Annotated in this window: 48 protein-coding genes and 2 tRNA genes; 27 read left to right on the top strand and 23 right to left on the bottom strand. The window is 44.3% G+C overall.

Translation table 11 applies throughout. The annotated features are described in order from the left end of the window. Positions 1 to 1,964 (top strand): EAL domain-containing protein (locus ACX5KA_RS16475; RefSeq protein WP_458731684.1); only part of this gene is annotated, 1,964 nt, incomplete at its 5' end. A 100-nt stretch (positions 1,965 to 2,064) separates the two neighbouring features. On the opposite strand, the gene ACX5KA_RS16470 is transcribed toward ACX5KA_RS16475, so the two are convergent. The 4 genes from ACX5KA_RS16470 to ACX5KA_RS16455 form a co-directional block, all read right to left on the bottom strand. Beyond that, positions 2,065 to 3,792: a sensor domain-containing protein gene (locus ACX5KA_RS16470; RefSeq protein WP_458731683.1), complete on the bottom strand. Its 1,728-nt coding sequence runs from the start codon at positions 3,790 to 3,792 to the stop codon at positions 2,065 to 2,067. 207 nt (positions 3,793 to 3,999) lie between these two features. Next, positions 4,000 to 4,076 (bottom strand) — tRNA-Val (locus ACX5KA_RS16465). Between the two features lie 158 nt (positions 4,077 to 4,234). Beyond that, on the bottom strand, positions 4,235 to 5,311 hold the full coding sequence (locus tag ACX5KA_RS16460) for a patatin-like phospholipase family protein (protein WP_039216206.1): 1,077 nt from the start codon (positions 5,309 to 5,311) through the stop codon (positions 4,235 to 4,237). Positions 5,312 to 5,516: 205 nt separating this feature from the next. Next, complete coding sequence (locus ACX5KA_RS16455; RefSeq protein ID WP_039216207.1) at positions 5,517 to 5,945, bottom strand: MarR family winged helix-turn-helix transcriptional regulator; 429 nt, start codon at positions 5,943 to 5,945, stop codon at positions 5,517 to 5,519. Between the two features lie 397 nt (positions 5,946 to 6,342). On the opposite strand from ACX5KA_RS16455, the gene hmgA reads away from it, so the two are divergent. Together hmgA and hppD are read left to right on the top strand one after the other, a co-directional pair. Further along, the gene (gene hmgA, locus ACX5KA_RS16450) at positions 6,343 to 7,638 is read left to right on the top strand and encodes a homogentisate 1,2-dioxygenase (protein ID WP_039216208.1); all 1,296 of its coding nucleotides are present in this window, start codon (positions 6,343 to 6,345) and stop codon (positions 7,636 to 7,638) included. Positions 7,639 to 7,930: 292 nt separating this feature from the next. Continuing rightward, entirely contained in the window at positions 7,931 to 9,004 is a 1,074-nt protein-coding gene (hppD, locus tag ACX5KA_RS16445; RefSeq protein WP_014978916.1) for a 4-hydroxyphenylpyruvate dioxygenase, read from the top strand. A 71-nt stretch (positions 9,005 to 9,075) separates the two neighbouring features. On the opposite strand, the gene ACX5KA_RS16440 is transcribed toward hppD, so the two are convergent. Then, on the bottom strand, positions 9,076 to 9,441 hold the full coding sequence (locus tag ACX5KA_RS16440) for a VOC family protein (protein ID WP_458731682.1): 366 nt from the start codon (positions 9,439 to 9,441) through the stop codon (positions 9,076 to 9,078). A 632-nt stretch (positions 9,442 to 10,073) separates the two neighbouring features. On the opposite strand from ACX5KA_RS16440, the gene ACX5KA_RS16435 reads away from it, so the two are divergent. The 7 genes from ACX5KA_RS16435 to ACX5KA_RS16405 all read left to right on the top strand — a co-directional run bounded on the left by ACX5KA_RS16435 (position 10,074) and on the right by ACX5KA_RS16405 (position 15,074). Further along, the gene (locus tag ACX5KA_RS16435; RefSeq protein ID WP_458731681.1) at positions 10,074 to 10,463 is read left to right on the top strand and encodes an ACT domain-containing protein; all 390 of its coding nucleotides are present in this window, start codon (positions 10,074 to 10,076) and stop codon (positions 10,461 to 10,463) included. A gap of 4 nt (positions 10,464 to 10,467) precedes the next feature. After that, a complete protein-coding gene (locus ACX5KA_RS16430) occupies positions 10,468 to 10,968 on the top strand; it encodes a PTS sugar transporter subunit IIA (protein WP_458731680.1) in 501 nt (166 codons plus the stop codon). Between the two features lie 257 nt (positions 10,969 to 11,225). Then, positions 11,226 to 11,573: an ArsC family reductase gene (locus tag ACX5KA_RS16425; RefSeq protein WP_039216211.1), complete on the top strand. Its 348-nt coding sequence runs from the start codon at positions 11,226 to 11,228 to the stop codon at positions 11,571 to 11,573. After that, positions 11,567 to 12,703: a succinyl-diaminopimelate desuccinylase gene (dapE, locus tag ACX5KA_RS16420; RefSeq protein ID WP_014976172.1), complete on the top strand. Its 1,137-nt coding sequence runs from the start codon at positions 11,567 to 11,569 to the stop codon at positions 12,701 to 12,703. Before ACX5KA_RS16425 ends, dapE begins: the two co-directional genes overlap by 7 nt. A gap of 9 nt (positions 12,704 to 12,712) precedes the next feature. Continuing rightward, entirely contained in the window at positions 12,713 to 13,399 is a 687-nt protein-coding gene (locus ACX5KA_RS16415; RefSeq protein ID WP_039216213.1) for a M15 family metallopeptidase, read from the top strand. 14 nt (positions 13,400 to 13,413) lie between these two features. Beyond that, a complete protein-coding gene (locus ACX5KA_RS16410; RefSeq protein WP_039216214.1) occupies positions 13,414 to 13,623 on the top strand; it encodes a DUF2897 family protein in 210 nt (69 codons plus the stop codon). Between the two features lie 191 nt (positions 13,624 to 13,814). Further along, positions 13,815 to 15,074, top strand: a complete 1,260-nt coding sequence (locus tag ACX5KA_RS16405; protein WP_458731679.1) for a dicarboxylate/amino acid:cation symporter — start codon at positions 13,815 to 13,817, stop codon at positions 15,072 to 15,074. A gap of 155 nt (positions 15,075 to 15,229) precedes the next feature. On the opposite strand, the gene ACX5KA_RS16400 is transcribed toward ACX5KA_RS16405, so the two are convergent. The 7 genes from ACX5KA_RS16400 to seqA all read right to left on the bottom strand — a co-directional run bounded on the left by ACX5KA_RS16400 (position 15,230) and on the right by seqA (position 24,114). After that, positions 15,230 to 15,556, bottom strand: a complete 327-nt coding sequence (locus ACX5KA_RS16400) for a heavy metal-binding domain-containing protein (protein WP_014949040.1) — start codon at positions 15,554 to 15,556, stop codon at positions 15,230 to 15,232. A 56-nt stretch (positions 15,557 to 15,612) separates the two neighbouring features. Continuing rightward, entirely contained in the window at positions 15,613 to 16,023 is a 411-nt protein-coding gene (locus ACX5KA_RS16395) for an HIT domain-containing protein (protein ID WP_458731678.1), read from the bottom strand. Then, positions 16,016 to 17,047: a succinylglutamate desuccinylase gene (gene astE, locus ACX5KA_RS16390; RefSeq protein WP_458731677.1), complete on the bottom strand. Its 1,032-nt coding sequence runs from the start codon at positions 17,045 to 17,047 to the stop codon at positions 16,016 to 16,018. Before astE ends, ACX5KA_RS16395 begins: the two co-directional genes overlap by 8 nt. 270 nt (positions 17,048 to 17,317) lie before the next feature. Beyond that, complete coding sequence (locus ACX5KA_RS16385; protein ID WP_039216218.1) at positions 17,318 to 18,622, bottom strand: putative bifunctional diguanylate cyclase/phosphodiesterase; 1,305 nt, start codon at positions 18,620 to 18,622, stop codon at positions 17,318 to 17,320. Positions 18,623 to 18,932: 310 nt separating this feature from the next. Next, positions 18,933 to 21,410 (bottom strand): glycogen/starch/alpha-glucan phosphorylase, encoded by a 2,478-nt coding sequence (locus tag ACX5KA_RS16380; protein WP_458731676.1) that lies wholly within the window; start codon positions 21,408 to 21,410, stop codon positions 18,933 to 18,935. 218 nt (positions 21,411 to 21,628) lie between these two features. Then, on the bottom strand, positions 21,629 to 23,281 hold the full coding sequence (gene pgm, locus ACX5KA_RS16375; RefSeq protein WP_458731675.1) for a phosphoglucomutase (alpha-D-glucose-1,6-bisphosphate-dependent): 1,653 nt from the start codon (positions 23,279 to 23,281) through the stop codon (positions 21,629 to 21,631). A 47-nt stretch (positions 23,282 to 23,328) separates the two neighbouring features. Then, the gene (seqA, locus tag ACX5KA_RS16370) at positions 23,329 to 24,114 is read right to left on the bottom strand and encodes a replication initiation negative regulator SeqA (protein ID WP_039216221.1); all 786 of its coding nucleotides are present in this window, start codon (positions 24,112 to 24,114) and stop codon (positions 23,329 to 23,331) included. Positions 24,115 to 24,359: 245 nt separating this feature from the next. On the opposite strand from seqA, the gene ACX5KA_RS16365 reads away from it, so the two are divergent. From ACX5KA_RS16365 to cynS, 6 genes are all read left to right on the top strand, one after another. Beyond that, positions 24,360 to 25,307, top strand: coding sequence for an AAA family ATPase (locus tag ACX5KA_RS16365; RefSeq protein ID WP_039216222.1), 948 nt, complete (start codon positions 24,360 to 24,362; stop codon positions 25,305 to 25,307). 27 nt (positions 25,308 to 25,334) lie between these two features. Then, on the top strand, positions 25,335 to 26,471 hold the full coding sequence (locus ACX5KA_RS16360) for a DUF58 domain-containing protein (RefSeq protein WP_458731674.1): 1,137 nt from the start codon (positions 25,335 to 25,337) through the stop codon (positions 26,469 to 26,471). A 1-nt stretch (position 26,472) separates the two neighbouring features. Then, complete coding sequence (locus tag ACX5KA_RS16355; RefSeq protein WP_458731673.1) at positions 26,473 to 28,536, top strand: transglutaminase family protein; 2,064 nt, start codon at positions 26,473 to 26,475, stop codon at positions 28,534 to 28,536. A gap of 467 nt (positions 28,537 to 29,003) precedes the next feature. Next, complete coding sequence (locus tag ACX5KA_RS16350; RefSeq protein ID WP_039216224.1) at positions 29,004 to 29,852, top strand: formate/nitrite transporter family protein; 849 nt, start codon at positions 29,004 to 29,006, stop codon at positions 29,850 to 29,852. A 127-nt stretch (positions 29,853 to 29,979) separates the two neighbouring features. Next, positions 29,980 to 31,767: a protein kinase domain-containing protein gene (locus tag ACX5KA_RS16345; RefSeq protein ID WP_458731672.1), complete on the top strand. Its 1,788-nt coding sequence runs from the start codon at positions 29,980 to 29,982 to the stop codon at positions 31,765 to 31,767. 18 nt (positions 31,768 to 31,785) lie between these two features. Further along, positions 31,786 to 32,235, top strand: coding sequence for a cyanase (cynS, locus tag ACX5KA_RS16340; protein WP_039216226.1), 450 nt, complete (start codon positions 31,786 to 31,788; stop codon positions 32,233 to 32,235). A 113-nt stretch (positions 32,236 to 32,348) separates the two neighbouring features. Here the strand turns inward: cynS and fusA are convergent, their stop codons facing one another. The 5 genes from fusA to ACX5KA_RS16315 form a co-directional block, all read right to left on the bottom strand. Continuing rightward, the gene (gene fusA / locus ACX5KA_RS16335; protein ID WP_136781127.1) at positions 32,349 to 34,436 is read right to left on the bottom strand and encodes an elongation factor G; all 2,088 of its coding nucleotides are present in this window, start codon (positions 34,434 to 34,436) and stop codon (positions 32,349 to 32,351) included. 183 nt (positions 34,437 to 34,619) lie between these two features. Continuing rightward, positions 34,620 to 35,717, bottom strand: a complete 1,098-nt coding sequence (gene rlmM / locus ACX5KA_RS16330) for a 23S rRNA (cytidine(2498)-2'-O)-methyltransferase RlmM (protein WP_458731671.1) — start codon at positions 35,715 to 35,717, stop codon at positions 34,620 to 34,622. Then, the gene (locus ACX5KA_RS16325) at positions 35,710 to 36,174 is read right to left on the bottom strand and encodes a DUF423 domain-containing protein (protein WP_458731670.1); all 465 of its coding nucleotides are present in this window, start codon (positions 36,172 to 36,174) and stop codon (positions 35,710 to 35,712) included. The genes rlmM and ACX5KA_RS16325 overlap by 8 nt, the downstream gene beginning before the upstream one ends. A 35-nt stretch (positions 36,175 to 36,209) precedes the next feature. Continuing rightward, the gene (locus ACX5KA_RS16320; protein ID WP_458731669.1) at positions 36,210 to 36,902 is read right to left on the bottom strand and encodes an alpha/beta family hydrolase; all 693 of its coding nucleotides are present in this window, start codon (positions 36,900 to 36,902) and stop codon (positions 36,210 to 36,212) included. A 1-nt stretch (position 36,903) separates the two neighbouring features. Continuing rightward, a complete protein-coding gene (locus tag ACX5KA_RS16315; RefSeq protein ID WP_039216230.1) occupies positions 36,904 to 37,806 on the bottom strand; it encodes a transcriptional regulator GcvA in 903 nt (300 codons plus the stop codon). A 216-nt stretch (positions 37,807 to 38,022) separates the two neighbouring features. Here ACX5KA_RS16315 and ACX5KA_RS16310 point away from each other — a divergent pair, with 216 nt between their 5' ends. Beyond that, positions 38,023 to 38,301 (top strand): hypothetical protein, encoded by a 279-nt coding sequence (locus ACX5KA_RS16310; protein WP_014949023.1) that lies wholly within the window; start codon positions 38,023 to 38,025, stop codon positions 38,299 to 38,301. Positions 38,302 to 38,363: 62 nt separating this feature from the next. Here ACX5KA_RS16310 and kdsA read toward each other — a convergent pair whose 3' ends face one another. The 6 genes from kdsA to hemA all read right to left on the bottom strand — a co-directional run bounded on the left by kdsA (position 38,364) and on the right by hemA (position 44,810). Next, positions 38,364 to 39,218, bottom strand: a complete 855-nt coding sequence (gene kdsA, locus ACX5KA_RS16305; protein WP_014949022.1) for a 3-deoxy-8-phosphooctulonate synthase — start codon at positions 39,216 to 39,218, stop codon at positions 38,364 to 38,366. A 20-nt stretch (positions 39,219 to 39,238) separates the two neighbouring features. Continuing rightward, positions 39,239 to 39,610 carry a SirB2 family protein gene (locus tag ACX5KA_RS16300; protein ID WP_014949021.1) on the bottom strand — a complete coding sequence of 124 codons (372 nt, stop codon included), beginning with the start codon at positions 39,608 to 39,610 and terminating at the stop codon, positions 39,239 to 39,241. A gap of 232 nt (positions 39,611 to 39,842) precedes the next feature. Beyond that, a complete protein-coding gene (locus ACX5KA_RS16295; protein ID WP_014949020.1) occupies positions 39,843 to 41,405 on the bottom strand; it encodes a response regulator in 1,563 nt (520 codons plus the stop codon). A gap of 153 nt (positions 41,406 to 41,558) precedes the next feature. Next, positions 41,559 to 42,398 carry a peptide chain release factor N(5)-glutamine methyltransferase gene (gene prmC / locus ACX5KA_RS16290; protein WP_458731668.1) on the bottom strand — a complete coding sequence of 280 codons (840 nt, stop codon included), beginning with the start codon at positions 42,396 to 42,398 and terminating at the stop codon, positions 41,559 to 41,561. A 36-nt stretch (positions 42,399 to 42,434) separates the two neighbouring features. Then, on the bottom strand, positions 42,435 to 43,520 hold the full coding sequence (gene prfA / locus ACX5KA_RS16285; RefSeq protein ID WP_014997976.1) for a peptide chain release factor 1: 1,086 nt from the start codon (positions 43,518 to 43,520) through the stop codon (positions 42,435 to 42,437). Between the two features lie 15 nt (positions 43,521 to 43,535). Next, complete coding sequence (hemA, locus tag ACX5KA_RS16280; protein WP_014949017.1) at positions 43,536 to 44,810, bottom strand: glutamyl-tRNA reductase; 1,275 nt, start codon at positions 44,808 to 44,810, stop codon at positions 43,536 to 43,538. A 131-nt stretch (positions 44,811 to 44,941) separates the two neighbouring features. On the opposite strand from hemA, the gene lolB reads away from it, so the two are divergent. The 10 genes from lolB (at position 44,942) to ACX5KA_RS16230 (ending at position 53,223) form a co-directional block, all read left to right on the top strand. Further along, the gene (gene lolB / locus ACX5KA_RS16275; RefSeq protein ID WP_039216233.1) at positions 44,942 to 45,568 is read left to right on the top strand and encodes a lipoprotein insertase outer membrane protein LolB; all 627 of its coding nucleotides are present in this window, start codon (positions 44,942 to 44,944) and stop codon (positions 45,566 to 45,568) included. After that, positions 45,568 to 46,434 (top strand): 4-(cytidine 5'-diphospho)-2-C-methyl-D-erythritol kinase, encoded by an 867-nt coding sequence (ispE, locus tag ACX5KA_RS16270; protein ID WP_458731667.1) that lies wholly within the window; start codon positions 45,568 to 45,570, stop codon positions 46,432 to 46,434. Before lolB ends, ispE begins: the two co-directional genes overlap by 1 nt. Positions 46,435 to 46,466: 32 nt before the next feature. Continuing rightward, positions 46,467 to 46,542 (top strand) — tRNA-Gln (locus ACX5KA_RS16265). A 33-nt stretch (positions 46,543 to 46,575) separates the two neighbouring features. Next, on the top strand, positions 46,576 to 47,523 hold the full coding sequence (locus ACX5KA_RS16260; RefSeq protein WP_014949014.1) for a ribose-phosphate pyrophosphokinase: 948 nt from the start codon (positions 46,576 to 46,578) through the stop codon (positions 47,521 to 47,523). 248 nt (positions 47,524 to 47,771) lie between these two features. Continuing rightward, entirely contained in the window at positions 47,772 to 48,254 is a 483-nt protein-coding gene (locus ACX5KA_RS16255; protein WP_039216235.1) for a hypothetical protein, read from the top strand. Positions 48,255 to 48,378: 124 nt separating this feature from the next. Then, positions 48,379 to 49,380, top strand: coding sequence for an NADPH-dependent aldehyde reductase Ahr (gene ahr / locus ACX5KA_RS16250; RefSeq protein WP_458731666.1), 1,002 nt, complete (start codon positions 48,379 to 48,381; stop codon positions 49,378 to 49,380). 364 nt (positions 49,381 to 49,744) lie between these two features. Further along, a complete protein-coding gene (locus ACX5KA_RS16245) occupies positions 49,745 to 50,377 on the top strand; it encodes a 50S ribosomal protein L25/general stress protein Ctc (protein WP_334047807.1) in 633 nt (210 codons plus the stop codon). Between the two features lie 5 nt (positions 50,378 to 50,382). Next, on the top strand, positions 50,383 to 50,964 hold the full coding sequence (pth, locus tag ACX5KA_RS16240; RefSeq protein WP_014976149.1) for an aminoacyl-tRNA hydrolase: 582 nt from the start codon (positions 50,383 to 50,385) through the stop codon (positions 50,962 to 50,964). Positions 50,965 to 51,005: 41 nt separating this feature from the next. Beyond that, entirely contained in the window at positions 51,006 to 52,097 is a 1,092-nt protein-coding gene (gene ychF, locus ACX5KA_RS16235; RefSeq protein WP_458731665.1) for a redox-regulated ATPase YchF, read from the top strand. Between the two features lie 124 nt (positions 52,098 to 52,221). Next, positions 52,222 to 53,223, top strand: coding sequence for a peptidylprolyl isomerase (locus ACX5KA_RS16230; protein ID WP_458731664.1), 1,002 nt, complete (start codon positions 52,222 to 52,224; stop codon positions 53,221 to 53,223). Positions 53,224 to 53,414: the final 191 nt, after the last annotated feature.

The following is a 53,414-nucleotide window of genomic DNA, read 5'->3' as shown; positions in this document are numbered from 1 at the left end:
TAATCACGAAAGATCAACACGCCTTAGTAATGAAGCTATCGAGTCGAACGAATCTGGGCCTTGTCACCCTATTGTTTTTAGCATTTACTGCATTATCTGTCGCCGAATTACGTGAACTACAAGCGCATACCTCTAGGGCGGTAACGTTACAGGCAGAAAAGAGCGCTGAAATTCTTAACGACAGTTTTAATCAGGTAAGTTCCCCTCCCCTACAAACAGAGCAATTAATACTTAATGCATTGCTAGAAAGTGCCGTTGCACAGCCTTACATATCAGCCGCTGCTTTAATCGACGCAGATGGCAACGAAATAGCACAACAGGAAAGGCCCTTTAAGAGTACCGTACCTTCATGGTTTTCTCTTATTGACCCGAGTGCTAACTATAGCAGGCGTGTGTCTTTAGGCCCTAGCGGAAGCAACCTTGTTTTAACGTCGAGTAAGCAAGAAACCGCCGCTAGATTTGCGTCTGCGCTAGTTAAAAATATCGCTGCTTTTGTCGTGCTAGCAGTACTTCTTTCTTTTTTCGTGACGATAATGAATCGAAAGGCTAAACGACCTATTTACGATACGGTAAAGAAACTCAATGAAATTGGTAGCCATAATTTCACGTCTCCTGAGATAACTGTATCCAGTAACGACTTTAGGCCGCTAACCGAAGCCGCTAACTCCCTAGCGAGCACGCTTTCGTCTAAATTTGATGAGCTTAAGCGACAGTCAGAACTCTTTAAAAAAGAAGCCAGTAAAGATCCTCTCACAACGCTGGCGAATAGAGGCGCTTTCGAGCGCCACATGCGTGCTTTACTAAATGAAAACGCGCCTTCCCAAGAAAAAGAACTCATTATTGTGCGGCTGGCCCAATTAGGCAGTATCAACACAAAATTAGGTATGGTGCCTGGTGATAATTACATAAAAGCGGTAGCAAACGTGCTGCTTGAGGAAGCCAAAAATAACAACAACATTCGTTTTGTGTTTCGATTATCGGGTGGAGATTTTGCGCTAATTTGCGAAGCCATGGAGCACGCTACCAGAGAAATGATGCTCGGTAACATTACTCAGCAGTGTGCGACTGTTTCGCCATTGCGAGATGGTACAAGAGCTATTTTTATAGGTATTACGCGGTTTGTTGGAACGATGTCCATGCAGCAAATTATGGAAAGTGTGGATAGCGCTCTCATCGCGGCAATGAAAACCCAGAACGGCTGGCAGTTGGCGTCTGACATATCAAAAGTGCACAGCAATTCTCAATGGCGTGAACGACTGAACTATATTGTCTCTCAGCAGTACGCTGACATTATGATTCAGCCCGTGATGGACACAGAACAAAACGTTCCCGCTTATTACGAAACATCAGGTCGATTTAAAGACAAAGACACGAATGATGTTATTCCAATGGCACAACTTATCCCGGCTTCTGAACGGCTTGACCTCATCCCGCAAGTAGACAAGTTGGTTACTCACATCGTTCTAAAGAAGCTAGAAGTTACCTCACAACAAGTTGCGGTCAACCTTAGCATAGCGTCAATTGCCAATGCCGAATTTAGAGACTGGTTAGTTAAAGAAATCGCGAAACGTAGACAGTTAAGTAACAGACTACTTTTTGAGATAGAAGACGCAGCATTAATTCAACATAGAGAGGCAGCCGAATCGCTTTGTCGTCAATTAATTCACCTTGGTAGTCGCGTTACCATTGAACGTTTTGGTGATAATTTCGCGTCACTTTCCGGCCTTCGCGCAATACAACCACAGTTTGTAAAACTTTCTGGCCGGTTGACTCAGGGCATTCACACGAATGAAGACAACAAGCTGTTTGTTTCGAGCCTTGTCAGTATAGCGAAAGGTTTGAACATAAAAGTCATTGCGGAAATGGTAGAAAATGAAGCGGAATCTGTAGCGTTAATCAAGTTAGGTGTCGCTCATCAGCAAGGCTATTATTTCGCAAAGCCTGCGTTGTGGAACGTTTATTAATAGGTCATGTGTTGGGTAATTGGCAAACGTTTATCACGCATTAATATTGTCAACCTAAGCTAAATGTCAGAGTACATAGTAAGTGACGTGACTTTCATACTTATTTGCTTTGTTCTACGTACAGGGTCTCTATAGCGTCTGCGCTTATTGGCCGCGAGAATAGATAGCCCTGTACAAACTCTACGTTTAGTGATTTGCAATAGTCAGACTGACTCTCGGTTTCCACCCCTTCCACAACAATCTTCAAATTTAATTTATGGCCTACGTTAACAATGGCCTCCATTAATGCACTATCAAAATCATTTTCTGGTGCGCCATCAAGAAAAGAACGGTCAATTTTTAAATGCGTAACCGGAAAATGTTTTAAATAGCTAAGCGAAGAGTAGCCTGTACCGAAATCGTCAATGGAGATTTCTACTCCGAGATCTCGTTGTGCCTTCAGGCCGTCTAGAATAGTGCTGTCTGATTTAATGAGCACGTTTTCGGTAAGCTCTAATCCTATATCTTCCGGTGACAAGGCATATTCCGCTCGATACGCAGTCAGACTATCAAAATATGAGCTTTTCTCTAATTCTTTACCCGACACATTTATATCGATTCGAATTGCAATACCCTTTTCCTTCCATGCCTGCGCCTGCTGACATGCTTTTTTTAATACCCAATTTCCTAAATCGCCAATAAGCTCACCGCGTTCAGCGATAGGTATAAAAACATCGGGCGTCACTGCTTTTGTCTTATCTTCAGGGCACCATCTTAGCAAAGCTTCACAGGAAGCAAATTTGCCAGTTTTTACATCGATCTGGGGTTGGAATAAAAGCTCGAATTCATCATTTCTCAGCGATTCACGCAAATTAGCTGCAATACGTCTTTGTTCGCGAAGTCTATGACTTAACGTATTAGTGAAAAAGTGGTATCTATTGCGGCCTTCGGCTTTCGCCTGGTACATTGCAGCGTCAGCATGCTTTAAAAGGTCGTCAATAACATCACCGTCACGAGGATACAGACTAATGCCAATGCTAGAGGTAATATGGACATTCTCAGTGCTAAGCGCGAAGCTCTCTTTAAAACAATTGGACAGGGTTTTCGCGATTTCCTCACACTTAATTTCGCAGGTTACATCGTTAGCCAAGTAAGCAAACTCATCGCCGCCAAATCGCGCAAGTACTCCGTTAATGTTATCAATGCAGCCTGACAAGCGCTTAGCAACCGATTTAAGTAGCTCATCTCCCCAAGTATGCCCCAAGGTATCATTAACCTCTTTAAACATGTCTAGGTCAATGAAGAACAGCCCAAAACCACTGTTAGATGACCTTGCGTCCTCAATAACAGAGGTTAAACACTGTTCTAACGCGCGTCTATTGGGTAAATTGGTAAGTAAATCAGTACTCGCCATTCGCTCCAGTTCTTGGCGTATCTCGTGCTGTTCAGTTAAGTCAATATCAACACAATACATCTCTGGCGAATTAGTACCTTGCTTTAACATGACGTGAGAAGAAAAAACGTGAATGGGCTGACCACCCTTCTTCTTTAACACCAATTCATCTGAAGGGATAGGCTCGCCAAACTCAACCCAGCGCGTGTGAAGCATGATAACCTCATCTCGCATGTAGTTTGGAATGATCAAGTCTTCAAGCTTTCGCCCCATTGCTTCAGATTCACTATAACCATAAATACTTTCGCTTGATTTATTCCAGTAAATGACATTTCTGTGCTTGTCGTACCCTTGCACAGATACTTTTGGTAAGGCACTAATAAGCGCTAGGAACCGCCTTTCGGCAGCACCATGTTGTGCAAACAACAGGGGCTCTTGATGTCTCTGTAGGCTCATGGTACTCCCGCAAATGCTGTTTTATTGACTAGCTATATTTAAAAACCACTAAGCACTTTTTTCAGTTTAGTTCAAAACTAGTAATTTGATGGTCTTATGAGACTTAATACTCGGTGCTGGTAGAAGATTTAGACAGACTACGCTCACCATACCGCGTAAATAACGAAAATAGGATTCTACAAAAGGTGAAATTTGAATGAGTATAGATGGTGCGTCTACCCTGATTCGAACAGGGGACCTCTACCATGTCAAGGTAGCGCTCTAACCAACTGAGCTATAGACGCATATAGAATCTTGTTGCACCTGATAGGTGGGCGAATGCCAAGCAACGGCGCGTATAATACTTAGCACAGGCACTAGCTGCAAGTAAAACTTATCAAATGATGATTCAAGTGACTAATTTGACAGCAATTAGCCACTTTCTTCAACAATCTCGGTAAGCTTAAATCATTTTAAATGGAAGCGGCTTGATAGCGTCGACTAAAGATCCGTCGTTAACAGCACGCATAAAATACTCCCCCAACCTGTCGGTTTCTTTTAAAACCGTTTGCCAATATTTGATGCGTGTATCTGCATCGAGCACCTCGAAGTCTTTTCTGTCGGGGATTTTGCTATAAGGCAAGTTCGCCACAAACGATGCGGAAGGCACTAGCATTACAACGTTATCGTAGCTTGACCGATGAGGCACCCTGCCCTTCAAGCCCTTATCGAACCAGCCTGGAATGGGCTTGTCGTAAAAATGCGGATATAACACTAAGCCATCGTCTGGCCCAAAAGACAAATCGAAGTGGTAGTCAATAATGCCGCCATCTCGATACATTCCGGCTGGCGCGCCTTCAATTTGCTGTACGCCCTCAATAACCACAGGAATAGAACCCGACGCTAGCAGCGCGCTATGAATATTTCCGTGGGTTAACGTGTGGTACTGAGTAGGCAGTTGATACGGGTCTTTTATCTCAAATTCAGTATTCGGGGTAGAGAACACATAGCGTGTATATAAACGTGAAAGGTGTCGTCGGTTCACTGTATTAGCCGCTGCACTCATCGCCAAGCCCGAAAGTTGCCTAAACTTACTTTCAAAACGAGTAGCACCTAAACATTTAGCAACGATAAGGTGCGCTTTAAAGCGTGAATTAGATAGCACTTCTTGTTTACCTGCTTCATTCACCATTTCTTTGAGCAAGTCTTCGGCTTTGGCCGTAATTTCTCTAGGCGTAGGCTTATCACTGCTATAGGTTGTTGTTGAATAAGAAGCGGCCAAACGATTTATGGCAGCTAGGGGATCGTTTTGTACAGCGCAAATGGTACGAAATGCACCTGCTGAAGAGCCAATCACGTGAATTTGATGCTTAACATCGGCAAACCATTCGGGAAACAGTACGCGGTCTAGGCCAGCTAAAGAAAACCATTTCGGGCCGCCAGATGCCCCCAGAAAATAGCTAAATAACTCAGGCGTAAACCCGTTTTTCATTATGGATTCACGTGCTTTTTTACCTGCGTATATTTCTAAGGGTGCCACTCAATGTCCTCGCTGTGCGCCAAATAGAAGCGCTGTATAAAGCGCTTGATAAATATTTAAAGGGAAGCAACATGACTAATAAATCCAATAACTTCCCCATTTGATTAGTTCGAGGGAATTTAACAGTTAACCGCGCGAAAGTAACCTTTATGGCAATGCCCTTACATCTGCTCAGACCAGACTTTTCAACGACTTCACCCGATTTTTAAGGCCTAAGTGCATCTATCACTTTTAAAAATATTCGATACTCATCTTCAGTGATATTTTTCAAACGCTTATTTTGCCAAGCCACAATTTTTGGCAACAGAGCCCGATAGATTCGTTCTCCTTCCACTGACAATGAAATTAATGTGGCCCGTTTATCTCGCTTGCTCACACGCTTAACGACAGCATCTCGCTTAACCAATCGCTCCAGCGCTCGCGAAACCTGCACTTTATCTAGTCGTGTTGCAATAGCAATTTCTTTTGCCGTTAGCAGTGATTTTGGCGTGCTTTCATTTCGGCCGCCTAATGTGGCTAAAATTCGCCACTCTGGTTTAGTAAGTTTATATTCTGCATATTCTTTTGAGAGCGATTCACTTAAATCGCTCGCAAGCATGGCTACCTTGTAAGCAAGCATATCTTCTAACTGCATGTTTTAAGCCCTTATCACCGTATTACTCTTGCTATTTTTAATTCTGTGACCGCCCTAAAAGCAATTGTTGTTTTTTATTTATCTTAGGCGTTACTTATACCCACAGTGTCGCTACCATCGGTCGAGCGTTCAGACGCATTCAACATTAACCCACGTAACTTTCACAGCTAATATCGTGCATTAAAAACACGCAATACGTGTAACCTTGTAATGGCCCTCACATAAAAAGTGTAAAGCTAGCGTACCAAATGAGTTTGAATTCGCTTATCCCTAACCCACGCCTGTGATTGATTTACATTTCATTTACCTCTAGCCTAATCCACATAGTTTCATTTGTAACTACTTTATTTAGCATTCATCTGTACAGCCACATCGATGGCCGCCTTTGGGAGGGTTTATGGATAATTTGTCGTATTTAACGGGTTTTAATAACGAGCACGAGACAGAGGCGTTGCCTGGTGCCCTTCCTAAAGGCCAGTTCAGCCCACAAAAAGTGAATTATAAGCTTTACGCTGAACAGTTTAGCAGTACCGCATTTACTGCCCCACGAGCAGAAAACCGCCGCAGCTGGACCTATCGTTTACGTCCTTCTATTGCTATGGGCGACTTCGAAAAAATTGATAATGGCCTGGTAAGAACAGCACCTGAGTCTGATGTCCATTGCCCCCCGAATGTACTTAGGTGGGATCCTGTACCCTTACCAGAAAAAGACGTTGATTTTGTAGACTCGCTTGTAACCATTGCCACTAATGGTGACGCTAAAGCCCAAGTAGGTATGGGCATTCACTGCTACAGTGCCAGTGCTAATATGCAAAATCGTGTTTTCTATTCATCAGACGGAGAAATGCTTATTGTCCCCCAGCTAGGCGACATGCTGATCACCACCGAGTTTGGTAGGCTCAACCTGTCTGTAGGTGAAATAGCCGTTATCCCTCGTGGCGTTCGTTTTGCTGTTAACCCTATTAATGGGCCAATTCGCGGATATATATGCGAAAACTACGGTCATCCTTTTGTGCTGCCAGAGCGCGGCCCGGTCGGCGCGAATGGCTATGCGAACCAGCGTGATTTTTGCTATCCCACAGCCTGGTTTGAAGATGATGAGACGCCTCACACTTTGGTAAACAAGTTCTGTGGAAATTTGTTCGAAGCAAAACTCGCTCACTCTCCGTTTGATGTGGTGGCTTGGGTAGGTAACTCTGCCCCTTATAAATATGATTTGTCCCGTTTCAACGTTATGAACACCGTAAGTTTTGACCACCCGGATCCGTCGATATTTACCGTGCTTACCTCACCATCTGAGCTGGAAGGAACGGCGAACGTTGACTTCGTTATTTTTCCTCCAAGGTGGATGGTTGCTGAAAATACTTTTCGCCCGCCGTATTACCACAGAAATATTATGAGCGAGTTTATGGGGCTAATTGAGGGGATGTACGACGCCAAAGAACACGGTTTTGTGCCCGGCGGCATGAGCCTTCACAATTGTATGACTCCCCATGGCCCAGAAGCTGAAGTATTTGAAAAAGCCTCGAACGCCGAGCTTTCACCGCAGCGTTATGAAAACACGCTGGCGTTTATGTTTGAATCTCGCTATGCCATTGCGCCAACAGAGTTCGCTTTAAACAGTAATATTCGTCAACGAGATTATTTGGCGTGCTGGAAAGGCCTTAAAAAGTACTACGATGGTGAAAAATAAGCGCCCTTGGATTAGTAACGTTACACGTACTGATACCTAAACGAGCAATTGTACTGATTTTTGAACACTACCGACAAGCATCACCTTTGCTTAATAGCATTTATTTTCAAACAGTTAGGGAAAGTTAGCTTTCCCTAACACAGCATCTCATTCACTGGTGAAAACAAAACGTTACAGCTTTGCTTTCCATGCCCAAAATCCTTGAACTCGACACCTATTGCTTGCTTTTTCACTGCGCCCTTACAATCAAGTAACAATTATAAAATGTGATTTACGTTGAGGATGTATCCCTATGGCTGATTTGTTTGAAAACCCTATTGGTTTAGACGGGTTTGAATTTTTAGAGTTCACTGCGCCGAAAAAGGGCATGTTGGAACCCATTTTTGAAGCTATGGGCTTTACCCTTGTTGCTCGTCACAAATCAAAAGACGTGGAATTATGGCGTCAAGGCGACATCAATTTATTAAGTAACTACGAAAAGAAATGCCACGCAGCCTATTATGCCGAAGAACACGGTCCATCAGCGTGCGGGATGGCATTCCGCGTTAAAGATTCACAGCATGCCTATAAAGAAGTGCTTGCCCGCGGTGCTCAGCCTATGGATACCCATACCGGACCAATGGAACTGAAACTTCCTGCCATTAAAGGTATTGGCGGCGCGATGCTTTATCTTATAGACCGTTATGAAGGCGAAAATACCATTTACGACATCGACTTCAATTGGATTGAAGGCGTTGATCGCCATCCTGAAGGCTGTGGTTTCCATACCCTCGATCACCTTACCCATAACGTGTACCGCGGCCGCATGAATTTCTGGGCAGGATTCTACGAAAAGCTATTCAACTTCAGAGAAATCCGCTACTTCGATATTAAAGGCGAATACACGGGTCTATTATCGAAAGCCATGACTGCACCAGACGGTAAAATTCGCATACCGCTAAATGAAGAGGCGGTTGGCGGTGGTGGCCAAATTGAAGAGTTCTTAATGAAGTACAATGGTGAAGGTATTCAGCATATCGCTTTCGCTTGTGACGACCTAGTGGCGTGTTTAGATAAGCTTAAAGCGAAAGGCATGAAGTTTATGACACCTCCACCAAACACCTACTACGACATGCTTGAAGAACGTCTTCCTGGGCACGGCGAAAACGTGGATGAGCTACAAAAGCGCGGTATTCTATTGGACGGCACAACGGAAAATGGTGAGCCTCGCCTATTGCTTCAAATTTTCTCTGAAACCGTATTCGGTCCGGTGTTCTTTGAATTTATTCAACGCAAACAAGACGAAGGTTTTGGCGAGGGTAACTTCAAGGCACTGTTTGAGTCGATTGAACGCGATCAAGTGAATCGCGGCGTGCTAAACAAGTAGTTAGATAACTAATAAATACGAAGGCAGCAAGTATCATCACTTGCTGCCTTTTTGTGACTAATAGATTTCGCTTAACTCTGGCCTTTTTCGTAGAGCGCGCACGCAGCGCCGCTTGGGTCAATAATGACACAAAAGCTGTCTTTGCCGTGATGACGTATATCACCCGCCTGTTTTCCACCTTTGGAAGTAACTTCTTTCAACGCGGCATCTAGATTTTCTACGGTAAAGTAATTAATCCACCCGCTTGGGTACTGCGCGTTTACACCCTGCTTATGACAAATGCCGCCTACAGGCGTGCCGTCGGCCTTCATCATGACATAATCATTGTAGCCACCCATATCTATGGGTTCTTTCTTCCACCCCATCACCGCTTCATAAAAGCTGACAAGTTCGTCTGCGTTTTCTACCGTAATATCGCACCATGAAGAATCTGACATTGTCTCTCCCTCTGTTTTTTGTTTAGGGCTGTTGTTTTGTTAGGGCTCTATTTATGGTTGAGGCATTTTTCTAGTCAGCGCTCTTGTTCTGGTTAGAGATCAAATACCCAGTAAGCTACATAACTGATAAGCGCAATGCCCCATTGCTTCAATAAGCAAAACCCAAGACTAAATTAACTACTAACAGTAGTCCCTTACTGAATATTTGTTAACTAATAGATCATTTTAATGTACCGATGTTTTAAAGGTAAAAAGGCTAGAGTCTATTGACCTTTGCTGTACATCAAAGATCAACATGGCAAAAAGAGCTCGATCATTTGAATCGAGCGTTTTAGTAGTGCGCAAATTTCTGAAAAAAGCTAAGGTTGTCAAGCTAAGAAATTGCAAAATAACTAAACATTTTTTATTTTAGTTGTAGACATGGCCTGTGGAAAATGCTTGTGAAATTGAGAATGTTATCCACTGAACATTGTTTGTACAGTTTATTTATTCCTTTAAATACATGCACTTACAACAAAGCCCCAAACTACTCAACAAACTTATCCACAGATTAAGTGGATAACACGTAGCACTTAATCACAGTTAGTGGTTTAATGTGAATATCTTCGAAGTTATCTTTTTTTCGGTTTCTCATGCCCAAACAAACACTTTTAGTCAGAGAATCTTTATTTACAATTCACAGCTTGGATCCTGATAGCAGTATCCCTGCATCTGTACTTACTAGCCCTCTTTTTTTCTTAGGTAAAACAGAAGATGAACTATCTATTGTTGTGCCTTGCTCGGTAGACGTACCGTCACTGGATAGTGATGAAGGTTGGCGTGCACTTGAACTGTTAGGGCCTTTGCACTTGTCTATGGTAGGGATCATGGCCCAAATTGGCCAAGTGTTAGCATCAGCAAAAGTGGCTATATTTGTGGTATCAACCTTCGACACTGACTTCTTTTTAGTAAAAGACAATAAACTAAAAGATGCCATTAGTGCGCTTAAGAAAGCTGGCTATTCGGTAAGTGAGGACGTTTAATACTGTGAATGCTAAGCAACTACAATATGCACCAGACAGTTTTACCAAGCAGTTTGTAACTTTAAGCCCATTTTCAGGACAAGTGGTTTCACTCTCAAACATTGACGATCCCTATTATAAAAGTGGCCTTATGGGGCCTGGTGCAGCAATAAGCTCAACGTCAAATACTGTCGTATCGCCTTTCGCTGGTAAAGTATTGAGCGTTTCCCCGCTAGATTACGCTATCGACATACAGTCAAGCGCGGGCCTTAAATCCAAGATTAAATATGGTGGCGATACTAGTCATTTGCATGGCGCACAATTCGCATGTTCTTTGAAGCGGGGCGATGAAATAAGACTTAAACAAGTACTTTTTACCGTGAATGCTGCATGGCTAAAGCAGCGCGGTGTTAGCAATACCTGTTCAATGACGTTGCTTAATGCAAATGCGCTTATCGGCGTGCTGCCTACGCATCAAAAGTTTGTCGAAGCGGGCGAAGATACGTTGTTGACACTTTACCTCTAAGGCCTGTTGACCTAATTGTAAAACAGGCTTTCAGCCCTGAATGATTTACTATTAAAAATCATCGCAAGTGAGTTTATCAACGTATCAACAGCTTGTATGATGGAGCACATTGAAAAACAAAAATGTACAGGCGCACTGTTTTCGGGCTATTGCGGTTTTCTATTTTCTCTAGCTCTTCGAAACTGCGCCACATAATGGCACTGTTCTAACCAGCGTCTTTCATTTACAAACAACAAAGTAGTACGGAATAAATCACCATGAGCACAATCCTTTATGGGATCCCAAACTGTGACACCATTAAAAAAGCGAAAAAATGGTTAGCAGACAACAATATCGCTTTCACATTTCACGATTACCGCAAGGACGGGATAGATAACGACTTTCTTGTACAAGCCGAGTCTGAGCTTGGCTGGGAAGCAATGCTCAACAAACGCGGCACGACCTTTCGCCAGCTAGAAGAGCAAGAGAAAGCAAATCTAGATAAAGACAAAGCCCTTGCCTTACTTGAGCTTCACCCTGCCATGGTTAAACGCCCTATCCTTCTTCACAACGACGCGTTTTATATTGGCTTCAAACCCGCGCAGTATGAGGAAATATTTTGTTAAACGACTCTGTTATTGAAATTGCTAAACAATTAATAAACCGCCGTTCTGTAACGCCAGAAGACGCAGGTTGCCAAGAAGCCATGGGCGAGTTTTTAGGTGCTTTAGGGTTTAATAATGAAACCATGGTATTTGAAGACACGACGAACCTTTGGTCTCGCAGAGGTAAAGAAGGCCCGGTATTTTGTTTCGCAGGCCACACTGATGTAGTGCCTAGTGGCCCTGAGTCAGCATGGAAAACACCGCCATTTACCGCGACAGAAGTTGACGGCTATCTGCATGGGCGCGGCGCAGCTGACATGAAAGGCAGTCTTGCCGCTATGCTAGTAGCCACCCGCGAGTTTGTGAACAAATACCCTGATCACAAGGGAAGTATTGCGTACCTTATTACTAGCGACGAAGAAGGCCCTTTTATAAACGGTACCACCCGCGTTATTGATACCCTTGAAGCCCGCAACGAAAAAATTGATTGGTGTATTGTTGGCGAACCCTCTTCAACCGACGAAGTAGGCGATATTGTTAAGAATGGCCGTAGAGGTTCATTAACGGGTGATTTAGTAGTAAAAGGTATCCAAGGCCATGTCGCCTACCCTCATTTAGCTAAAAACCCTGTTCACAGTGCAATGGCCGCCCTTGACGAACTAGCTAAATCTCATTGGGATAACGGCAACGACTTTTTCCCTCCCACCAGCTTCCAGATATCAAACATTCACGCGGGTACGGGGGCGGGCAATGTGATCCCGGGCGAGATGCACGTTTGCTTCAACTTCCGTTTTTCAACGGAAGTAACCGACCAAGTTCTCATTGAGAGAGTCACGGCAATTTTGGAAGCCCACGAACTGGAGTACGAGATTAAATGGACGTTTAACGGTCAACCCTTTTTGACCGATACGGGTGCCCTGTTAGAAGCCACTCAAGGTGCAATAGCGGCGGTTAAAGGAACACCTACCGTGCTGTCTACTGCTGGCGGTACATCTGATGGTCGCTTTATCGCGCCAACAGGTGCACAAGTGATAGAGCTAGGCCCGGTTAACGCCACTATTCACAAAATTGACGAGTGCGTGAAAATGTCTGACCTTGAACAGCTTGCAGATATGTACTTCGGTATTTTAGAACGCTTGCTGGCTAAGTAGCCGCTATTAATGGTTATGGATCAAGTGCCAGAAAAAGCGTGGTTAGGCCAGCACAACGACTATATCGTTGATGCTGGCAACGGCCATAGACTGCATCGCGACGTGATATCGCCGTTTCTTGCCATGCAAGATGCTGCGCAAAAAGACGGTATAGACTTACAGTTGGTCAGTAGCTTTCGTGATTTCGACAGACAAACTGCTATTTTTAACCGCAAATGGGCAGGTCAAGCACAGCTTCTTGATACCAACGGCGTTGAACTGCCTTTCAAGACACTAAGCGATAATGAAAAGCTTCATGCTATTTTGACATGGTCAGCACTTCCCGGCGGCAGTCGCCACCATTGGGGCACTGACATCGACGTGTACGACAGAGCTGCCTTGCATAACTGGGGGGGCAAGTTCAATCTTGTCGAAAGCGAATATCTTTCTGGCGGACCGTGCCATGCCCTTTCATGTTGGCTAGCTGACAATATGGAACAGTTTGGCTTTTATCGTCCCTTTTCGGTTAATACGGGTGGCGTCGCAGTAGAGCCATGGCATTTAAGCTTTCAAAACACAGCGTGTGCTTTCGAAAATGCCAGGCACTTAGATGGCTTTACGAAAGCCATCGAACAAAGCGATATAGAAGGTAAAACATGTATTTTGCCACAGCTACCTAGCTTGTATAATCGCTACGTATTGAACAAAGGGCTGTAGCCTACGGAATTTTTATGAGTACTACCTGGGTCATCATCATTATTGTTTTAGTATTGGGCGTTGTGATTGGGAATATCACGCTGCTTAAATACAGTGCTAGATTTAAATTTCCGACACCTTCTAAACCTTATGATGATAGTGACGACGATGCAAACAAGGACAGTGAAAGCGCGAATACATCCGTTAAAGACCAAGATAAAGACAGCAACACCCCTATGAAATAACCCTATCCTGATAGCGTCAATCGCGGCATTTTAATCGAAGCCCTGAGTAGAGCTTTTATAATTAGAGGCTTTTATAATCAAAAGCTTTTACCCATTGTTTATGCCGACGCGGGCACTTCAGTATTAGGGCTCTCAATTATTCATTCACAAATCACTTCTCACATTTAAACGCACTCTAAGAGGTTCTAGACGTGTCTAAAAAACAATCCTTACTGGGCAATATCGGCGTACAAGTTGTCATTGCCATGATTATGGGCACCGCGGTTGGCGCCTTTATGGGTGAAAGCGCTGAAATGTTCGCACCACTGGGTGCCATTTTTATCAATTTAATTAAAATGCTGGTCATTCCACTGGTGGCAGTGGCCCTTATCTCTGGCGCTGCGGGGCTTGGCAACAGCACCAATGCAGGAAAAGTAGGGCTATCTACCCTTGCTTATTTTGCGTTAACGTCGGCACTTGCCGTAACACTGGCCCTCATTATGGGTGAAGTGTTTAAGCCAGGACTGGGTATCGACGTTTCAGCAGTAGAAGGTATGTTCTCTGGTGAATACGCCTCTCAAGGTGAGCTACCTTCATTTTGGGCTACCGTTACGGGTATGATCCCCACAAACGTATTTGCGTCGTTAACCAACGCGAACATTCTTCAAATTCTGGTGTTTTGCTTGTTCTTCGGCCTAGCCCTTTCCAAACAACCTAAAAAGAACCGCGAGCCTATTTTAAATAGCGTAAACACTATCGTTGATGCCATGGTGTGGATGATCAACTGTGTGATGAAAATCGCGCCTATCGGCGTATTTGGTTTAATGGCAGAGGCAGTAGGAACATTTGGTTTTGCCGCGCTCATGGTGGTATTCAAACTCTTCTTGGTGTTTACTGCGGCAATTTTAGTATTTGGTTTTGTGGTTTACCCGCTTTTGGTACAACTATTTACAAAAACGTCGGCTAAATCATTTCTCGCCGCTATGAAAAAGCCTCAGGCGGTAGCCCTCTCGACCGCATCATCCATGGCTACACTGCCGGTTACTATGAATACAGTAGAGAATGAACTAGGTGTAAGAAACGCAACGGCATCTTTTGTACTGCCGTTGGGCGCTACCATCAACATGAGCGGAAATGCCATTTATTATGGCTTGGTAGCGGTGTTTTTTGCCCAGCTTTTCAATATAGATTTATCGATGGGTGCATATGTTGCCATCATCCTAACCTCTACCCTTGGCGCCGTAGGCCAAGCAGGCGTTCCTGGGCCATCATTCTTGGTCGTTGCGGTGTTGCTTGCTGCCGGTATTCCCATTGAAGGTTTACCCCTGCTATTTGCCTTGGACAGAATTTTCGACATGATCCGCACTGCGCTAAATATTACGGGTGATGCAGCATGCGCAGTGATCGTAGATACGATTGCCATTGATGCTGATGCTGTTAAAGAGCAAGCAATAGAAAATACGGCCAAATAAAGCCTAGTCTTACAGATAGAAAAGGGCAGCAAAGCTTTTTGAAACGCTTAGGCTGCCCTTTTTTGATTGGATTGTGTCGCTTTTTGCTTATCGCTATTTTAATCGGCACTTAATTGATAAACGTTAATTCACCAAAGCATACGCCCTTCATAATCTTATAAAGGGGTTGTTTTCACCGCGGTACCGCTAATGCTCACCATAAGCATACTGCCTTTATCGCCAATCACTTGATAGTCTAAGTCGATGCCAACCACAGCATTTGCGCCCATGCTTCTGGCTTCATGCTCAAGCTCAGTAAACGCTAACTTACGTGCGGTGGTTAACTCTTCTTCATACGACCCAGAACGACCACCCACGATGTCGCGAATAGAGGCGAAAAGATCTTTGAATACGTTTGCGCCCATCACGGCCTCGCCCACAACAATACCGTAATAAGCTTCAATTTTATGCCCTTCAAGCGTTGGGGTAGTTGAAACAATCATACGTAACTCCTTTTAATGTGAATTGTTTATTTATTGCTATTAAGGGCCTGCGCCCTCTAGCTGTTGTCTTCAAACCACTGCTTAACGGACTTAACAAGCGCCTTTGCATCGTTAGTGTTATATGCCACTGTTGGCTGGTTGCCCCACACAGGTTTTGGCCATGCACAATCGTTTTCAAAACGCGCAACGTGATGAACGTGAAGCTGTCTTACCACATTGCCTAATGCTGCCACGTTAAGTTTAAGCGGTGAAAACAAGGCCTGCATGGCTTTTGATGCCAATGCAGACTCTTTAAGTAAAGTAATCTGCTCTTCTTCTGACAAGTCGATAATTTCCGCTATATCATTTTTCATTGGCACTAAAATAAGCCACGGAAACTGACTATCGTTCATTAACAGTACACGACACAGCGAAAGATCACAGACAAAAAATGTATCATTGTGTAAACGGCTATCAAGTTTAAACATCTAGCTTTTCCAACGTAGTAGGCACAACGGTTAACAAGGCGCGTTGTCCAATGGCCACTTTTGCATTCGGGAAAACAATGGCTTCGCCGTCCTGCTCTGCTATGTACTCTTTACCAGGTTCAGAAGCCAATACCGTGCCTTTAGGATAATCAGTGAAGTTTGGCGTATCGTCATCGAAATGAAGCGTAAACTGTTCTTCGTTTCGGTTTATAACTTGGTTCACGCGATAAATATCAAGATCATCCATATCAACCGTAGGCGCGTACTCGGTTTGAGTAATTAGCTGCGTTATCGCTTGTTTGGCATCTTCAAAGCGTCGCATATCGTTTTGCCCAAATGGACGCACCTTGCCAAGTTCCACCGTAAACGCGTGGGCGTTGTATTGATATGAAGAGAAATAGCTAAAGGTGGTTGTAGAGCTTTCCGACAGCAGAATGGTTTTCACGCCACAAGCCGCGAGAAATGCCAGTTGCCCTTTGCTGTGTATTCTGTCATGAAGATAAGGATATACCGCAAACTTTTCATTTTTAGAGGCGCGAATTGCTGTGTGTAAATCGTAGTGATATCGGGTGCCCTCACCCGCTTCGAAGAACGAGGCCACAGCATCTTCTAGCTGTTTAGCTCGGACGCGCTCTGCGTTCACTAAACCTTCGCCCTTCGAGTGTGCACCGCTAAACAAGCGGTTCATGTTCTCTTCAACGAAACGCTCTGCAATATCCATCGCGGGCAGGTTGCCAAATAAGAACAAAACATCATGTGCCAGTGTTGTGTTCCCTGTAAGGATCCCCTTAACCAAATCATCACAGATTTCGATAGGTGCGGTTTCATTACCGTGCACACCACACGATAAAACAATGCGTTTATTAGGCTTAGAGGTTGGCTGTACTGAAAAATTGATAATGCCAGGTGCGGTAATATCGACGAGCGTACCATTAGCTAATTTAAATTGATGAGAGCGTTCAAATAATGCGGGGTTACGGCGAGAAAGTGTTAAAAATTGGCCGTTTTCGATAAGTTCTTGCATAAGTGTGAGCTTTATTGACTTTATCTAATCTCGAATACTTCAAGTGTACCGACAGAGGCGGTCAAAATCACGTAATCTGCGTGTTTAATTATGCTCACCTGTAAGTAATAAATAACGCAACGTGTTAAAAATTAATACAGCATCTATGGTTATTAGAGATTGAAGACAAAGAAATTTTTGAGGTTAACAGGCTATCAGATAGCTTAAAAAACTCACTAGCACAAACACGAACTAGATTTATCTAACAGCGCTAGCGTGGATTTGAAGCTCCTATGCTAAAGAGCGCCTTGGCGAATTACCAACAATAATTTCTTGCTGAGTTAACTCAACAAATTCAGTAAAAGGAATTGCGCGAGAAAACAGATAGCCCTGCCCTTGAGTAACCCCTACCTCTCGCAATATATGAAGCTGTTCAACGGTTTCAATACCTTCTGCAACCACACAACAGCCTTTTGCATGCCCTATCACTTTAGCCGCTTCGATAATAGCCCTGTTAACCGGATGCGCCTCTAGTTCCATCACAAACGATTTGTCTATTTTAAGCGCGTCAAGGTCTAGGTCGCGAATATAGGCAAGGTTTGAATACCCCTTACCGAAGTCGTCAACAGATATTGAAACGCCTAAACTACGTAGCTCATCTAGCTGCTTTTTCACCATCAATGAATTGGACAGCGCAACATCTTCAGTGAGCTCAAGCTCAATAAGCGAAAGCGGTAGTGCATAGGTGTTGCTCAACATAGTAAGCGTAGGGATTAGCTGATTATCATATAACTGAGTAGGAGAAATGTTTACCGACAATAGAATGGACATTCTTAGCCCATCGAGTTCAGCGAGCGCTCTAAACGCTTGTTCCAACGTCCAGTAGCCTAGTTCATTCATCATGTTATAGGATTCTGCGGCCTCAATAAGAGGGCCTGGAAACAGAACACCATCAAGAGGATGGTTCCAGCGTAGCAAACACTCAGCACCTACAATTTCAAGCGTGTTAAGGTCCACCTTCGGCTGGTAATACAGTTCAAGTTCGTTGTGGGCCAATGCACGCTTTAAGTCAGCTTTTAAAGCTAGGCTTCGGCCTGTATCCGCTTTATCTGACTTAGTTAGTGCAAAGTAGTTTTCATACTTGTTTTCTTTCGCCTGTTTCAACGCTGATTCTGCACGAGACACAAAATCAGTGATATCAAACCCACCTTTTCCGCTACATACCACGCCCACATTAAAGTCGGCTATGAAGGCCGTACCATCATAATGCATAGGTGTTTTGAAATGCTCGACCAAGCGTTCGAACATTTGTCGCATAACGGCTTCATTACTTTCATCGGGGAATACGATACCGAAGACATCACCGCTAATCCGGCCAATTAGTACATAATGACCAAAAAGACGTTGAATTCGGTTAGCAATTTCTAGTAGAAATCGGTCGCCAACGTGAATGCCTAGGCTGGTTGTTACATCAGAAAAACGCACCACATCAACCAACATCAAGGAAATAGACGTGGTTCGAGACGCTTGCTTTGAAATACTATCAATAAACGCATAGCGATTGGGAATAGTTGCCAGTGATGTGTGTTGGCTCATGATGTTTTCCTTCAGCATTACGCTTCTAGGTACTAAAAACAACTACTTATATAAAACCATGACGCTACGTAAGGCGCAACGACAGTAACGTATTATTTTGCATACCGTCTTATACTTTTGTACAACATTAGTTTAAATATGCCTATAGTTGCAAGTCACATTTTCTGACCGTTGTAACAAATGTTTAAGCTATTTTAACCAAGTAAAGCATTTCAATGCTGAATTTAAGTAAAACTATAGGCTCTTTTTAAAGCAAATAAAAAACCCGGCAAGCTTAACACTGCCGGGTTTATTCGTTACGGTTCTGCGATTAGCTTTCAATCTTACACGGTGAAAGTTTCCAAACGCGTTCTACGTAGTCACGAATTGAACGATCTGAGGTAAATTTACCCATCTTCGCTGTATTGATGATGGCCATTTCCGCCCAACGCTCTTTGTCGCGGTATGCAGTATCAACTGCAATTTGTGCATCAGAATAAGCACGGAAATCTGCAAGCACCATGTACGGGTCACCGTTGTCAAGTAAACTTTGCTTAATTGACACCAATGCACCTGGTTTACCTGGCGTAAAGTAATCCGTTTCTAACCAATCCAGCACAGCTTTAATTTCTGGATCTTTATAGTAGTAGTCATGTGGGTTATAGCCATTCGCTTTAAGCTCGTTCACTTCTTCTACTGTAAGTCCGAAGATAAAGATGTTGTCATCGCCTACTTCTTCAGCAATTTCAACGTTTGCACCATCAAGTGTACCAATAGTTACCGCACCGTTCAGTGCAAGCTTCATATTACCGGTTCCTGATGCCTCTTTACCTGCCGTACTGATTTGCTCAGATACGTCTGCCGCAGGGATCATCTTTTCAGCTAGCGACACGCGGTAGTTTGGTAAAAATGCCACTTTAATCTTGTTATTTACACGCGGGTCATTGTTGATCTTATCCGCTACCTTGTTAATCGCGTAGATAATATCTTTCGCAAGCTTGTAGCCCGGCGCGGCTTTAGCACCAAACACAAATACACGCGGGTGCATATCGTAATCAGGGTTTTCTAGAATACGACGGTATAACGCCATAATATTCAGAAGCGCTAAGTGTTGACGCTTATACTCGTGCAAACGCTTAATCTGCACGTCGAAAATGGCGTTAACGTCTACTTCTATATCAAGCGACTTGCGAATTTCCTCTGCTAGCAACTCTTTGTTCTCAAGCTTCACTTTCATGAATTGCTTCTGGAACGTTTTATTGCTTGCAAATTTAGCTAATCCTTGCAGTTTGTCTAAGTCGAGCGGCCAGTCTTCTCCAATTTTCTTATCAATAAGCTTCGATAACCCAGGGTTACACGCCTTCAACCAGCGACGTGGGGTAATACCGTTGGTCACGTTAGTCAGCTTACCTGGATATAGCTCATCGAACTCTGGGAACAGCGACGACTTAACAAGACGAGAATGCATTTCTGCCACACCGTTAACAGCAAATGAACCGATTACCGACAAGTGGCCCATACGAACCATCTTCTCGTTACCTTCTTCAATGATTGAAAGCTTCGCTTTCATGGCATTGTCACCTGGCCACTTCTTATCAACCTCTGCCATAAAGCGGTGGTTAATTTCATAAATGATTTCTAGATGACGAGGAAGGATCTTCTCAATCATGCGCGCAGGCCACTTTTCAAGTGCCTCTGGTAGCAAGGTGTGGTTGGTATATGCAAATACTTTTGTACAAATCCCCCACGCTTCATCCCAGCCAAGCTCTGCGCGGTCAACAAGAATGCGCATTAGCTCTGGTATAGAAATAGCAGGGTGCGTGTCGTTTAGCTGAATAACAACCTGATCGGCGAAACGGCTCCAATCGTCACCATGAGCACGCTTGTAACGACGGATAATGTCTTTAAGCGAACACGAGCAGAAGAAGTACTGCTGAATAAGGCGAAGCTCTTTACCCGCTTCGGTCTCATCGTTTGGATAAAGTACTTTTGAAATAGTTTCAGCTGATACATTTTCACGCTGTGCATCAACATAACCACCAGCATTGAATACGTCCCAATTGAAGTAGCCAGACGCTTCTGACTGCCACAACCGCAATACGTTTACGGTTTTACCTTCGTAGCCTACAATAGGAATATCCCACGGCACACCTTTTACAATTGAGCCAGGGTGCCATTCTTTCAGCACACGTCCGTTGTCGCCGTATTTAGTCTCTACATAGCCGTAAAGTGATACTTCTTGAATAGATTCTGGACGGCAAATTTCCCAAGGATTACCGTAGTGACGCCAGCTGTCTGGACGCTCGATTTGCGCACCGCTTTTAATTTCTTGGCGGAACAAACCGTGCTCGTAATGAATACCATAACCTATTGCAGGTAATTCCATTGTCGCTAGTGAGTCGATGAAGCAAGCCGCTAGTCGGCCAAGGCCACCATTACCCAGCGCCATATCTGGCTCTTCTTCAAGAATGTCTGAAATTTCAACACCTAGCTCTTTCAACGCGCCACTCGCTACATCGAATAAGCCAAAGTTTTGCAGGTTGTTTGAAAGTAAACGGCCCATTAGGAATTCAGCAGAGAAGTAATGAACGGCGCGGGTGTCGTTCAGGTAATGACTTTTCTGGGTTTTGCGCAACCCTTCAAGTACTTGTTCTTGAATTGCAGCACACGTTGCTTTCCACCAAGCATGATTGTTTGCTTTATTTTCGTCGGTGCCTAGCGTGCAGTGTAAGTGTTTAATAACCGCTGCTTTGAATGCAGCCTTATCGATCACTGGAGAGGGTTGCGTCTTGGTCGCTTTTGCGTTCATTTTGCGTCTCACTCTTAAGTAGAAGCGGTGTTTACACACCGAAAACGTAATTTAATTACAGAATAACTTCAGAATATGACAGCAATATAGCAGCGCTTAAACGATCATGTTGTAATAATTTTGTTAAAATAACAAAAAATTGCATGAATTCGTATGCATTCATGCAATTTTTAACAATATCTTTACAAAGAAGAGTTGAAAGTGATTTATTTTTGCACTTATTTAATTATTTTTCCGACTAAGTCTTCGGCTTCAGCAATTAAATCCTGTAAGTGGCTTTCACCGTTAAAGCTTTCCGCATAGATTTTATAAATTTGTTCTGTGCCAGAAGGACGCGCTGCGAACCAGCCATTTTCTGTCGATACTTTAACGCCACCAATTGCCGCGTTATTACCTGGCGCATGGGTTTGAACGGCAGTGATAGGCTCGCCCGCCAACGTATCGCTAGTGACGACAGATGCATCCATCGCCGAAAGCTTTTGCTTTTGTTCAAGTGTTGCTGCCACGTCAACACGGCTGTAAACCGGCGCTGCAAATTTTTCCGTTAGCGCTTTGTAGTGCTCGCCAGGATCTTTGCCTGTGATGGCTAGGATTTCAGCTGCCAGCAAACAAAGAATAAAGCCATCTTTATCTGTCGCCCAGGTGCTGCCGTTGCACTCTAGAAAGATACCACCCGCGCTTTCTTCTCCCGCAAAGCCAATTGTGCTGTTTGATAAACCGTCAACAAACCATTTAAAGCCTACCGGCATTTCAGCAAGCGGCTTACCGAGGCTATTCGCTACGCGGTCAATCATGCTACTAGATACGAGTGTTTTACCGATATTTAAATCGCTAGGCCATTCTGGACGGTGGGTATATAGATAGTTTATCGCCACGGCCAAATAATGGTTTGGGTTCATTAGGCCTGCACTTTTGCACACAATACCGTGACGATCGAAGTCAGGATCATTGCCCCACGCTAAGTCAAAGTTATCTTTAAGCTCGATAAGCCCTGCCATTGCATAGGCAGACGAACAATCCATGCGAAGCTTCCCGTCTTTGTCGCGGCGCATAAAGCCAAACTGTGGGTCAACTGCGTCATTAACTACTGTGATGTCTAAACCGTATTTTTCAGAAATGCGCGACCAATATCCAACGCCGGCACCACCTAAAGGGTCAGTACCTAACTTCAAGTTAGCTTTTGCAATCGCTTCCATGTCGATAACGTTTGCAAGGTCTTCAATGTAAGGTTCCATGAAGTCTTCTTCACGAACCAATTTGCGCTCGGTGGCCTGGCGAATATCAATACGCTGAACATCTTTGTTGCCGTCAGCAATTAATTCATTTGCACGTTCTTGAATTTGTTTGGTTACGTCACTGTCGGCAGGGCCACCGTGCGGCGGATTGTACTTAAATCCACCGTCTGAAGGAGGGTTATGAGAAGGCGTAATGACGATACCATCTGCCTTGTCGGTGTTGCCAGCGCGATTGTAACGAATAATAGTGCGGGAAATAACAGGCGTTGGCGTATAGCCCATGCTTTCATTATCTGAACGTTGCACCACAACATCGACGCCGTTGGCACATAAAACTTCTATGGCAGTCATCATGGCCGGTTCAGATAACGCGTGGGTATCTTTACCAACATATAACGGGCCGTCGATACCTTCCTGCTTGCGGTATTCTACCAAAGCTTGGCAAATTGCACTGATGTGAGTGTCAGTAAAGGTGGCGTTCGACGCAGTACCTCGGTGACCAGACGTACCGAAAGAAACCGCTTGGCCCGGGTCATTCATATCCGGTTTGTAGCTGTAATACTGGCTCACTAACTGGGGGACGTTAATGAGTTGCTCTTTTGCTGCATGCTCTCCAGCCTGCGGATGTAGTGCCATGAAAAAAATCCTTATTTAGAAATTTCGTTATTCTGTTACTTGGCTTGCTATTTACCTTCTGAAGAGAAACGCGCGACAACGGTTTCAATTACGTCAGGCTGATAACCTAGGTTACGCAAAACTTGTTCCAGCATGTTCGTTTTCTTGGCAGTGTTGTTGTTTGTTACCACCCAGAACGGGCTATCAGGGATTGCTTTCGGGTTAGTACTGCTGCCGTTCTCAAGTAATGCTGCTTTGCTTGTCGCAAAGTACGTACGGTTCTTACCTTTTATGCTTTCAACACTGGCGAAGTTTTCTGCATTAAGCTTGTGCGCTGCACTTAAAACAAACAAGAATTGATCAACACGTTTAGTAAAGGTGCTTAATGCATCTTTTGATACCGCTTCAAGAATGTCTCTTTTCGAGTGAGCTTCTGTTGCTGGCGTTACTGACGAAACTTCCGAAACCTTTTTCGCTGCCCTTGAGCTCGCAGGCGCTTTTGCTGCCGTTGCTTTAGCTGGAGCTTTCTTCGCTGCAGCCTTTGGCGCTGCTTTAACCGCTGAACTGGCTGTCGCTTTAGTAGGCGCTTTGGTTTGTACTTTGGTCGCCTCTTGAGTTACAACTTCGGGTGTTGACTCACTTGCGTTATCTGCGGTTTCTACAACGTCTGTACTTTTTGATTCGCTTGTTTTTGCAGGCGTTGATGAGCTAGCAATAGGCCCAGTACCTTGTGACACAGCACCGTCTTCAGGTAAAAGTAAACGTCTTAAAATTTGTGATGCACTCTCACCAATATGCTTAGTCTGGCTGGCGATGAAGGCATATAAATCGTCATCTATTTCAATGCTTTTCATAACTACTTCCTTTTTAAGAGGCACCATTATAGACAACACAGTTAAACTACGCAGCACTTAATAACAGATGTTTTAAGGATTAGTGAATATTAAGTAGTGAACTAACCTTTTCCATACCAAGGTATAAATTTTAAAAGGTATAAGAATAGAAAGCTTTACGCTATCGTTGCTACTATTATGAAAGCGGCATTCGTTATTTAAACGACGAGTGTGACAGAGTATTTTTAAAGAAAAGTGACACACCTATGCGCCAAGATATTAATCAAGTTCAGCAAGCCCTAAGCAAAAAGATCATTGGTAAGGAGCACCAGCTGAAACTTGCCATTACCTGTTTGCTGGCAAACGGTCACTTATTGATAGAAGATTTACCAGGAATGGGTAAAACCACCCTTTCTCATGCGCTTTCACAAGTTTTTGGTCTTCAATATGCGCGTATTCAATTTACGTCAGACCTGCTTCCTTCCGACATGTTAGGCATTAACATTTTCCATACTCACGAGCGCGACGAAGAAAAGCGTTTTACGTTTAGGCACGGCCCGATTTTTAGCCAAGTCGTATTAGCTGACGAGTTAAATCGAGCAAGCCCTAAAACACAGAGCGCTCTGTTAGAGGCTATGGAGGAACGTCAGGTAAGTATTGACGGTGTTACTCATGCGCTGCCCACGCCGTTTTTCGTCATTGCAACGCAAAACCCTAGCTATCAATCGGGCACTTACCCGTTACCAGAATCGCAGTTAGATCGTTTCTTCATGCGTATTTCATTAGGGTATCCGGCGTGGGAAGCAGAAAAGGCGATGCTCATGCAACAGGATGCGTCAGCGCCTCTTACCCAGATTTTAGATGCTGCTAGTCTAAACAAAATGCAAAATGAGGTGGCTGCCATCCACACTAGCGACGCCATTCTTCATTATATATTGCGATTAGTGAGTGAAAGCAGACAGAGCAATGAGTTTCCTAACCCGCTTTCCCCACGCGCCAGTCGCGCATTACTTCAGGGCGCAAAAGCATGGGCATACGTTTCTGGCAAAGATTATGTTACGCCTGAAGACGTGCAGGCCGTCTTCATAGCGATTACCGCTCACAGGCTAACATTGTCTACCCATCAAATGGCTCATGGACAGTCTAATCACGCTTTTGATGGGGAAAAACTAAGTCAAAAATTACTCGATAGCATTGACCCTCTGGCGGCTTAATATTAACGGGCTCCTGGAGTGCTAAACGTGCGTAAAGTGCCAACGTTATTTACGAAATACTTTCAGCGTAGACTATCCACATGGTTAGATAAACGTGTACCGGCGTCGCAAGAGCACCATCTTAATTTAAACAGTATTTTTATATTACCAAGTGGGTTTGGCTGGTCTTTCATCATTTTGTCGCTGTGCTTATTCTTACTTGGTACTAACTATCAAAACAACTTGATGTTACTGCTAAGCTATTTGTGTTTAAGCATTATGCTGCTAACACTTTTTTATACGCATCAAAACTTTGCGCGCTTAGCGCTTAAAGCCCTCCCCCCTACTTCGTTTCACTGTAACCAAAATGGTGAAATTCAACTTCAGGTTATTCCCCATGTGAACGCACAGAGTAAATGCTGCAACGGGACCCTATTCATAAAATGGCTAACTGTTGTACGCCACACAGATACTCAACTTGAGTATTTAAGCAATGGGCGTCACGCTAGTGCACCACAGCAAAGCTATAACTTTTCATTAATCGGCAATTCAAAAAGAGAACAAATCCAAACACTCAACGTCCCCCTTCAAATATCTCGAAGAGGTCAATTTATCTTAGGCAGAATGACCATTGCCTGTGATTTTCCGCTAGGGCTTTACAAATGCTGGACACACCTAGACTTCGACCAGCAAGTGGTTGTCTATGCCAAGCCTCAGGAAGGACCGATTACTATCGATAAACTTCCCAACGCAGACGAACCTGACAGTGTAAGTGAAATAATAGACCCAACCAGTAATGAAGATTTTTACGCGTTAAACGATTACGAAATTGGACAGCCACTTAATCGCGTTTCCTGGAAGCATGTGGCTAAAAATGGAAACTGGGTCTCGAAATCTTTCACCTCGTTGCAGAGCGACAGCTTCGTGCTTTCAGTACCTTCAAGCGAGGACGCGGAAACCGCGGTTTCAGCGCTAACCCAGGCCACAATATCTTGGACAAGTACAAACCGGGTGTTTGGAATACAATACAAGGGGTTGAATATTGCGCCTGCTCAGGGCGCCAAGCATATGGGTGAATGTCTTAGTGCTCTGGCTTGTTTTAACGACTCCCCCACGCTCACATCTGCCCCCTCTAGCAAGCCAGTATCAATATCGTCAGTACAGAAGAAGACTGGGGCCTATTAACATGAACAGTGTCTTACTTAGTCGCGCTTCACAATTTACTATTTTCAGAAGCGTTTTAGGCCAACCAAACTCTGTGGCAGTGCTGATACTATGCGCTGCATTTTCGCTTATTCTCTTTACGTTGACCGCGCCATTAATGATATGGGTACTGATGTTAGGTGGATGTGCCGTTATTGTCAGAATTGCAGGCCTTAGCACTCTGCATAACTTACCCACATTACGCACGGTTAACTTGCTTGCCGTACTTGCGGTGTTTGCCTTGTCTTGGTTCGGCTTATCCATCGGCCTTCTGGATAGCATGATCAATTTGTTGACGGTAGCCTGCGCACTTAAAATTATGCTAGTGGAAAAGAAACGAGATTTTCATCTGCTTATATGCACGTGTTTGTTTTTGATTGGCTGTGGCTTTATTTCCTCTCTTAGCGTATTTGCATGGATTGGCTATACCGGAATATTAGCGTTACTTTTAATCGCCACGGCGCTTTACCATGGAGCGAAAATACCCATTGCAAACAGCGTCAAGTTCGTTGCCGTACTTATTGGTCAAGCTATTCCTATTGCTCTACTGTTATTTTTATTGTTACCCCAACTCCCACCTCTATGGCAAATGCCTACATCGAAATCAACAGAAACGGGGCTTTCCGATACAGTAACACCAGGTGACATTGCGTCGCTTGCCAGTTCTTCTGATTTGGCCTTTAGCGCTACATTTAAAAGCACCGATGAAGTCCCTGAAGCACAGAATAGATACTGGCGGGCCATGACCCTTGAACATTTCGACGGAAAAACCTGGTCTATAAGCGAGAAGCGCACGCAGGCTGAACAACAGTTGGCCTTCATGGGTAAGGCAGCGCCTTTGTCGGAATTAGCGGAAAAAGGCACGCGCGCAGTAACGAATTACGAATTGATTGTTGAGCCCACTCAGCAAACATGGCTATTTGCTTTAGCCCCCTCTTTCCCAAACAACCGCGAAAACAGCATTTTTGTGAGAAGCCTGTTTGATTATACCTTACGTGCAAATACCCCTATCTCAAGCAAAAAAGCGTTTTATTTGAGCTATGTTCCAAACGCACAAATCACTAATGGAATAGGGAACTTTGAAACGCAACTCAATCTACAAGTTTCAACAAACGGTAACGCTGAAGCGAGGGCGTGGGGACAGTCACTAGCGAAGCAATATGCTAACCCAGATGAGCGAGTACAAGCAGTTATGCGTGAATTCCGTCAAGGTGGGTTTCGTTATACCTTGTCTCCTAACGCTATGCCTGTAGACCCTATTGATAGCTTCTTGTTCGAGCAACGAGCAGGGTTTTGCGCGCATTATGCCGGTGCTATGGTATACGTGCTTCGCGCTGCAGGCGTGCCGGCAAGAATGGTAACCGGATATCAAGGCGGAAGTGAGCTAAGTGGTAACGTGCTTCAAGTAAGACAGTACGATGCCCACGCATGGGTAGAGGCGTTTCTTGACGGCGTGTGGGTACGTTTCGACCCTACAAGTATGGTGGCCCCGTCCCGATTAACCTTTGGACTTGAACGAGCATTAGAAGAGCTAGGGGAATCTCGTCAAACCACCATTTTACGCGAAATTGGTAATTCTGCTTTATTTGCTACCTTGCAAGGTTGGTTACAACAACTTGACTATTCTTGGAGCAAATGGGTATTGGGTTTTGACAATGCGGCGCAAACCAACATGCTTGAAGAGCTGCTAGGTACGTTAACGCCACAGAAGATGCGCATTGTATTCTTGTCTGCTATCGGGCTTATTGGGCTCATATTAGCAATGTATTTCTTACCTAAAAAAGAAAAAGCGCGCTTTTCCCCTTCTCATCGCATTTTGCTGAAGGCGGTTACGCACGTTGAAACCCAAACAGGAATAAAAAGAGAAAATAAAGCATTATCCACTTATTTTCAAGAAGTTAGCTCCTTGTTACCCCCTCATGCCGCCAAGGCATTTGAACAATTATGTAAGCAATTTGAACATGAAACTTACGGTCAGCAGCAGACTCTCGGTAACACGGGGGTGATGAAGTGCCAGCTCAAAACGCTTAAACAAGCGCTAAAATGAAAAGCATTTAAAAACGAAATACACTGCGACTGAACGGGCATTTTTAGTTGCACCTTAAACATTCATTCTCCCCCCGTTATAGTGCAAACAAATGAGGTAGCACTCGAATTTAACTTTTCAGCCCACTCAAAGAAACTTCCTAAGGCACTGTTTTATCAAAATATTTAATATATTTATTTACGTTTTTTAGCCATTGGCATTGTTCTGGCTTTATATCGGCTGATAGTTAAAGTTCGGGGCACGGGTTAAATACACGGTACTTGCGGACAGTGTGCGAAGACGCACACGTTATCAGAGGTAAATCTGTTAGCTATTAACAATACATAAGTTTCGGACAAAGGCGTCCCCAGTTCTTTCTAACGAGAGCGCTGCGGACGCCTTTTTTTGATCTAGCAGAACACATGTAAATAGCTAACTCCCGATATAAAACTAGCAACTTATTAATAACGACAACGTGAGGTGAAACCATGGCTTATCTTCTCCCCGCTGAGTTTGCAACCAAAATGGTAGACGCAGGCGAAGCAAAGATTTATATGTCTACACGAGATACTCTAATCCGCGCTTACATGGCGGGTGCAATCTTGGCGTTAGCTGCCGTTTTCGCAATAACCATCGCTGTACAGACCGGTGTGTTCTTGCTCGGCGCGGTGCTATTCCCTGTGGGCTTTTGTATGCTCTATCTTATGGGCTTCGACCTATTAACCGGTGTATTTGTGCTTACACCGCTGGCGTGGCTTGCCCAGCGTCCTGGCGTTACACCTAAACAGATTTTACGCAACTGGGGCCTAGTCTTCTTAGGAAACTTTGGCGGCGCATTAACCGTAGCCTTCATGATGTCGTTTATCTTTACTATGGGCTATAACGTCGACGGTGGCGCGATTGCTACGAAGGTCGCCAGCATTGGTGAAGCGCGCACATTAGGCTATGCAGAACACGGTGCTGCCGGTTGGATTACCATATTTATTCGCGGCATGCTGTGTAACTGGATGGTGTCATTGGGCGTAGTGGGCGCAATGATCTCAACTCACGTGAGCGGCAAAGTGCTGGCTATGTGGATGCCCATCATGCTGTTCTTCTTTATGGGCTTTGAACACTCGGTGGTAAACATGTTCCTTTTCCCATTTGGCCTGATAATGGGTGGTGACTTCTCAGTAATGGATTATTTCATCTGGAATGAAATTCCAACAGCACTAGGGAACCTAGTAGGCGGGTTAGCATTTACTGGTCTTACCCTTTATACCACCCACGTGAAGACGCTACCTAAACGCACTATCCCTGTCGATAAAGCAGCGGCCTCACAAACGCTTCCTATTTAACCAAGGCTTCTTCTTCAGCGCCATCATGATGCAATCTGCAAAGGTACGTTGTGATGGCACTGTCCTGCCCTTGCATGAATAAAAATATTTGAGTCGATGTCGTATAAGTAGGTAGAAGCAACTAAATATGAATCAGCACGCTGCTCAAAAAACGCCAGTTAATCCGCTACCTAACAAGATATATGTAAGTGCTTTTTCTACGCGCGGCGTTAAAGAAATAAACCAAGATGCCTACGCTTACCATATTTCTTCCAACGAACTAAGCCCAAGTCATGTTTTTGTTATCGCTGACGGTGTCAGTAGTAGTACTGTAAGTCAGGTTGCTAGTGATTTTGCTACCAGTGAATTTGTTAAGCTTTTTAATATAGCGCCTGAACAGTGGTCGATAAAAACGCGGGCCGAAGCCATTATTAAAGAATTGAATGCACGGCTTTATACCCGAACGCAGAGAAGCGCTTTTTGCTACACCCCAGAGAAAGGATATGTCTGTACGCTTTCAGTCGCTATTTTAACGGGTAATCACCTAGCCGTGTTTCACGTGGGAGATTGCCAAGTCCAGCTTGTTTCTGACAACGCATCAAGCCCTGTTTTACTAACACATCCCCATCGTCACGTATCTGATAGTGAACCTTCGCAAACGTATCTTTCCAACGCATTAGGCGTAAAAGCGAATATCGATATTGACCACACATCACACACCTTAAGCGCTTCAAGTACTATTGCGATTAGTACTGATGGTGTTCATGAGTTTGTTTCGCTGCCTGGCATACTTAACAAAATCAATGGCGCAGAAACACTCTCTGAAAACCAATCTGAATTGCTGGTGCATGAGGCGTTTAACCAGGGAAGTGATGACAACCTCACTTTACTGCTTATTAAGTATCAAATCGGTAATGAAAGTGGGAGTAATGATAGTGAACCCCACGTTCATCTTTGTAAGCCTGCTTTCAAAGAACTAGAGACCGGCGATGAAATTGACGGCATCACACTAGAGCGTCAGCTCTATAGCTCTGCCCGTAGTCATGTTTTTATTGCCTCGCTTCAAGCTCATAAAGGTACGCATGAACAACACCCTGTAGTGGTTAAAACCCCCTCAACCGACTTTAGCCAGTCACCAGAAATGCTCAACGTTTTTTTGATAGAAAGTTGGTTTACAAGGCGAGTTAACTCAACGCATGTTGTTAAAAGCCCCACGTACTTAAACTTAGGGCTCAAACACAGACCTACAGCGTTTTACAGCATTAGTGATTATGTAAAAGGGCAAACATTGGCACAATGGTCATTTGATAACCCCACACCATCATTGGAGCAAATTAGGGATATTATTGAGCAGGTTGGGAAAGGCTTACAAGCAATGCACCGTCAGGGCATTCTTCACAGAGATATACGCCCCGAGAATATAATGATTAGTGAACAGGGGCACTGTACTATTATTGATCTTGGTTCGGCGGCCTTAGCCGATGCGCCTAGCCTTTATAGTAGTGCGCCAATTCCCGGCGCGGCCCTTTTTGCCGCACCTGAATACTTTTTAGGGAATGTAGGCACAGAGCGCTCAGATCTGTTCTCTTTAGCCATACTCACCTACTTCCTTTTGTGCGGTCGTTACCCTTACCATTCAAAACTCGCTCACTGCCGCACTTTTGCCGAACAGAAAAAACTAAAATATGAAACGGCGTTAGATCCAAAACGCCCAATACCAACCTGGGTTGATAGTGCCCTGAAACGCGCTTTACATGTTAACCCTGATAAACGCTACTCAACACTATCCGAATTCCTCTATTCGCTTCGCTATCCAAATCCAACTCAACACACGGCGTACGAGCCGTTAGTAAAACGACACCCTCTTTTTGTGTACAAGGTGCTAATACTGGCACTTATTTTCAGCAATCTAGTTACGCTCATTTTGTTTAACTAACCCTTTAAGGAAATGCAAATGATTACATCGAGAACCCAAGTTACCGACATGATCCAGTCAGCCAAAATTTTAAAAGGCATAAAGTGGAGTCAGATTGCCGAAGTTGTTGGTCAGTCAAAAGAATGGAGTACAGCAGCGTGTTTAGGCCAGATGGCCATGACAAAGCAGCAAGCTGAAGCCGTGGGCGAATTACTTGAGCTTACCGACGAAGCGATTGCCTGGCTTCAAATTGTGCCTTACAAAGGTTCGTTACCAACAGAAGTCCCTACTGACCCGCTAATTTACCGCTGGTATGAATTGGTGAATGTGTATGGCACTACCTTAAAGGAATTAATTCATGAAGAGTTTGGCGACGGCATCATGAGTGCCATTGATTTTTCTATGGATTTACAGCGCGAAAACGATCCTAAAGGCGACCGTGTCAGCGTAGTGATGTCAGGGAAGTTTTTGCCGTATAAGATGTACTAAACGTATTTCAGGACGGGACACTCGACATAAAAAAAGCCGGTCATGCGACCGGCTTTTTAGTATTTCTTGAAGCGTAAGCTAACCCAAGGTCAGCTTACGTTCGCAAAGGCTAATTACTTAGCAGCTTTACGTGCTTTTGCTTCTTCAATTACTTTGTCAGCTACGTTCTGAGGACATGCTGAGTAGTGGCTGAATTCCATAGAGAACTGACCACGACCAGATGTGATAGTACGTAGGTGACCGATGTAACCAAACATCTCAGATAGAGGTACGTCAGCCTTGATGCGAACGCCAGTAGCGCCAGCTTCTTGGTCTTTGATCATACCACGACGACGGTTAAGGTCACCGATTACGTCACCAACGTTGTCTTCTGGGCTGAACACGTCAACTTTCATCACAGGCTCAAGAATCTGAGGACCTGCTTTTGGCATTGACTGACGGAATGCACCTTTAGCTGCAATTTCGAACGCGATTGCTGATGAGTCAACTGCGTGGAAACCACCGTCGAATAGCTCAACTTCAACGTCTAGTACTGGGTAGCCCGCTAGAGGACCTACTTCCATCATACCTGCGAAACCTTTTTCGATTGCAGGGAAGAATTCTTTAGGTACGTTACCGCCCACAACAGTAGATGTGAACTTGAAGCCAGAGTTAGTTTCGCCTGGCTTGATGCGGTAATCAATCTTACCAAACTGACCAGAACCACCAGACTGCTTCTTGTGCGTGTAGCTGTCTTCAACTGGTAGCGTGATAGTTTCACGGTATGCAACCTGAGGCTGACCAACTTCTAGCTCAACGCCGTAAGTACGCTTCAAGATGTCTACTTTGATATCTAGGTGAAGCTCACCCATACCTTTAAGGATGGTTTCGCCAGAATCTTCGTCAGTTTCAACTTGGAAAGATGGGTCTTCTGCTACTAGTTTACCGATAGCGATAGACATCTTTTCGTTAGCGCCTTTGTCTTTTGGCTTAACAGCAATCGAGATTACTGGCTCAGGGAAGATCATTGGCTCTAGTGTACATGGGTGCTTAGGATCACATAGTGTGTGACCAGTTTGAACGTTCTTCATACCAACAACAGCTAGGATGTCACCTGCTTGTGCTGAAGTAAGTTCTGTACGTTCATCAGCGTGCATCTCAACCATACGGCCGATACGCTCAGTCTTACCCGTTGCGCTGTTAAGAATAGTGTCGCCTTTGTTTAGCTTACCAGAGTAGATACGGATAAACGTAAGGGCACCGAAACGGTCGTCCATGATTTTGAACGCAAGTGCACGGAACGGCTCGTCAACAGATACTGTTGCAACTTCACCAGTAGGCTCACCCGTTTCTTCGTCAGTTAGATCTTGTGGATCAACTTCTGTTGGAGACGGAAGGAAGTCTACAACCGCGTCAAGAACTAGCTGAATACCTTTGTTCTTAAATGCAGAACCACAGTATGTTGGGAAGAACGCTAGGTCACGAGTACCTTTACGGATACAACGCTTGATGTCTTCTAGAGACGGCTCTTCACCATCCATGTAAGCCATCATTAGGTCGTCATCTTGCTCAACAGCAGTTTCGATTAGTTGCTCACGGTACTCGTTAGCCTTATCAACCATATCTGCTGGGATATCTACAACTTCGTAGTTTTCAGGAAGGCCTGAATCGTCCCAGATGTACGCTTTCATATCTAGAAGGTTAACAACACCTTTAAACTCGTCTTCGATACCGATTGGAAGCGTCATTACTAGTGGGTTAGCAGCAAGTACTTTCTTAACTTGGCCAACTACACGGTAAAAGTCTGCACCCATACGGTCTAGTTTGTTTACGAAGATTACACGCGCAACTTCTGATTCGTTAGCATAACGCCAGTTAGTTTCTGACTGAGGCTCAACACCGCCAGAACCACAGAATACACCGATACCGCCGTCTAGTACTTTAAGTGAACGATATACTTCAACTGTAAAGTCAACGTGTCCCGGAGTATCGATGATGTTCATGCGATGATCTTTCCAGAAACAGGTTGTTGCCGCTGACTGGATGGTAATACCACGCTCAGCTTCCTGCTCCATGAAGTCAGTTGTTGATTCACCATCGTGAACCTCACCAGTTTTATGGATTTTACCAGTAAGCTTCAAGATACGTTCTGTTGTGGTAGTTTTACCCGCGTCTACGTGGGCGAAAATACCAATGTTTCTGTAATGAGATAAGTCTGACATTAGTTCACTTTCATTGGTTCAGAGTAAAAAAACGGCCGGATTATAAAGGATTTCTATACCAGATTTACACCTTTTTTAGCATAAACCTTAAATTCGTTTGCTAAAATCCGCGCCACCATTAATTCTTTTCTTTAAGTATCAATAACTTATTAATTAATGACACTTTTTTGAAAAATAACAAAATCACACCTCATCTTTTGAAGTGCGAACTATTGTTACTGTAACTTCATCTCTGTCGTGGTAGAGATGCCTAACCTTAACCGCAAATGCATCTTCCAAGGCATTTAATCGGCTTCTTAGCAACGTCATGGCTTCAACTACAGTTTCATAACGTTGTTTCATAGGTAACTTTAAATTGAATATTGCGTGCGTTGCCCAGTGCTTAACTAACCAATCGCCCATCAATTTAGCTACCCTATCGGGTTGCTCTATCATATCACATACCAGCAAATCTACACGACCAAATTGTGGTCGATATGTAAACCCGTCTGCCGCGTGATGTTCAACCAACCCCGTGCTCATTAAACTATCGGCTACAAGTCCATTGTCGATAGCTTCAACATACATTCCGCGCTTCACCAGCTGATATGTCCAACCACCCGGGCATGCACCTAGGTCCACGGCACGTCCACCGCTTCGAAGTACCTTAGCCTGCTGTTTGTCGCTCAGCATATTCACTAAAGCATCTTCAAGTTTAAGCGTCGAGCGGCTCGGCGCATCACTAGGGAACTTTAATCGGCAAATGCCCAAGTGATCGCTACTGGCATAACTGGGTAATGTATAACCAATATGACAAATTTCAAATGACTCAAAGAAAATATGCAGTTTGGGTTTACCCAGATTTTCCTTAGACGTAAGCCACCCCGCTTTTCTTAACGCTTGGCGAAGAGGAACCGTAAACTTTCGGCAGAACTTTGCGAGGGTTTTACCTTCTTCTGTATCTGGGTACTCGACGTCTATGGCACCAAAAATTGAAAACGGCTTTTCTACCTCTTTTAGGGCCTCGAGCACTTGCCCTACTCTGTCTTCTTTTTCTATATCGTTTAGCGTGGCAAAAACTGCCACCAGTTGACGAGGAAAGATACTGTCGTGAACAGCAAACTGAGTAATGGTTTGCGCTAACTGCGAGCCATCATATAAATGATAAAGTACAAAGCCACTGTTCTTCTTCGACACTGGGTAGCCATAACACCGGGCTTCACCGTATCGAGATGTAAGTTCGTTAGCTGTATCGTTTTCATAACCAGGTCGGCAATAACCCAAAATACTGATGTTAGACATTACCTGCCCCCGGCGTGTGGTGAGTTGTGCTCTGCTCTTCTTGTTGCTTGTTTAAATCATGACCTTTTATCAGTCCAATCACTAACAACACCCAGCCGATAATAAAGAACATGCCTCCCAGAGGGGTTATCGGGCCAAACCATTTTATGCCGCTTATTCCTAGCGCGTATAAACTTCCACTAAACAACACCGTACCGGTAACGAAACAAAACGCTACCCGATTAGCCCACGTCGATGAGACAACCCCTGACAATGCAGGTAAAAGCAGTAAGGCTAATGCGTGATAAATTTGATAACGCACGCCAATTTCAAACGTGTTGAGCTGCTGTGCAGTTAACACGCTTTTTAAGCCATGTGCGCCAAACGCACCTAGTACCACAGAAAGGCCCGCGAGCAATGCCCCTACAATAAGATAAGGTTTAGCAACGGTGGCAAACCTAAGTTTTTCAGTTTTCATTAAATTAGTCGTTCGCTCTGATTTCTATTTAATCTTTAATTATTTAAATGGACTTCAATAAAAGAAGCGGTAAGCGTGGCAGCTTTAGCAATATGTTCTTCCTGCGTTTTTCCGCTTGCTTTTCGAGGCTTAAAACTGTGATCGCCGTCGTCTAAATATGCGCACTCAATCATGGAAGATAACACGCCGTTCTTTTTGTAACTCTCCACTTCGCTCTTCGTACCAAAGGTATCTCGTTCACCCTGAATAATAAGCAAAGGTTTAGACGCCGTTTGCAGATGTTCGGTGCGTGTTTTTTCTGGCTTACCAGGAGGGTGGAACGGATAACCTAGCGCTATCGCGCCTTTTACATTGCTCACCGCTTCATACACCATGGTAGCCATACGCCCGCCCATCGACTTTCCACCAATGAACACAGGCAAGTTATGCAAGGCTTTGTTATCTTTGCTGCAGGTTTCAATCACCGTAGTAAAATGTGACATAAGTTTATCGGCTTTATCGGGAGGCCTACGCTTACCGGTAGCTTTTATGGTTTGCATATAGGGAAAGTTAAAAAGCACGGTTGATATGCCTTTAGCGACAAGGGCTTTCGCCATGTATTGCATAAACTCATGTTCTTTTCCCGCACCGGCTCCGTGGCCTAGTATCAAACACGCTATAGGCTTATCAGCTGCATGCAATTCAATGTCAAAACCAGGTTGTTCAGTAATGCTGTTCGATGTAGTCATATTACAGCAAGTCCTCTTGTTCAGCTTCGACCTGCGCTAAGATCCAGTCTCTAAATGCAGCTATTTTACCTAACTCAGCCTGTGATTCTTCACACACCAAATAAAACGCATCGCGACTCTCTACGCGTTCTTCAAACGGCATAACTAACCTTCCCGCTTCAATTTCCGGCCTTGCAAGTACCGTGTTACCCAACGCAATACCTTGCCCTAGCGCAGCTGCTTGCAAAACTAGCATGGAGTGACTGAAAACCGGGCCTTGGTTAACGTTTACGCCAACCACACCTACATGCTTCAACCAATTTTTCCATGCAGTACGGCTTAAGTCGTGAAGCAACACGTGGTGCCGTAAGTCAGACAGGCTGGATAAAGGTTTGGGACCTTGAAAAAGCATTGGAGAGCAAAGCGGAGTTAGAAACTCTCGATGTAGCTGGTCGGCCTGAAGACCAGCCCAACGACCTTTACCGTAATATATTGCAACGTCTACATCGTCTTCTAAGAAGCCTTCATCGAAATCAACTGCCTTGATGCGTACGTCGATGTCTGGATGCGCCAAACTAAACTTATGAATACGGGGTACCAGCCATTGGCTCGCAAAGCTGGGCGGCATCGCTACCGTGATAGCACCTTTACTGCCCTTCGCAAGTAGCCTTTCTGTCGCGTCTTGTAAGTTTTTGAAGATATCTTTTAGCTCAAGAAAATAAGCTTGACCTTCTTCGGTTAGAAGCAGGGTTCTATTTCTTCGAAGGAATAGCTTCATCGATAAGAAATCTTCAAGCGCTTTTATCTGGTGGCTAACGGCAGCTTGCGTAACAAACAGCTCATCGGCAGCCTTAGTAAAGCTCAAATGGCGAGCAGCCGCTTCAAACGATTTCAAGGCGTTGAGAGGGGGTAAACGTCGATGCATATATCGTTTTTAATCCAGTGTGACCGAAGCATGACAAATTCATTAGCTTTTCTAATGACAACCCATACTTTTACTCGTTTTATTTTTCACCACCTACTGACTATAATTTGCCCGAAATTAAAAAAGAACATTTAATTTCAGCATTTTATGATGAACATTTGTTAAACATTTTAACATTCATCAACAATTATTTAATTATTTTTATTAGGTGTGAAAATGAAAAAATTACTTTTAGCTAGTGTTTCTGTAATGGCTTTTGTAAGCGCTGCTGCAAATGCTAACGCACAACCAGAAAAGATCAATCTACAATCGTTAATCAACACAGCAATGACCAGCGTAAAAATGGCCGAAGTACTGCCAGAAAACGATGCACACATTGTTGTGAAAAAGCAGTCTAAAGCGATTTTAGCTGAAGAGACGCAAGTTCAGCTTCACAAGAACTTATTAGCAATGACAAAAGGTGAAGAGCGCGTAAACGTTTCTGAAGCGGAATAAGCAACTCACACACCTGATACGCATGCCGGTGCTTGCACCGGCATACGCCATCGAATACTAGCTTAGGTATTACTTGTATCTAACGCGTCAAAACCTTTCACCAATTCATCTAGTGCTTTCATCTGCTGCAAGTAAGGCTCTAATTTCGCCAACGGCAGTGCGCAAGGCCCATCACATAGTGCTTCATCAGGATTAGGATGAGCTTCAATAAACAAGCCCGCTAAACCTAGCGCCATACCGCTTCTGGCCAACTGTGCAGCTTGCGCTCTACGACCATCTGCAGACGTCGCACGGCCACCCGGCATTTGAAGTGCGTGCGTCGCATCAAATATTACTGGGGCATATTCTTTCATTGCGTCCATGCCAAGCATATCCACAACTAAATTGTTATAACCAAAGCAGCTACCACGCTCACAAAGAATAACCTTATCGTTCCCCGCTTCGCCTAGTTTTCCTATGATGTGACGCATCTCATGCGGTGCTAAGAATTGAGGCTTTTTCACATTGATAACGCTGCCGGTTTTTGCCATTGCAACCACAAGGTCGGTTTGGCGCGCCAAGAAAGCAGGCAGTTGAATAACATCCACCACTTCAGCTACAGGAGCTGCTTGGTGCGGTTCGTGCACATCAGTGATAAGCGGAACGTTAAAGGTCGACTTAATTTCTTCAAAAATACGCAACCCTTCTTCCATGCCAGGCCCACGGTAAGAAGTCACTGATGAACGGTTCGCTTTATCAAACGAGGCTTTAAAAACGTACGGAATATTGAGCTTTTGCGTTACTTCAACATAGTGTTCTGCGATACGCATAGCGAGATCGCGAGACTCAAGTACGTTCATTCCACCGAACAGAACAAACGGCAAGTGGTTGGCAACGTCAACGTTACCTACATTAATAATCTGTTGAGATTCAGACATTATCTATTTCCAATTAAATCTTAAAAAAGAGGTTGTTTGGTTACAGCAACCATAGCCGTTGCCATAAGCACAACAAGCGCTGCTACGAAAAAGCTCCATTTGCCTAACGCTGTTTTGGCTTTTTTCAATGCAAACAATCCAAACACTATGTACAGCACCACGCCCACAACTTTAAATGTGAGCCATGCATTAACTAAAGGATATTGAGACAAAATAATGCATAGCCAAATTGCGCTGGCTAATAGCACGGTATCAATGATATGAGGGAGAATTTTAACCCATTTTTTGCTAAGTGCTGTAGCGTCGAATTGACTCCATATAAAGCGAAAGACAAAAAATAATATGCTCAAGCCAACGGCGGTCATGTGAAGGTGTTTAGCCATCATGTACATAATGTGTTCCTGTTCTTATTAGATAGTAAGGCTGCTTCTGGTTACTTTAACACAGGTGTTAATTGAGCCGATTTAGTTTTACAGCAATGCAAAATTCAACAGACTCAGAATACGAGTAGCAGACTCAAAAAAACAGGTGCATGTAGCACCTGCCTTCGTTTTAATTATGGCGCCTGTTTAAAGGCTGTTATTGTAACGTATTACAGTACGTAAATAACGGAGAAATAAATCATTATGCGTCAGGGAATTGAGCTTGAATTGCCATAAAGGCCGGAAGGTCATTTAGCATACACTGAACTAAATCAGGGTCGAAGTGCTTGCCACTTTCCTCTTTCAATACGGCTTCAACCTTATCAATTGTCCACGCTGGCTTATACGGCCTTGCGTTTAACAGTGCATCAAACACATCAACTAACGTGGCAATACGGCTTTTTATATCAATTTCTTCGCCTTTAAGCCCGTCTGGATATCCCTTTCCATCCCAGCGTTCGTGATGTTGCTTTGCTAACATTGCTGCAAGTTGGATAGTGGGCCGGCTTGAATCTCGCAAAATCTGGTAACCAAATTCAGCATGCTGACGTATTTTAAATACTTCCTCTTCGGTTAACGGCGTCGTTTTGTGCAAAATAGATTTAGGCACTATAGACGTCCCAATATCATGGAGTGGCACGGCAAGGCGTAATGCGTGGATGTCTTGCTCGTTCAGCCCAACCTTTTCTGCCAACAGTTGCGCCATTTCAACCATTCTTGTGAGATTATTTGATGCATTTGACTCATGCTCTAACGCTCGACCTAAACGCTCAATTATTTCTTTCTGCGTCGCTTCAACATCAACGGTTTTAAGTACATTGTCAAAAGCAAGCTGAACACTGTCTGAAAAGCGTTTTACCAGATGACGATCACTTTCCCCTATTCGTCTCGGTAATCCTGACAAGTACAAGAGTGCACCATTGTGACTTTTACTGTTGCAATAAGCCACAACGTGATCTTCTGCATAAACAATTTGCTTATCGCGCATGGCTCTTGCGCACAGGGCATATTCTTGTGCGCTAATCGCGTCTTTTAAAGGCACCCCTTCCTTACTGGCGTACTCACCGTTGCCAGCAAAAACATATAGTTCGTCGTCACCCAGTTTGTTGTTGCTGGTGTTGATAGTACGCGATGTGGTTGCCACCGCAGTGGTAATGTAGGCAGCATCCTTTGAACAGCCCAAAATAGATGCAAGCTGTTGAATAATACCCTGCATGAACTTTTCGAGGGAACGGGAGGAAAATAAATCCACAGACGCATCTATAATTTTTTCAAGGCCGCGTCTATTTTCTTCGATAACGATAATATCTCGATATGAGCGGAGCGCTGCAATGATAACAGTAAAGAGTTTTTGCGCGGTCAGTTCGGTTTTCGACTTGTAGTCGTTGATGTCGTAATTAATGATGACATCTTTTTCAGGGGCTTGGCCAGGTTGTCCAGTACGCAAAATAATACGCGTGAAATGATTGTCTAATTCGTTACGAACATACTCCGCCACTTTAAGACCGGCGTCATCAGTCTCCATAACAACATCAAGTAACACAACGGCGATATCATCATGGGTTTTGAAAATGGCCTTCGCTTCCTCTCCGCTATAGGCACTAACAAACTCAAGGGTTTTGCCATTTAAACTAAAGTCATTTAGCGCCAGCTTGGTAACGGCGTGTACTTCGGGTTCATCATCAACAATGAGTACTTTCCAGCTACCCAGATCATCTACTTCATTTTCATCGTCATCTTCTGCGAAAAGAAAGTCATCATTCATCTGGTACGTCCTGTAGTGTAAGAGATTGTTTAACTTAGTGCTTTTTGAGGTCTTACAACCGCTTAATAAATACTAATGTAAAACAAAATATTAGCAAGTTTGCAATTAAATTTTGATAACTACAGAAAAGGTAACTTCTTTGGAGGTTGAAAACTACTGCCACTGCCCCAGCGTTACACGGTCATTGTTGCCGTAATCTTTAACAGTTTTGACGTCTACAAATCCCGCATCTACGAGCAAAGCGTTTACCGCAGCCCCTTGGTCAAAGCCGTGTTCGAATGCAAGTAAGGCACCTTTATTGAGATATTGCGGCGCGCTATTAATGATGTGTGTTATGTCGTCTAGGCCGTCAGTGCCCGAGGTTAATGCTGTTTTAGGTTCAAAACGCACATCGCCCTCATTAAGGTGTGGACTGGATTCTTCTATATAAGGTGGGTTTGAAACAATAATGTCGAAGGTTTGACCTGCCAGCGCACTAAACCAATCACTTTGAACAAAATGCGCATTGGCTATGCTATTAGCTTGGGCATTGCGGGTAGCAAGCTTCACCGCCCCAGCTTGAAAGTCTACGCCAGTAACGGATGCTTCTGGCAGTTCGCTCGCTAATGCCAGCGCAATGGCGCCCGTACCGGTTCCCAAATCACAGATTGATAAGGATGCAGAGGATTGTTGATTTGCCCAATTGAGCACCTGCTCAACCAATACTTCTGTATCTGGTCGTGGAATTAATGTATCTGGCGAGGTAAACAGTGACAGGGTCCAGAAATCACGCTTGCCGATAATATACGCCACGGGCTCACCCCGTTTACGCTTGGCCACATCCGCTTCAAATTGCGCTTTCTGGGCGGCATCCAAGGTTTTATCAGGCCACGTGAATAGATAAGTTTGTGACTTACCTAGAATGTTCGCCAACATGACTTTTGCATCAACAGAGGGTGACTCCCCACCCTCTAGTTGCTCAGCAGCCCATGCTAAGGCGTTGTCTATGCGCATTGTTTTTCTATAAACAGTTTGTGTAACAAGACAGCGTTATTCGTCAGACAGAGAGGCCAGTAGATCTGCCTGATGCTCTTGCAAAATTGGGTCGATAAGCTGCTTAAGGTCACCTTCCACCACTTCGTCTAAACGATAAATAGTCAGGTTGATACGGTGGTCGGTTACACGTCCCTGCGGGAAGTTATAAGTACGAATTCGCTCAGAGCGGTCGCCGCTACCGACTAGGCTCTTACGAGTAGAAGCCTCTTCTGCTGCACGCTTTTCCTCTTCAATCTGATTTAAGCGCGCTTGAAGTACCGACATCGCTTTCGCACGGTTTTTGTGCTGTGAACGCTCGTCCTGACATTCCACTACCAAGCCTGTTGGCAAGTGAGTAATACGAATAGCCGAGTCGGTTTTGTTAACGTGCTGACCACCCGCACCTGATGCACGGAAGGTATCGATGCGAAGCTCTGCAGGGTTAATTTCAATTGCCTGCGACTCTGGAATTTCTGGTAATACCGCCACGGTACATGCCGAGGTATGGATACGGCCTTGTGATTCGGTTTCTGGTACACGCTGTACGCGGTGACCGCCCGACTCGAATTTCAATACGCCGTATACGCCATCACCGCTTACATTAGCAATGACTTCTTTATAACCGCCGTGCTCACCTTCATTGGCGTTAACCAACTCTACACGCCAGCCACGACTTTCGGCATAACGGCTGTACATGCGGAACAAGTCACCTGCAAATATTGCCGCTTCGTCACCACCCGCACCTGCGCGAATTTCCAAGAAACAGTTGTTATCATCGTTAGGATCTTTTGGCAGGAGTAGCACCTGAAGTTCAGTTTCAAGGCGTTCAATTTCCGCCTTGGCTTCTTTCATCTCTTCCTGTGCCATTTCGCGCATTTCGGCGTCATCTTCGTTCAACATTTCCTGCGCTGAAGCCAAGTTTTCTTGTGCTTGCTGATAAGCATTAAAGCCTGCCACTACATCTTCTAGCTGACTGAACTCTTTTGACAAGTTGCGAAACTTATCCTGATCGCCGATAACTCCAGGGTCGCCTAACAACGCCTGAACTTCTTCGAAACGCTCGACTAAGTGTTCGAGTTTCCTAACTACCGACTCTTTCATATGCTTCTTATTACCTTATTTATTATCGTCTGACGAAAAGTCAGATAAATCTAATGCCTGTCCCATCCATCGGCTCAATGCTGGGTCATCGTGCATGGCAGCCTCGCGTAACGCTAAGGTAGTTGGGTGCAATAGCGTATTGGTTAATTTATACGCCATTTCTTCTAATACCGTTTCGGCATTTTTACCTTCTGCTAATTGCGCTTTGGCTTTTTCCACAATATCGTCACGCTGTGCCATGCCTTTTTGGCGATACTGTCTTACTAAATCTATCGATTGCTGCGACTGCTTCCACGTCATGTAGTCGCCAGCTTGTTTGTCGATAAGCTTTTCCGCTTCTTTTGCTGCTTGCTCGCGGTTTTCTAAATTCTTCTGAACAATATGCTGCAAGTCATCAACAGTATAAAGATAGGCATCGCCTAGCTCGTTAACCTCTGACTCAATATCTCGTGGTACTGCAAGGTCAACCAAAAACATCGGCATGTTTTTGCGCTGCTTAAGGGCTTTCTCCACCATGCCCTTGCCAATTAAGGGCAGTTGGCTAGCGGTAGAGCTTATCACGATATCAAAGTCTTTTAAGTGCTCTGGCACTTGCGATAAGGTAAACACACTCGCATCTAGTGTTTCGGCTAAGGCTTCTGCTCGCGCTACGGTTCTATTCGCCACAGCCAAACAGCTCACGCCCTGCTCTTTCAAATGCTGAGCCACAAGTTCAATGGTTTCGCCAGCTCCCACTAATAGCACTGAACGTTTTGGTAGTTCAGCGAATATATGTTTTGCCAGCTGCACGGCTGCATAAGCCACGCTTACCGCGTTTGCACCTATATCTGTTTCACTGCGAACTCGTTTTGCCACCGAAAACGTATGTTGAAACAGCTTATCAAATTCGCTGCTCACCATACCCGAGTGTTTTGCATCACCAAACGCCTGCTTCACCTGACCCAAGATTTGAGGCTCACCTAAAATCAGTGAATCAAGCCCGCTGGCTACGCGCATAATGTGCTTAACCGCTTCATCCTGAGCAAGCACATAGCTGTTATTGGCAATCTCTTCTACATCTAAATGATGGAAGTCACTTAACCATTGTAAAAGCTTTTGGCCGGTGTCGTCTTGAGTATTAACGTATAACTCAGTGCGGTTACAGGTCGATACAATGACAGACTCATCTACCCCTTCCAGCTTTTTTAAACTCGCAAGCGCTTCCACCAGAGAATCTGGTGTAAAGGCCACTTTTTCACGAAGTGCTACTGGTGCTGTTTTGTGGTTAATACCGAGGGCGAGTAAAGTCATTAAAATCTGTGCTGGCAACGTCGGAGCGGCATTGTACGAAAAACCCAAAATGATTGAAAGTGTTGGTGAAACTGTGTTCCCATAATGTCACAGCTAATTATGTTTTATTTTTATACAGGTAACACGCCTTAATGATTCGCTTAACTACCCTACTGTTGACCTTTTGCTTTATATTAAGTGCATGTACAACCGCTCCCAAAGGCCCAGAAAACGCGGTAAACCTTACGGCTCAACTTGAAAAGGTTGCTGAAGTTCACCAGTGGCAAATGCGCGGAAAAATTGCATTTCGCCAAGGTAAGGAAGCGGCCAGCCTTAATTTAGTCTGGAAAAACGATTCCGGTGATTTTGATTTTCGATTAACCAATTTTTTAGGGGTAAGTCTGGTTAACCTTAATGTTACCCAGCAGCAGTCGGTATTAGAGGCTGACGGCGAAACGTATGTAGATGCTCTACCAGAGCCACTTATTTATCAGATTACGGGAATGATAATTCCGGTGAAATCACTGTTGTCTTGGGTAAAAGGACTACCGCTGGACGGTGATAAATTCACCCTTACCGAATTAGGGTTGGTTGATACCCTTGAAAGCTATTGCCAAGGATGTCGAAATTGGCAAGTTGCTTACGGTAACTACGGTAGTGTTGAGCTAGGTGATGGCACATCTGTATGGCTGCCTCACAGCATAACGCTTACTCAAAACGAAACGCCGGATATGCCTCAAACTCAGCTTAAAATTAAAATTTATCAGTGGACTCTGTAGTGAACTCATTTGTTTCTAAACAAAAAGATTGGTGGCCTTCCCCCGCTAAACTAAATCTTTTCTTACATATTCTTGGCCGCTACGACAACGGCTATCACCAGCTCCAAAGCCTGTTTCAAATGCTGGATTACGGCGATGCACTCGCCTTTGACATAAGCACAGACGACACAACCATACGCATGGAAACACCACTGGATGGGGTACCAGACGATGACAATTTAATTGTAAAAGCAGCGCGACTGCTGGCAACAAAAACAAAATGTAATAAAGGTGCCGTTATTTCGTTAGACAAGCGCCTTCCTATGGGGGGCGGTATTGGCGGGGGTTCTTCGAATGCCGCAACCACGTTAGTGGCGCTTAATCACCTTTGGAACACAGGGCTAAGTGAAGATGAACTGGCTGAGCTTGGGCTAGCTTTAGGCGCTGACGTACCTATTTTTGTGCGAGGTCTAACGGCATTTGCAGGAGGCGTTGGAGAAGAGATAACGCCAGCTCCGCAACAAGAACAGTATTTTTTAGTAGCGAACCCAAATGTTCATGTCAGTACAGCTGAAGTGTTCACCTCGTCGGATTTGCCCAGAAATACACCAGCGATACGTTGGGAAGACTATAAATTTGAAAAAACTTGGAATGATTGTCAGCAATTAGTCGCGAATCGCTATCCTGAAGTTGCAAAATTATTACAGTGGTTGGTACACTACGCACCGTCGCGAATGACGGGCACAGGTGCATGCGTGTTTGCCACTTTTTCTGACTACACTTTAGCCGAACAAGTTAGGGCTCAAATGCCTGAAGCTTGGCAGAGTTTTGTCGCAAAAGGTGTGAATCGCTCACCACTATTAGACAAATTAGAACAAAAAAAATAGCGTGTACGCCACATCGGACAAGAACTTAAAATTGGGGTATAGCCAAGTTGGTAAGGCAGCGGGTTTTGATCCCGCCATTCGTAGGTTCGAGTCCTGCTACCCCAGCCAAACCTCTTTTATCAACGCACTGAGGAACCACTTGTGCCAGATATGAAGCTCTTTGCAGGTAATGCCGTACCAGAACTTGCCCAGAAAGTTGCCGATCGCCTCTACACCAAACTTGGAAATGCCAAAGTTGGCCGTTTCAGTGACGGTGAAATCAGCGTAGAAATTCATGAAAACGTCCGTGGCTCGGACGTTTTTATTATCCAGTCTACGTGTGCGCCTACTAACGATAACCTTATGGAACTTATTGTGATGATCGACGCACTACGTCGCGCATCAGCTGGTCGTATTACAGCAGTAATTCCTTACTTTGGTTATGCACGCCAAGACCGTCGTGTTCGTTCAGCTAGGGTGCCAATTACTGCGAAAGTAGTGGCTGACTTCCTGTCTAACGTTGGTGTTGACCGCGTACTTACTATCGACCTACACGCCGAACAGATTCAAGGTTTCTTTGATGTTCCGGTGGATAACGCATTCGGTACTCCTATCCTTCTTGCTGACATGGTAAGACGTGATTTTGCCGACCCTGTAGTCGTTTCTCCTGACATTGGCGGTGTTGTACGTGCACGTGCTACTGCGAAACTACTTAACGACACCGACCTTGCTATTATCGATAAGCGTCGTCCTAAAGCGAACGTGGCTCAGGTAATGAACATCATTGGTGATGTAAAAGACAGAGACTGCATCATTGTCGATGACATGATTGATACAGGCGGTACGCTTGCAAAAGCAGCCGAAGCACTTAAAGCACATGGCGCGCGTCGTGTTTATGCTTACGCAACTCACGCTATCTTTTCAGGTAACGCTGCTAACAATCTTAAAGAGTCTGTTATTGATGAAATTATCGTTACCGACTCTATCCCATTAAGTGCAGAGATGAAGCAAATTGGAAAAGTAAAACAGCTTACTTTATCTGAGATGCTTGCAGAGACTATTCGTCGCATCAGCAACGAAGAGTCTATTTCAGCAATGTTTGAATACTAAAATTTAAATATTGTTACTCCTACCAAAGAGCTGGCCCATGTAAGTGGCGCCGGCTCTTTTTTTATCTTTCTTTTTTCTTTAAAAGCAAACTGTACCCTTGCATAGTACATCAATCCAAATACGTTCTCTTTACGTCTTAGATATATTCTATTGCCACTTTCCAACACGTTAATGTGACTTTCTTTTCATCTATTTTAGGTTTAACGTTAAGAATTGTTGCGCGTTAAAACTACTATGAAGGACATAAAATGAAAACAAAAACACTATGCCTTGTTGCAGTAATTACTGCCCTTTTAAATACAGCGGGCTGCTCTGGATATGACGACTCAGTGAAGCAAGCAGAACTCGAGAAACAAGGAACTGAGATGAAAGAAAAATCTTCCATAGTTCAAGCTAATGATAAGAGTTCTATGCCCAAGGAACTGGTAGCCGAACCTGTTACCCAGGCTGAAGCAAGAGAAGATAATGCAAAAGGTGAAATGACTATGAAGGGCAGTATTATTTATAAAGATCTCGAAGGCGGTTTTTATGCTTTTATTGCTGAAAACGGCGAACGTTATACGCTACATGGCTTAGATGAAACCTATCAAAAGAACGGCCTTATTGTTGAAGTTAAAGGTACGCCTAAACCCGACATGATGACCTTTACGCAATTCGGTACGGTACTTCAAGTATCAAGCGTTAAAGTACTCGATACCAGTAAAGTCATTGATAACCTGCAAACACAATGATCGTGAAAGTAGCTACACGTGTAGTAAATTACTGATAAAGGTAATTAAGCTAGCGATTTAGCAATTATAGAGTTTTTGCTTTCGCGTGAATGTTGCACTGCAACACTTAAAAGGACGGTTATTGATGATAAATGCATATGCCGCTAAAGAAGCGGGCGGAAAACTAGAAAAGTTTCAATACGACCCCGGTAAGCTTGGCTCACATGACGTTGAAATAGACGTTGAAAGCTGTGGTATCTGCCACAGCGACCTAAGCATGCTCGATAATGAATGGGGCATGACAGAATATCCCTTTGTGCCTGGTCACGAGGTTGTCGGCACAATTAGCCAAATAGGTGAACATGTAACGTCACTAAAGGTGGGACAGCGTGTCGGTTTAGGCTGGCATTCAGGCTACTGTAATAGTTGTAGAACTTGCGAAGAAGGCGATCATAACCTGTGTGCTGATGCTAAGATGACCATAGGTGGTCGTCACGGTGGGTTTGCAGATAAAGTGCGCGCCCAAGCACGTGCCGTTATTCCCCTTCCCGATGCTATCGATAGTACAAAGGCAGGCCCTCTTTTTTGCGGAGGTATTACCGTCTTCAACCCTCTTGTCCAGTTTGGTATTAGTCCTACCTGTGAAGTGGGTGTAGTTGGTATTGGCGGCCTGGGTCATCTTGCCCTGCAGTTTTTAAATGCATGGGGATGTAAGGTAGTAGCGTTCACTTCGAGCGAATCTAAAAAGAAGGAAGCGCTAGAGCTAGGTGCGTCAGATACGATTAATAGCCGTGATGAAGATGAAATTAAAAAAGCGCGCGGTCGATTTGATTTAATTATTTCAACAGTCAACGTAAAGCTAGACTGGAACTTGTACCTATCTACATTGGCTCCGAAAGGCCGACTTCACTTTGTAGGCGCCACCCTTGAACCTCTAGATATTGGTGCGTTTAACTTAATTGGTGGTCAGAAAAGTGTGTCAGGCTCGCCAGTAGGAAGCCCTGCAACCATCAAGACCATGCTAGATTTCGCCGCACACCACAATATTGAACCTGTGACCGAAACCTTCAAGTTTGAAGACGTGAATGACGCTATTGCTCGATTAAGAGAAGGTAAAGCCCATTACAGAGTGGTGCTGACGAAGTAAACGCCTGTGTGAAAAGTTGCTATGTTCCCAAGGCCTGTTGACCTTGTGAAGCCATAGGAAAGAGACATTAGCGGTCAAGTTAGTCTTCACAAAATGCTTTTTTCTATAAATATGATAGAAGCGCGCCAAGGTGCGCTTTTTTATTGTGAGTAACGCAAATACTTACATTTGCTTAGTTGGATATTTTATCTGCCTTTGTAATTGTATGTTTTGGTAGGTGGTGTTAGAATTCGCCGCCCTTGAATTTTGGGCTGGTGTTTTATTGCGCATAGGAAATTATTTTTAAACGTAATTTGCATCATTTTACCGTGGGTTTTGGTCGCAAAAATCCACATCATTAGACTTATACTTTTGGAGACAGACAATGTCTGAAGCAAATTTCAAACTAGACGCTTCTGTTCGTACAGACCTAGGGAAAGGTGCGAGCCGCCGCCTACGTCGCGAAGATAAGCTACCTGGTATCATCTACGGTGGTGAAGAAGCGCCAGTTTCTATCACACTAGATCATAACAAAGTAAACAACTCAGCTGACTTTGAAGCGTTTTATTCTCACGTTCTTGAGATTAACCTTGACGGTAAAGTTGTTGAAGTTCTAGTTAAAGATATGCAACGTCACCCGTTCAAGCCAAAGATCACACACATTGACTTCCAACGTGTAATCGCTGGTCAAGACGTTCACACTAACGTACCACTTCACTTCGTAAATGAAGAAGCTTCTGCTGCTGTTAAAGCTGGCGGTATTGCTGAGCACCACGTAACTGAAATCGAAGTTACTTGTCTACCTAAGAACCTTCCTGAGTTCATCGAAGTAGACATGGCTGGTGTTGAAATGGGTCAAACGCTACACCTTTCTGACCTAACTCTTCCAGCTGGCGTTGCTTCAGTTGAACTTGCGAAGAACGACGAAGCTCACGACCTAGCGGTTGTAACTGTTAAGCCTGCTCCTAAAGCGGCTGAAGCAGAAGAAGACGGCGAAGAAGCAGCTTCTGAGGAATAATCCTCTTGGCTGATATACGCCTTATCGTGGGTCTGGGTAATCCAGGCCCCGAATACGAAAATACCCGACACAATGCCGGTGAATGGTTTCTTAACCAACTTGCCGACGCCTACAACGCCCCGCTAAAACCAGAAACCAAATTCTTCGGTAAAACTGCTCGCATTACCATTGCAGGCAAAGATATCCGTTTGCTCTACCCCACTACCTTTATGAATAAAAGTGGACAAGCCGTAGCAGCACTGGCTAACTTTTACCGCATAGAACCAGAACAAATATTAGTAGCGTTTGACGAATTAGATTTACCCCCAGGTGTTGCAAAATACAAAGTGGGCGGAAGCTCTAGTCAAAATGGCGTACGTGACATTGTGGCTAAAATGGGTAACAACAAGAATTTTTTGCGTTTGCGCATAGGTATTGGTCATCCAGGTCATAAAAGCCGAGTTACCGGCCATGTTCTTGGAAAACCACCAGCAGAAGAAAAAGCAGCCATTGAAAGTGCCATCGATGAAGCGGTACGCTGTACAGAAATTTTGCTGAAAGAAGACCTTAAGCAAGCACAAAACAGGTTACACTCGCACAAAGGGTAAACCTAGCCAGTTATCACTTTTCCAAACTAAGGATCCATACCATGGGTTTTAAATGCGGTATTGTTGGCCTACCAAACGTAGGTAAATCAACACTTTTCAATGCATTAACTAAAGCAGGTATTGAAGCGGCAAACTTCCCGTTTTGTACTATCGAGCCAAACACAGGTGTTGTTCCTGTGCCAGATCTTCGTTTGGACAAGTTGGCTGAAATCGTAAAACCTCAGCGCGTTATTCCTACTACCATGGAATTCGTAGATATTGCTGGCTTGGTTGAAGGTGCCTCTAAAGGTGAAGGTTTAGGAAACAAATTCCTTGCTAACATCCGTGAGACTGACGCTATTGGTCACGTAGTACGCTGTTTTGATGATGATAACATTGTTCACGTTGCAGGTCGCGTTAGCCCTAAAGACGATATCGATGTTATCAACACCGAACTTGCACTTGCCGACTTAGAAACAACAGAAAAAGCACTTCACCGTGTTGCTAAGCGCGCAAAAGGTGGCGATGCTGATGCCAAGTACGAAATGAAAGTGCTTGAGAAGATTAAGCCGCACCTAGACGAAGGCTTGTTACTACGTTCACTTGAGCTGACTAAAGAAGAGCTTGCGGCAATCAGCTACATGAACATGCTTACCCTTAAGCCAACCATGTACATTGCAAACGTGAATGAAGACGGTTTTGAAAACAACCCGTACCTTGATCAGGTTAAAGAAATTGCAGCAGGCGAAAATGCCACTGTAGTTGCAGTGTGCGCGGCAATCGAGTCTGATATTGCTGAGCTTGAAGACGACGAACGCGAAGAGTTTATGCAAGACATGGGTCTAGAAGAACCTGGTCTTAACCGCGTAATTCGTGCGGGTTACAGCCTACTTACGCTACAAACCTATTTTACTGCGGGCGTAAAAGAAGTGCGTGCGTGGACCTTCCCTGAAGGCTCAACTGCACCGCAAGCGGCAGGTAAAATTCACACCGACTTCGAAAAAGGCTTTATTCGCGCTGAAATCGTTGGCTACGATCACTTCGTTGAGTTCAACGGCGAGCAAGGTGCGAAAGACGCAGGTAAATGGCGTTTAGAAGGTAAAGACTATATTGTTAAAGATGGTGACGTTATTCACTTCCGCTTTAACGTGTAATTTCTATTGTAGAAATTAGCACTGTTTACGAAAGCCACCGCAAGGTGGCTTTTTTGTTTCTTGCGAATAATTGTGAAGCGCACATAGTCCTGATATAACTAGTAAAAAACTAACGGCCTTTGCAATGACTTTTAATCATTTTACTTCATCGCACTCTTCTAGTTTGAATTGCGGCAAATCACAGCACGCCAAACGGTTTTCTGTATTAAGAACCTCTATTAAAGCGTTGTGCTTGTTAAGCCTTGCTAATTTTTCTTTTGCCAGTGAACCTCAAGCTACCCCAGTGAATTCACAAATCAATAGCGACGCTGTTGAAAAGACACCAGCAATAGCGAGTAACACCGCCAGTTGGTATCAGGTACCTCAGAGTAATACTGTGACGTTTAAAACTGCATATGGCGATGTAGTTATTGCGCTTCACCCTACCCTTGCACCCAAACATGTGGCCAGGTTTAAAAGTTTAATAGACGCAGGCTTTTATAACGAACAAGCATTTTATCGTGTAGTAGACGGGTTTGTAGCGCAAGCAGGCAGCAACGATACTCATGACGCTTCACAATTCCCACCGAATCTGCTTCAACCAATCAACGCTGAATTTACCCAACCGCTTAATAGCAATGTAAACGTGGTTGAGAACAAGGATTTGTTTGCGCCTAACACCGGCTTTTTAGACGGTTTTCCAGTAGGCATTGATAAAAGCCGTAAAGAAATGTGGGGACTTCACTGCCCTGGTGTTGTGGCATTTGCTCGCAATAGCGAGAAAGATACGGCCAGTACGGAGTTTTACATTGTGATTGGGCAAGCACCACGGCACTTAGACAGAAATATGTCGGTCGTTGGTCGCGTACTGCAAGGTATGGATGTACTTCAAAAGTTGCCGCGAGGAAATATGGACAGAGGTGGCGTTCTAGATGACATAACGCAAGAAAGCAAAATTAAGCAGGCTTTTGTGCATGTAAACAACGCTACACCTTATTTTCTGCAAACACCGCTTCATGAAGAATATAAAAAACGGGCAAACACAGGAAGAAACTTAGATAACCCGTTTTTTCATGACAATACGTATGGCCCGCGCCCTATTGACGTATGTTATTACCAAACAAAAACCAGTGACAAAGCGTGGTAAATAGCTAACTTATTTCGTGCAAGTTGTTCAATTTCACGGCTTTTTGCACGTATTTCGCCCTAATGCGCACACTTAATGAGCATTTAAAAAAAGTTAGTAAAAAAGGGGTTGACGGTTGCCAGTCATATACGCATAATACGCGCCACTTCCTGAGAGGGAAGAGAATAGTAAGGCTACGTAGCTCAGTTGGT

Source organism: Alteromonas alvinellae (assembly GCF_902705805.1).
The sequence above is the reverse complement of the archived record's forward strand: the minus strand, read 5'-3'. Positions and strand labels throughout refer to the sequence as shown.

What these genes read in the sequence shown, in the direction of transcription:
- ACX5KA_RS16470 (WP_458731683.1), bottom strand. Translation starts at nt 3,792, where the DNA reads ATGAGCCTACAGAGACATCAAGAGCCCCTGTTGTTTGCACAACATGGT.
- ACX5KA_RS16455 (WP_039216207.1), bottom strand. Translation starts at nt 5,945, where the DNA reads ATGCAGTTAGAAGATATGCTTGCTTACAAGGTAGCCATGCTTGCGAGC.
- hmgA (WP_039216208.1), top strand. Translation starts at nt 6,343, where the DNA reads ATGGATAATTTGTCGTATTTAACGGGTTTTAATAACGAGCACGAGACA.
- hppD (WP_014978916.1), top strand. Translation starts at nt 7,931, where the DNA reads ATGGCTGATTTGTTTGAAAACCCTATTGGTTTAGACGGGTTTGAATTT.
- ACX5KA_RS16440 (WP_458731682.1), bottom strand. Translation starts at nt 9,441, where the DNA reads ATGTCAGATTCTTCATGGTGCGATATTACGGTAGAAAACGCAGACGAA.
- ACX5KA_RS16435 (WP_458731681.1), top strand. Translation starts at nt 10,074, where the DNA reads ATGCCCAAACAAACACTTTTAGTCAGAGAATCTTTATTTACAATTCAC.
- ACX5KA_RS16425 (WP_039216211.1), top strand. Translation starts at nt 11,226, where the DNA reads ATGAGCACAATCCTTTATGGGATCCCAAACTGTGACACCATTAAAAAA.
- ACX5KA_RS16415 (WP_039216213.1), top strand. Translation starts at nt 12,713, where the DNA reads ATGGTTATGGATCAAGTGCCAGAAAAAGCGTGGTTAGGCCAGCACAAC.
- ACX5KA_RS16410 (WP_039216214.1), top strand. Translation starts at nt 13,414, where the DNA reads ATGAGTACTACCTGGGTCATCATCATTATTGTTTTAGTATTGGGCGTT.
- ACX5KA_RS16400 (WP_014949040.1), bottom strand. Translation starts at nt 15,556, where the DNA reads ATGATTGTTTCAACTACCCCAACGCTTGAAGGGCATAAAATTGAAGCT.
- ACX5KA_RS16395 (WP_458731678.1), bottom strand. Translation starts at nt 16,023, where the DNA reads ATGTTTAAACTTGATAGCCGTTTACACAATGATACATTTTTTGTCTGT.
- astE (WP_458731677.1), bottom strand. Translation starts at nt 17,047, where the DNA reads ATGCAAGAACTTATCGAAAACGGCCAATTTTTAACACTTTCTCGCCGT.
- ACX5KA_RS16385 (WP_039216218.1), bottom strand. Translation starts at nt 18,622, where the DNA reads ATGAGCCAACACACATCACTGGCAACTATTCCCAATCGCTATGCGTTT.
- ACX5KA_RS16380 (WP_458731676.1), bottom strand. Translation starts at nt 21,410, where the DNA reads ATGAACGCAAAAGCGACCAAGACGCAACCCTCTCCAGTGATCGATAAG.
- pgm (WP_458731675.1), bottom strand. Translation starts at nt 23,281, where the DNA reads ATGGCACTACATCCGCAGGCTGGAGAGCATGCAGCAAAAGAGCAACTC.
- seqA (WP_039216221.1), bottom strand. Translation starts at nt 24,114, where the DNA reads ATGAAAAGCATTGAAATAGATGACGATTTATATGCCTTCATCGCCAGC.
- ACX5KA_RS16365 (WP_039216222.1), top strand. Translation starts at nt 24,360, where the DNA reads ATGCGCCAAGATATTAATCAAGTTCAGCAAGCCCTAAGCAAAAAGATC.
- ACX5KA_RS16355 (WP_458731673.1), top strand. Translation starts at nt 26,473, where the DNA reads ATGAACAGTGTCTTACTTAGTCGCGCTTCACAATTTACTATTTTCAGA.
- ACX5KA_RS16350 (WP_039216224.1), top strand. Translation starts at nt 29,004, where the DNA reads ATGGCTTATCTTCTCCCCGCTGAGTTTGCAACCAAAATGGTAGACGCA.
- ACX5KA_RS16345 (WP_458731672.1), top strand. Translation starts at nt 29,980, where the DNA reads ATGAATCAGCACGCTGCTCAAAAAACGCCAGTTAATCCGCTACCTAAC.
- cynS (WP_039216226.1), top strand. Translation starts at nt 31,786, where the DNA reads ATGATTACATCGAGAACCCAAGTTACCGACATGATCCAGTCAGCCAAA.
- fusA (WP_136781127.1), bottom strand. Translation starts at nt 34,436, where the DNA reads ATGTCAGACTTATCTCATTACAGAAACATTGGTATTTTCGCCCACGTA.
- rlmM (WP_458731671.1), bottom strand. Translation starts at nt 35,717, where the DNA reads ATGTCTAACATCAGTATTTTGGGTTATTGCCGACCTGGTTATGAAAAC.
- ACX5KA_RS16325 (WP_458731670.1), bottom strand. Translation starts at nt 36,174, where the DNA reads ATGAAAACTGAAAAACTTAGGTTTGCCACCGTTGCTAAACCTTATCTT.
- ACX5KA_RS16320 (WP_458731669.1), bottom strand. Translation starts at nt 36,902, where the DNA reads ATGACTACATCGAACAGCATTACTGAACAACCTGGTTTTGACATTGAA.
- ACX5KA_RS16315 (WP_039216230.1), bottom strand. Translation starts at nt 37,806, where the DNA reads ATGCATCGACGTTTACCCCCTCTCAACGCCTTGAAATCGTTTGAAGCG.
- ACX5KA_RS16310 (WP_014949023.1), top strand. Translation starts at nt 38,023, where the DNA reads ATGAAAAAATTACTTTTAGCTAGTGTTTCTGTAATGGCTTTTGTAAGC.
- kdsA (WP_014949022.1), bottom strand. Translation starts at nt 39,218, where the DNA reads ATGTCTGAATCTCAACAGATTATTAATGTAGGTAACGTTGACGTTGCC.
- ACX5KA_RS16300 (WP_014949021.1), bottom strand. Translation starts at nt 39,610, where the DNA reads ATGTACATGATGGCTAAACACCTTCACATGACCGCCGTTGGCTTGAGC.
- ACX5KA_RS16295 (WP_014949020.1), bottom strand. Translation starts at nt 41,405, where the DNA reads ATGAATGATGACTTTCTTTTCGCAGAAGATGACGATGAAAATGAAGTA.
- prmC (WP_458731668.1), bottom strand. Translation starts at nt 42,398, where the DNA reads ATGCGCATAGACAACGCCTTAGCATGGGCTGCTGAGCAACTAGAGGGT.
- prfA (WP_014997976.1), bottom strand. Translation starts at nt 43,520, where the DNA reads ATGAAAGAGTCGGTAGTTAGGAAACTCGAACACTTAGTCGAGCGTTTC.
- hemA (WP_014949017.1), bottom strand. Translation starts at nt 44,810, where the DNA reads ATGACTTTACTCGCCCTCGGTATTAACCACAAAACAGCACCAGTAGCA.
- lolB (WP_039216233.1), top strand. Translation starts at nt 44,942, where the DNA reads ATGATTCGCTTAACTACCCTACTGTTGACCTTTTGCTTTATATTAAGT.
- ACX5KA_RS16255 (WP_039216235.1), top strand. Translation starts at nt 47,772, where the DNA reads ATGAAAACAAAAACACTATGCCTTGTTGCAGTAATTACTGCCCTTTTA.
- ahr (WP_458731666.1), top strand. Translation starts at nt 48,379, where the DNA reads ATGATAAATGCATATGCCGCTAAAGAAGCGGGCGGAAAACTAGAAAAG.
- ACX5KA_RS16245 (WP_334047807.1), top strand. Translation starts at nt 49,745, where the DNA reads ATGTCTGAAGCAAATTTCAAACTAGACGCTTCTGTTCGTACAGACCTA.
- ychF (WP_458731665.1), top strand. Translation starts at nt 51,006, where the DNA reads ATGGGTTTTAAATGCGGTATTGTTGGCCTACCAAACGTAGGTAAATCA.
- ACX5KA_RS16230 (WP_458731664.1), top strand. Translation starts at nt 52,222, where the DNA reads ATGACTTTTAATCATTTTACTTCATCGCACTCTTCTAGTTTGAATTGC.